This is a genomic window from Burkholderia sp. Bp8992 (assembly GCF_003853705.1).
GTDB lineage: Bacteria > Pseudomonadota > Gammaproteobacteria > Burkholderiales > Burkholderiaceae > Burkholderia.
Genome location: NZ_QTQI01000010.1, coordinates 1 through 56,127, shown reverse-complemented (window position 1 = coordinate 56,127; position 56,127 = coordinate 1). Strand labels below are relative to the sequence as shown.

The 56,127-nt window shown below is 67.2% G+C and carries 53 protein-coding genes and 1 tRNA gene (1 of these 54 only partly in view); 23 read left to right on the top strand and 31 right to left on the bottom strand.

Translation table 11 applies throughout. The features are described from left to right. From nagA to nagE, 4 genes are all read left to right on the top strand, one after another. Window positions 1-370: the 3' end of an N-acetylglucosamine-6-phosphate deacetylase gene (gene nagA / locus DIE03_RS16510; RefSeq protein WP_124452104.1), read on the top strand. 734 nt of this gene lie to the left of the window's left edge; 370 of the gene's 1,104 nt are visible here — the last part of the coding sequence; the start codon falls outside the window, past its left edge; its stop codon occupies window positions 368-370. Further along, window positions 363-1,379 (top strand): SIS domain-containing protein, encoded by a 1,017-nt coding sequence (locus DIE03_RS16505; RefSeq protein ID WP_124452395.1) that lies wholly within the window; start codon window positions 363-365, stop codon window positions 1,377-1,379. Before nagA ends, DIE03_RS16505 begins: the two co-directional genes overlap by 8 nt. A gap of 15 nt (window positions 1,380-1,394) precedes the next feature. Further along, a complete protein-coding gene (gene ptsP, locus DIE03_RS16500; RefSeq protein WP_124452103.1) occupies window positions 1,395-3,977 on the top strand; it encodes a phosphoenolpyruvate--protein phosphotransferase in 2,583 nt (860 codons plus the stop codon). 87 nt (window positions 3,978-4,064) lie between these two features. Further along, complete coding sequence (gene nagE, locus DIE03_RS16495; RefSeq protein WP_124452101.1) at window positions 4,065-5,834, top strand: N-acetylglucosamine-specific PTS transporter subunit IIBC; 1,770 nt, start codon at window positions 4,065-4,067, stop codon at window positions 5,832-5,834. A gap of 154 nt (window positions 5,835-5,988) precedes the next feature. Here nagE and DIE03_RS16490 read toward each other — a convergent pair whose 3' ends face one another. The 6 genes from DIE03_RS16490 to rpoH all read right to left on the bottom strand — a co-directional run bounded on the left by DIE03_RS16490 (window position 5,989) and on the right by rpoH (window position 13,556). Further along, on the bottom strand, window positions 5,989-8,472 hold the full coding sequence (locus tag DIE03_RS16490; protein WP_124452099.1) for a family 20 glycosylhydrolase: 2,484 nt from the start codon (window positions 8,470-8,472) through the stop codon (window positions 5,989-5,991). 569 nt (window positions 8,473-9,041) lie between these two features. Continuing rightward, window positions 9,042-9,164, bottom strand: coding sequence for a cytochrome bd-I oxidase subunit CydX (gene cydX, locus DIE03_RS16480; protein ID WP_034189252.1), 123 nt, complete (start codon window positions 9,162-9,164; stop codon window positions 9,042-9,044). Window positions 9,165-9,221: 57 nt separating this feature from the next. Next, on the bottom strand, window positions 9,222-10,358 hold the full coding sequence (gene cydB, locus DIE03_RS16475; protein ID WP_124452097.1) for a cytochrome d ubiquinol oxidase subunit II: 1,137 nt from the start codon (window positions 10,356-10,358) through the stop codon (window positions 9,222-9,224). A 31-nt stretch (window positions 10,359-10,389) separates the two neighbouring features. Continuing rightward, complete coding sequence (locus DIE03_RS16470; RefSeq protein ID WP_124452095.1) at window positions 10,390-11,970, bottom strand: cytochrome ubiquinol oxidase subunit I; 1,581 nt, start codon at window positions 11,968-11,970, stop codon at window positions 10,390-10,392. Beyond that, entirely contained in the window at window positions 11,960-12,241 is a 282-nt protein-coding gene (gene cydP, locus DIE03_RS16465) for a cytochrome oxidase putative small subunit CydP (RefSeq protein WP_124452093.1), read from the bottom strand. Before cydP ends, DIE03_RS16470 begins: the two co-directional genes overlap by 11 nt. Before the next feature lie 379 nt (window positions 12,242-12,620). Beyond that, window positions 12,621-13,556 carry an RNA polymerase sigma factor RpoH gene (rpoH, locus tag DIE03_RS16460; RefSeq protein ID WP_124452091.1) on the bottom strand — a complete coding sequence of 312 codons (936 nt, stop codon included), beginning with the start codon at window positions 13,554-13,556 and terminating at the stop codon, window positions 12,621-12,623. A 361-nt stretch (window positions 13,557-13,917) separates the two neighbouring features. Between rpoH and DIE03_RS16450 the strand changes: the two genes are divergently transcribed. Next, the gene (locus DIE03_RS16450) at window positions 13,918-14,487 is read left to right on the top strand and encodes an acyloxyacyl hydrolase (RefSeq protein ID WP_124452087.1); all 570 of its coding nucleotides are present in this window, start codon (window positions 13,918-13,920) and stop codon (window positions 14,485-14,487) included. 45 nt (window positions 14,488-14,532) lie between these two features. Beyond that, window positions 14,533-14,916 (top strand): nuclear transport factor 2 family protein, encoded by a 384-nt coding sequence (locus DIE03_RS16445; RefSeq protein WP_124452085.1) that lies wholly within the window; start codon window positions 14,533-14,535, stop codon window positions 14,914-14,916. Between the two features lie 144 nt (window positions 14,917-15,060). On the opposite strand, the gene leuA is transcribed toward DIE03_RS16445, so the two are convergent. Then, on the bottom strand, window positions 15,061-16,710 hold the full coding sequence (gene leuA, locus DIE03_RS16440; protein WP_124452083.1) for a 2-isopropylmalate synthase: 1,650 nt from the start codon (window positions 16,708-16,710) through the stop codon (window positions 15,061-15,063). Between the two features lie 380 nt (window positions 16,711-17,090). Next, complete coding sequence (gene ybiB / locus DIE03_RS16435) at window positions 17,091-18,065, bottom strand: DNA-binding protein YbiB (protein WP_124452081.1); 975 nt, start codon at window positions 18,063-18,065, stop codon at window positions 17,091-17,093. 178 nt (window positions 18,066-18,243) lie between these two features. Between ybiB and maiA the strand changes: the two genes are divergently transcribed. Further along, window positions 18,244-18,888, top strand: coding sequence for a maleylacetoacetate isomerase (maiA, locus tag DIE03_RS16430; RefSeq protein WP_124452079.1), 645 nt, complete (start codon window positions 18,244-18,246; stop codon window positions 18,886-18,888). Between the two features lie 85 nt (window positions 18,889-18,973). Here the strand turns inward: maiA and ftsY are convergent, their stop codons facing one another. After that, a complete protein-coding gene (gene ftsY, locus DIE03_RS16425) occupies window positions 18,974-20,128 on the bottom strand; it encodes a signal recognition particle-docking protein FtsY (protein WP_124452077.1) in 1,155 nt (384 codons plus the stop codon). A gap of 217 nt (window positions 20,129-20,345) precedes the next feature. On the opposite strand from ftsY, the gene rsmD reads away from it, so the two are divergent. The 3 genes from rsmD (at window position 20,346) to DIE03_RS16410 (ending at window position 21,895) form a co-directional block, all read left to right on the top strand. Then, window positions 20,346-20,960 (top strand): 16S rRNA (guanine(966)-N(2))-methyltransferase RsmD, encoded by a 615-nt coding sequence (gene rsmD, locus DIE03_RS16420; protein ID WP_124452075.1) that lies wholly within the window; start codon window positions 20,346-20,348, stop codon window positions 20,958-20,960. A gap of 111 nt (window positions 20,961-21,071) precedes the next feature. Beyond that, window positions 21,072-21,569 (top strand): pantetheine-phosphate adenylyltransferase, encoded by a 498-nt coding sequence (gene coaD / locus DIE03_RS16415; protein WP_021163047.1) that lies wholly within the window; start codon window positions 21,072-21,074, stop codon window positions 21,567-21,569. 59 nt (window positions 21,570-21,628) lie between these two features. Beyond that, a complete protein-coding gene (locus DIE03_RS16410; RefSeq protein ID WP_006477774.1) occupies window positions 21,629-21,895 on the top strand; it encodes a YfhL family 4Fe-4S dicluster ferredoxin in 267 nt (88 codons plus the stop codon). A gap of 82 nt (window positions 21,896-21,977) precedes the next feature. Here DIE03_RS16410 and hisC read toward each other — a convergent pair whose 3' ends face one another. The 8 genes from hisC to DIE03_RS16370 form a co-directional block, all read right to left on the bottom strand. Further along, window positions 21,978-23,045, bottom strand: coding sequence for a histidinol-phosphate transaminase (hisC, locus tag DIE03_RS16405; RefSeq protein WP_124452074.1), 1,068 nt, complete (start codon window positions 23,043-23,045; stop codon window positions 21,978-21,980). Between the two features lie 95 nt (window positions 23,046-23,140). After that, window positions 23,141-23,740, bottom strand: coding sequence for an aminoacyl-tRNA hydrolase (gene pth, locus DIE03_RS16400; RefSeq protein WP_021163050.1), 600 nt, complete (start codon window positions 23,738-23,740; stop codon window positions 23,141-23,143). 120 nt (window positions 23,741-23,860) lie between these two features. Next, entirely contained in the window at window positions 23,861-24,466 is a 606-nt protein-coding gene (locus DIE03_RS16395; RefSeq protein WP_124452071.1) for a 50S ribosomal protein L25/general stress protein Ctc, read from the bottom strand. 161 nt (window positions 24,467-24,627) lie between these two features. Further along, window positions 24,628-25,590: a ribose-phosphate pyrophosphokinase gene (locus DIE03_RS16390; protein ID WP_059575643.1), complete on the bottom strand. Its 963-nt coding sequence runs from the start codon at window positions 25,588-25,590 to the stop codon at window positions 24,628-24,630. A gap of 44 nt (window positions 25,591-25,634) precedes the next feature. Continuing rightward, a tRNA-Gln gene (locus DIE03_RS16385) sits at window positions 25,635-25,711 on the bottom strand. A gap of 55 nt (window positions 25,712-25,766) precedes the next feature. Next, window positions 25,767-26,648, bottom strand: a complete 882-nt coding sequence (gene ispE / locus DIE03_RS16380; protein WP_124452069.1) for a 4-(cytidine 5'-diphospho)-2-C-methyl-D-erythritol kinase — start codon at window positions 26,646-26,648, stop codon at window positions 25,767-25,769. Window positions 26,649-26,673: 25 nt separating this feature from the next. Then, window positions 26,674-27,297: a lipoprotein insertase outer membrane protein LolB gene (gene lolB / locus DIE03_RS16375; protein ID WP_124452067.1), complete on the bottom strand. Its 624-nt coding sequence runs from the start codon at window positions 27,295-27,297 to the stop codon at window positions 26,674-26,676. After that, window positions 27,297-29,120, bottom strand: a complete 1,824-nt coding sequence (locus DIE03_RS16370; RefSeq protein ID WP_124452065.1) for a tetratricopeptide repeat protein — start codon at window positions 29,118-29,120, stop codon at window positions 27,297-27,299. Before DIE03_RS16370 ends, lolB begins: the two co-directional genes overlap by 1 nt. A 367-nt stretch (window positions 29,121-29,487) precedes the next feature. On the opposite strand from DIE03_RS16370, the gene mutM reads away from it, so the two are divergent. Continuing rightward, a complete protein-coding gene (gene mutM, locus DIE03_RS16360; protein ID WP_124452061.1) occupies window positions 29,488-30,315 on the top strand; it encodes a bifunctional DNA-formamidopyrimidine glycosylase/DNA-(apurinic or apyrimidinic site) lyase in 828 nt (275 codons plus the stop codon). A gap of 24 nt (window positions 30,316-30,339) precedes the next feature. Continuing rightward, window positions 30,340-31,446, top strand: coding sequence for an A/G-specific adenine glycosylase (mutY, locus tag DIE03_RS16355; RefSeq protein WP_124452059.1), 1,107 nt, complete (start codon window positions 30,340-30,342; stop codon window positions 31,444-31,446). Window positions 31,447-31,563: 117 nt separating this feature from the next. Here the strand turns inward: mutY and DIE03_RS16350 are convergent, their stop codons facing one another. The 11 genes from DIE03_RS16350 to kdsD form a co-directional block, all read right to left on the bottom strand. After that, window positions 31,564-32,199 carry an LON peptidase substrate-binding domain-containing protein gene (locus DIE03_RS16350; protein WP_124452057.1) on the bottom strand — a complete coding sequence of 212 codons (636 nt, stop codon included), beginning with the start codon at window positions 32,197-32,199 and terminating at the stop codon, window positions 31,564-31,566. 27 nt (window positions 32,200-32,226) lie between these two features. After that, on the bottom strand, window positions 32,227-33,135 hold the full coding sequence (gene rapZ / locus DIE03_RS16345) for an RNase adapter RapZ (RefSeq protein WP_124452055.1): 909 nt from the start codon (window positions 33,133-33,135) through the stop codon (window positions 32,227-32,229). 75 nt (window positions 33,136-33,210) lie between these two features. After that, window positions 33,211-34,179 carry an HPr(Ser) kinase/phosphatase gene (hprK, locus tag DIE03_RS16340; protein ID WP_011353227.1) on the bottom strand — a complete coding sequence of 323 codons (969 nt, stop codon included), beginning with the start codon at window positions 34,177-34,179 and terminating at the stop codon, window positions 33,211-33,213. Between the two features lie 129 nt (window positions 34,180-34,308). Beyond that, a complete protein-coding gene (locus DIE03_RS16335; RefSeq protein WP_034195643.1) occupies window positions 34,309-34,821 on the bottom strand; it encodes a PTS sugar transporter subunit IIA in 513 nt (170 codons plus the stop codon). A 195-nt stretch (window positions 34,822-35,016) separates the two neighbouring features. Beyond that, the gene (gene hpf / locus DIE03_RS16330) at window positions 35,017-35,376 is read right to left on the bottom strand and encodes a ribosome hibernation-promoting factor, HPF/YfiA family (protein ID WP_006477786.1); all 360 of its coding nucleotides are present in this window, start codon (window positions 35,374-35,376) and stop codon (window positions 35,017-35,019) included. Between the two features lie 160 nt (window positions 35,377-35,536). Next, entirely contained in the window at window positions 35,537-37,042 is a 1,506-nt protein-coding gene (locus DIE03_RS16325; RefSeq protein WP_124452053.1) for an RNA polymerase factor sigma-54, read from the bottom strand. Window positions 37,043-37,213: 171 nt separating this feature from the next. Continuing rightward, a complete protein-coding gene (gene lptB / locus DIE03_RS16320; RefSeq protein ID WP_034189275.1) occupies window positions 37,214-37,990 on the bottom strand; it encodes an LPS export ABC transporter ATP-binding protein in 777 nt (258 codons plus the stop codon). Next, window positions 37,987-38,652 carry a lipopolysaccharide transport periplasmic protein LptA gene (gene lptA / locus DIE03_RS16315; RefSeq protein ID WP_124452051.1) on the bottom strand — a complete coding sequence of 222 codons (666 nt, stop codon included), beginning with the start codon at window positions 38,650-38,652 and terminating at the stop codon, window positions 37,987-37,989. Before lptA ends, lptB begins: the two co-directional genes overlap by 4 nt. Before the next feature lie 20 nt (window positions 38,653-38,672). After that, window positions 38,673-39,287: an LPS export ABC transporter periplasmic protein LptC gene (gene lptC / locus DIE03_RS16310; RefSeq protein WP_124452049.1), complete on the bottom strand. Its 615-nt coding sequence runs from the start codon at window positions 39,285-39,287 to the stop codon at window positions 38,673-38,675. Window positions 39,288-39,290: 3 nt separating this feature from the next. Next, on the bottom strand, window positions 39,291-39,827 hold the full coding sequence (locus DIE03_RS16305) for an HAD family hydrolase (protein WP_124452047.1): 537 nt from the start codon (window positions 39,825-39,827) through the stop codon (window positions 39,291-39,293). After that, window positions 39,827-40,810 carry an arabinose 5-phosphate isomerase KdsD gene (gene kdsD / locus DIE03_RS16300; RefSeq protein WP_124452045.1) on the bottom strand — a complete coding sequence of 328 codons (984 nt, stop codon included), beginning with the start codon at window positions 40,808-40,810 and terminating at the stop codon, window positions 39,827-39,829. Before kdsD ends, DIE03_RS16305 begins: the two co-directional genes overlap by 1 nt. A 125-nt stretch (window positions 40,811-40,935) precedes the next feature. Between kdsD and DIE03_RS16295 the strand changes: the two genes are divergently transcribed. From DIE03_RS16295 to purU, 5 genes are all read left to right on the top strand, one after another. Continuing rightward, the gene (locus tag DIE03_RS16295; protein WP_124452044.1) at window positions 40,936-42,942 is read left to right on the top strand and encodes a monovalent cation:proton antiporter family protein; all 2,007 of its coding nucleotides are present in this window, start codon (window positions 40,936-40,938) and stop codon (window positions 42,940-42,942) included. A 77-nt stretch (window positions 42,943-43,019) separates the two neighbouring features. Next, window positions 43,020-43,586, top strand: coding sequence for an adenine phosphoribosyltransferase (locus tag DIE03_RS16290; protein WP_011657958.1), 567 nt, complete (start codon window positions 43,020-43,022; stop codon window positions 43,584-43,586). A gap of 93 nt (window positions 43,587-43,679) precedes the next feature. Further along, window positions 43,680-44,294 (top strand): LysE family translocator, encoded by a 615-nt coding sequence (locus tag DIE03_RS16285; protein WP_124452042.1) that lies wholly within the window; start codon window positions 43,680-43,682, stop codon window positions 44,292-44,294. 5 nt (window positions 44,295-44,299) lie between these two features. Then, window positions 44,300-45,166 carry an NUDIX hydrolase family protein gene (locus tag DIE03_RS16280; RefSeq protein ID WP_124452040.1) on the top strand — a complete coding sequence of 289 codons (867 nt, stop codon included), beginning with the start codon at window positions 44,300-44,302 and terminating at the stop codon, window positions 45,164-45,166. Window positions 45,167-45,222: 56 nt separating this feature from the next. Continuing rightward, a complete protein-coding gene (gene purU, locus DIE03_RS16275; protein WP_124452038.1) occupies window positions 45,223-46,107 on the top strand; it encodes a formyltetrahydrofolate deformylase in 885 nt (294 codons plus the stop codon). 102 nt (window positions 46,108-46,209) lie between these two features. Here the strand turns inward: purU and DIE03_RS16270 are convergent, their stop codons facing one another. Together DIE03_RS16270 and uvrA are read right to left on the bottom strand one after the other, a co-directional pair. Further along, the gene (locus DIE03_RS16270) at window positions 46,210-47,295 is read right to left on the bottom strand and encodes an AI-2E family transporter (protein ID WP_185658173.1); all 1,086 of its coding nucleotides are present in this window, start codon (window positions 47,293-47,295) and stop codon (window positions 46,210-46,212) included. A 246-nt stretch (window positions 47,296-47,541) separates the two neighbouring features. Continuing rightward, a complete protein-coding gene (uvrA, locus tag DIE03_RS16265) occupies window positions 47,542-50,427 on the bottom strand; it encodes an excinuclease ABC subunit UvrA (protein ID WP_124452036.1) in 2,886 nt (961 codons plus the stop codon). Between the two features lie 265 nt (window positions 50,428-50,692). Between uvrA and DIE03_RS16255 the strand changes: the two genes are divergently transcribed. The 5 genes from DIE03_RS16255 (at window position 50,693) to DIE03_RS16235 (ending at window position 54,692) form a co-directional block, all read left to right on the top strand. Next, window positions 50,693-51,880, top strand: a complete 1,188-nt coding sequence (locus DIE03_RS16255) for an MFS transporter (protein ID WP_124452034.1) — start codon at window positions 50,693-50,695, stop codon at window positions 51,878-51,880. 100 nt (window positions 51,881-51,980) lie between these two features. After that, window positions 51,981-52,538 (top strand): single-stranded DNA-binding protein, encoded by a 558-nt coding sequence (locus DIE03_RS16250; RefSeq protein ID WP_124452032.1) that lies wholly within the window; start codon window positions 51,981-51,983, stop codon window positions 52,536-52,538. A 135-nt stretch (window positions 52,539-52,673) separates the two neighbouring features. Then, the gene (gene mug / locus DIE03_RS16245) at window positions 52,674-53,204 is read left to right on the top strand and encodes a G/U mismatch-specific DNA glycosylase (protein WP_124452030.1); all 531 of its coding nucleotides are present in this window, start codon (window positions 52,674-52,676) and stop codon (window positions 53,202-53,204) included. Continuing rightward, entirely contained in the window at window positions 53,191-53,814 is a 624-nt protein-coding gene (locus DIE03_RS16240) for a DNA-3-methyladenine glycosylase (protein WP_124452028.1), read from the top strand. The genes mug and DIE03_RS16240 overlap by 14 nt, the downstream gene beginning before the upstream one ends. 113 nt (window positions 53,815-53,927) lie before the next feature. Beyond that, window positions 53,928-54,692, top strand: coding sequence for a ParA family protein (locus DIE03_RS16235; protein WP_122168431.1), 765 nt, complete (start codon window positions 53,928-53,930; stop codon window positions 54,690-54,692). Window positions 54,693-54,725: 33 nt separating this feature from the next. On the opposite strand, the gene DIE03_RS16230 is transcribed toward DIE03_RS16235, so the two are convergent. After that, on the bottom strand, window positions 54,726-54,911 hold the full coding sequence (locus DIE03_RS16230; protein WP_124452026.1) for a hypothetical protein: 186 nt from the start codon (window positions 54,909-54,911) through the stop codon (window positions 54,726-54,728). A gap of 286 nt (window positions 54,912-55,197) precedes the next feature. Here DIE03_RS16230 and phaP point away from each other — a divergent pair, with 286 nt between their 5' ends. Further along, the gene (phaP, locus tag DIE03_RS16225; protein ID WP_124452024.1) at window positions 55,198-55,779 is read left to right on the top strand and encodes a TIGR01841 family phasin; all 582 of its coding nucleotides are present in this window, start codon (window positions 55,198-55,200) and stop codon (window positions 55,777-55,779) included. Window positions 55,780-56,127: the final 348 nt, after the last annotated feature.

The window sequence follows — 56,127 nt, the reverse complement described above, 5'->3', positions numbered from 1 at the left end:
TGCCGCGCTGCGCGCGATCCCGCGCCTGTACGTCGTGACCGACAGCACGTCGGCCACCGGCATGCCCGACGGCGAATACCGCCTCGGCAGCCAGCACGTGACGAAGTGCCTCGGCGGCGTGCGGCTGGCGGACGGCACGCTCGCCGGCAGCACGCTGACGATGGACCAGGCGCTGCGCAACCTCGTGTCGCTCGGCCTGCCGATCGCCGACGTGTCGAACCGGATGTCGCGCTACGCGGCCGACTACCTCGGCGTCGCCGATCGCGGCCGCCTCGAGCGCGGCGCATGGGCCGACCTCGCGGTGTTCGACCGCGACCTGAACCTCACCGCGACCTACGTCGAAGGAGAATCGATTGTCGAATATGCTTAAGGAAGCGCGCGAGTCCGCCCAGGTCGTCGCCGCGCAGATCGCCGACACCTCGCGCGTCGAAGCGCTCGCCGGCCAATTGCTCGATCACCCGCCGGCCGTCGCGCTGACGGTCGCACGCGGCAGCTCGGATCACGCCGCGAGCTATTTCGCGAGCCTGACGATGAGCCGCCTCGGCGTGCCGGTCGCGTCGCTGCCGATGTCGGTCGCGACGCTGCAGCAGGCGCCGCTGAAGGTGCAGGATCAACTCGCGATCGCGTTTTCCCAGTCGGGCAAGAGCCCCGATCTCGTCAACACGATGGCCGCGCTGCGCGAAGCCGGCGCACGCACCGTCGCCGCCGTGAACGTGCTGCCGTCGCCGCTCGCCGATGCATGCGAGCACCAGCTGCCGCTGCTCGCCGGCCCCGAACTGTCGGTCGCCGCGACGAAGAGCTATATCGCGATGCTGTCGCTGTCCGCGCAGATCGTCGCGTACTGGCAGCGCGACGCCGCGCTGATCACCGCATTGCGCGGCTTGCCCGACGTGCTCGCGCAGGCCGGCCGGCTCGACTGGTCGCAGGCCGTCGCCGCGCTCGCGGGCGTCGAGCGGATGATCGTCATCGGCCGCGGCCTCGGCCTCGCGATCGCGCAGGAAGCCGCGCTGAAGCTGAAGGAAACGTCCGGCATCCAGGCCGAGGCGTTCTCGAGCGCCGAAGTCCGCCACGGCCCGATGGAGCTGATCGACCGCGACTATCCGCTGCTCGTGTTCGCGCCGCCGGGCCCCGAGCAGGCCGGCCTGCTGCAGCTCGCCGACGACATGCGCGCCCGCGGCGCGGCCGTGCTGCTCGCGGCACCCGCCGGCACGCCCGGCGTATCGGGCACCGTGCTGCCGCTCGCGCAGTCCGCCCATCCGGCGCTCGACCCGATCGCCGCCATTCTTTCCTTCTACGTGATGGCAGCCGATCTCGCCGTCGCGCGCGGCCGCAATCCCGACACGCCGCGCCACCTGAACAAAGTCACCGAAACGCACTGATAGCCGAGACAGCCGATGAGACGCGCCGAGGAGTCCCAGTTGAAGAGCCCCACCCAAGATCAGATCGTCCTGCTTAGCCCCATGACGGGGCCGATCGTCGCGCTGGCCGACGTGCCCGATCCGGTGTTCTCCGGCGGGATGTTCGGCGACGGCATCGGCATCGACCCGCTCGCGGGCAAACTCGTCGCGCCGTGCGCGGGCGTCGTGTCGCATCTCGCGCGCACGGGCCATGCGGTGACGATCACGACGCCGCAAGGCGCGGAAGTGCTGCTGCACATCGGCATCGACACGGTCGAGCTGAACGGGCAGGGCTTCATCGCGCACGTCGAGGCCGGCGCTCGCGTCGAAGCCGGCGCGTTGCTGATCGAGTTCGACCAGGACGCGGTGGCGCGCAATGCGCATTCGCTCGTGTCGGTGGTCGCGATCGCGAACTCCGACGCGTTCGAGGTCGTCGATCGCGCGAGCGGTTTCGCGACGGCCGGCGAGACGCCGCTGCTCGCGCTGCGCGGCAAGGGCGCAGCCGCTGCGCAGGCGGCGCAAACCGGCGCGGCGGCCATGAACGAAGTGCGCCGCGAGATCGTGCTCGCGCAGCCGGGCGGCCTGCATGCGCGGCCGGCCGCGCGTGCGCGTGAAGCCGTGCGCGGGTTCGACGCGACCGTCGACGTGTTGTTCGACGGCCGCAAGGCGTCGATCGCGAGCGTCGTCGGCCTGCTCGGCCTGGGCGCTGGCGAAGGCGCGACGGTCGAACTCGTCGGCCGCGGCGCGCACGCGCAACAGGCCGTCGAGGCGGTCGAGCACGAGCTGCTGCGCGAAGCGCACGGCGAAGTCGAGGAGCGGCCGGCGCGGATGTCGTCGCCCGTGCCGCAGACGATCGTACGCAACACCGGCGCACCCATCGATCCGAACACGCTCGCCGGCGTGTGCGCGGCGCCCGGCATCGCGGTCGGCACGCTGGTGCGTCTCGACCATGCGGAAATCGTGCCGCCCGAGCAGGCTGCCGGCACACCGGCCGCCGAAAGCCGCCAGCTCGACCAGGCGCTGAAGGCGGTCGATGCCGAACTCGACGAAACGGTGCGCAACGCATCGGCGCGCGGCGCGGTCGGCGAAGCGGGCATCTTCGCGGTGCATCGCGTGCTGCTCGAGGATCCGACGCTGATCGACGCGGCGCGCGACCTGATCAGCCTCGGCAAGAGCGCGGGCTTCGCATGGCGCGCGACGATCCGCGCGCAGATCGACACGCTGTCGAAGCTCGACGACGCGCTGCTCGCCGAACGCGCGGCCGACCTTCGCGACATCGAGAAGCGCGTGCTGCGCGCGCTCGGCCACACGAACGGCGCCGCGCGTGCGCTGCCCGACGAGGCCGTGCTCGCGGCCGAGGAATTCACGCCGTCCGATCTTTCGTCGCTCGATCGCCAGCGTGTGACCGCGCTCGTGATGGCGCGCGGCGGCGCGACGTCGCACGCGGCGATCATCGCGCGGCAGCTCGGCATTCCGGCACTGGTCGCGGTCGGCGATGCGCTGTACGCGATTCCGGACGGCACGCAGGTCGTCGTCGATGCGAGCGCGGGCCGGCTCGAACACGCGCCGACCGCCCTCGACGTCGAACGCGCGCGGCACGAGCGCCAGCGCCTGGACGGCGTACGCGAGGCGAACCGGCAACTGGCCGGTGTCGCAGCAGAGACGGTCGACGGCCGCGCGATCGAGGTTGCCGCGAACATCGCGACGCTCGACGACGCGAACACCGCGGTCGACAACGGCGCCGACGCGGTCGGCCTGCTGCGCACCGAGCTGATGTTCATCCATCGCCAGGCGGCACCGACGGTCGTCGAACACCAACAGAGCTACCAGTCGATCGTCGACGCGCTGCAGGGCCGTACCGCGATCATCCGCACGCTCGACGTCGGCGCCGACAAGGAAGTCGACTACCTGACGCTGCCGCCCGAACCGAACCCGGCGCTCGGCCTGCGCGGCATCCGCCTCGCGCAGGTGCGCCCCGATCTGCTCGACGACCAGCTGCAGGGCCTGCTCGCGGTGAAGCCGTTCGGCGCGGTGCGCATCCTGCTGCCGATGGTCACCGACGCGGGCGAGCTCGTGCGGCTGCGCAAGCGCATCGACGAATTCGCGCGTGCGCAGGGCCGCACCGAGCCGATCGAGGTCGGCGTGATGATCGAGGTGCCGTCGGCCGCGCTGCTGGCCGACCAGCTCGCGCAGCACGCGGATTTCCTGTCGATCGGCACCAACGACCTGACGCAGTACACGCTCGCGATGGACCGCTGCCAGGCCGACCTGGCAGCGCAATCCGACGGCCTGCATCCGGCCGTGCTGCGCCTGATCGACATCGCGGTGCGCGGCGCCGCGAAGCACGGCAAGTGGGTCGGCGTGTGCGGCGCACTCGGCGGCGATCCGCTCGCGGTGCCGATCCTGGTGGGCCTCGGCGTGACCGAACTGTCGGTCGACCCCGTATCGGTGCCGGGCATCAAGGCGCGTGTGCGCCGTCTCGATTACCAGTTGTGCCGTCAGCGCGCGCAGGACCTGCTCGCGCTCGATTCGGCACAGGCGGTAAGGGCAGCAAGTCGCGAGGTCTGGCCGCTCGACTGAACGTCGGCGGCAGGTTCGCGACCCGTATTACGACGAAAGCCATCAGCTCAACGACGATCAACGACGAGACAAGGATTGGAGGACTGAATGAACGGGAATCCGTTTCTGAAAATACAGGGCCTGGGCCGGGCACTGATGCTGCCGATCGCGGTACTGCCGGTCGCCGGCATCCTGCTGCGACTCGGCCAGCCGGACGTGTTCAACATCAAGATGATCGCCGACGCCGGCGGTGCGATCTTCGACAACCTGCCGCTGCTGTTCGCGATCGGCGTGGCGGTCGGCTTCGCGAAGGACAACAACGGCGTGGCGGCGCTCGCGGGCGCGATCGGCTACCTGATCGAAACCGCGATCATGAAGGACATCGATCCCAAGCTGAACATGGGCGTGCTGTCCGGGATCATCGCGGGTGTCGTCGCGGGCCTGCTGTACAACCGCTACAAGGACATCAAGCTGCCGGACTACCTCGCGTTCTTCGGCGGCAAGCGGTTCGTGCCGATCATCACGGGGCTGGTGTGCGTGGTACTCGGCATCGTGTTCGGATACGTATGGCAGCCGGTCCAGCATGTGATCGACGCGGCCGGCCAGTGGCTGACGACGGCGGGCGCGATCGGTGCGTTCGTGTTCGGCTTCCTGAACCGCCTGCTGCTCGTCACGGGCCTGCACCACATCATCAACTCGCTCGCGTGGTTCGTGTTCGGCAACTTTACGCCGCCGGCCGGCGGCGAGATCGTGCACGGCGACCTGCACCGCTTCTTCGCGGGCGACCCGACCGCGGGCACCTTCATGGCCGGCTTCTTCCCGATCATGATGTTCGGCCTGCCGGCGGCGTGTCTCGCGATGCTGCACGAGGCGCCGAAGGAACGCCGCGCGATGGTCGGCGGCCTGCTGTTCTCGATGGCGCTGACGTCGTTCCTGACCGGCGTGACCGAGCCGATCGAGTTCAGCTTCATGTTCCTCGCACCGGTGCTGTACGTGATCCATGCGGTGCTGACGGGGCTGTCGCTCGCGATCTGCCAGATCCTCGGCGTGAAGCTCGGCTTCACGTTCTCGGCCGGCGCGATCGACTACGTGCTGAACTACGGGCTGTCGACGAAGGGCTGGATCGCGATTCCGCTCGGCATCGCGTATGGCGTCGCGTACTACGGGCTGTTCCGCTTCTTCATCCGCAAGTTCAACATGGCGACGCCGGGCCGCGAGCCGGCATCGGCCGACGCGGCCGCCGAATCGTATGCATCGGGCGGCTTCGTCGCGCCGGCGGCCGGCGCCGCTGCGACGGCCGCCGCACCGCGCGCGCAACGCTACATCGCGGCACTCGGCGGTGCGGCCAACCTGTCGGTCGTCGACGCCTGCACGACGCGCCTGCGCCTGACCGTCGTCGATCCGGAGAAGGTCTCGGAGCCGGAACTGAAGTCGATCGGCGCGCGCGGCGTGCTCAAGCGCGGCGGCAACAGCGTGCAGGTGATCATCGGGCCGGAAGCGGACATCATCGCCGACGAGATGCGTGCCGCGATCGGCAGCGGCGCGACCGGTGTCGCGTCGACCGCGACGGCCGCCGCCGCGCAGCCCGTCACGGGCGCGGCCGCCGGCCCGCTCGACCCGGAACCGGCGCGCTGGCTCGCGGTGTTCGGCGGTGCGACCAACGTCGCATCGCTCGACGCGGTGGCGACCACGCGCCTGCGCGTCGTCGTGCGCGATCCGTCGGCGGTCGATCGCGATCGCCTCGCTGCGCTCGACGTCGCATGGGTGTCGCTCGACACGTTCCACATCGTCTGCGGCAACGCGGCCGCACGCTATGCCGAACAGCTCGGCGCGCGCCTGCCGCCGTCGAGCGGTGGCGCGGCCGCGCAACCGGCCTGATGCGATGAACACCGGCCGGATCCGCGCGGCGGGTCCGGCCGGGCGGTAAAACGAAAACGGCTTGCGACGTACGCGTCGCAAGCCGTTTTTCCTTGGCGCGGGCGATGGCGCGCTGCGTTCGCCCGCCTCGCGCGTCGTCCGTGCGTTCAGCCGATCACGGATTCGTCAGCGTGAAGGTCGGCTTCCGGTAGCCGACACCGGCGCGGTCGAGCTTCGGCAGTTCGCGTTGCGTGAGCAGCGTCGCGAAGCCGGCCCAGTCGCGCTGCAGCGCGGCCGTGTCGACGTGATGCGTGTCGCCGCGCTTGAAGCGCACGCCGGCCGCATACGGCAGCTCCCAGTCGGCCCGGTGCCACGCGCGCTCGGCGAGCGCGAGCAGTCGCGGATAGGCCATGTATTCGAGGAAGGTGTCGTTGCGCATCACCTCGCCCCACGCCTGGCCCTGCATGCCTTCGATACGCGGCGCGGGGCCCGTGCCGGTCACCTCGAACGGATTGCCGTCACGGTCGCCCATCACCTCGGCGTTCTGCGGCAGGTTCTCCGGCGCGAGCGAGAACACCTTGTACTCGTCCGTCGCGTGCGAGCCCCAGTAGTAGCCTCGCTCGCGCGGGTTGAGCGTGTACGGGAAGTCGAAGTACAGGTAGTCGGGCAGCGCGAGCACCGTCAGGTAGCCCTTGCCGCTCAGGTCGCGCGCGCTGTCCGACGCGCCCCAGAAGATCGTGTCCCACAGCGACACCATCACGTGGCGCGTGCTGAAGTCCTGCGGCCCGTTCGCATGCTTGATGCCGTCCTGCCACGCGGCCATCGTGTCGATCCCGTTCGCGTTGACGGCCGCGCTCACCTGTTTCGCGAAGCGCGTCGGCAGCTCGTCGATCGACTTGATCTCGCCGCGCTGGAGCAGCGCCGTGCACGCGGGCGAACGCGCCCACGGCTTGTCCTGCGCGGCGAGGTCGATGCGCCCCTTGTTGGGATCGGTGCCGTTCAGCGGCTGGAAGCCCCCGCCGAGGAAGATGTTCTTCGCTTCGTCGCCGCCGTAGTGCCAGGTGTGCAGCGGCGCCTGCGCGTCCGCGTGCATCGCCGCGATCTCGCGGATCACCTTCGACGCGAAATTGAGCGCGCCCGGCACGCACGGGTTCAGGTCGCTGCGCCGGTCGTAGAACTGCACCGTCGTCAGGTTCGTCGTGTCCTGCGGATCGAGCAGCCGGTACGCGTTCGCCTCCTGCTCGCGGCCGGCCGCATGCAGCCGCCGGTAGCGCGCCTCCATCGTCACGACGGCCGCACGCGCATGCGCGGGCATGTCGATCTCGGGAATGATCTGCACGAAGTGTGCGGCCGCGTAGCGCACGAGCGCGACGTAGTCGTCACGCGTCAGGTAGCCGCCGCCCGAACGGTTGTCCGGTCCCGAGCCGAGCTGCGGCAGCAGGCAGCGCGTCTCGCTCGGGTCGTGGCAGCGGCGAGCGCCGATCTCGGTCAGCTCGGGCAGGCCGGGAATTTCGATGCGCCAGCCTTCGTCGTCGGACAGGTGCAGGTGCAGGCGGTTGAGCTTGTATGCACTCATCTGGTCGATCACGCGGCGCAGTGTCGCCGGGTGCTTGAAGTTGCGCGCGAGGTCGACGTGCATCCCGCGATGCGTGAAGCGCGGTGCATCCTCGACGAGCATCGCGGGGATCGGCCCGCCGCCGGCCGGTGCGAGCGAGTAGAGTGTCTGCACGCCGTAGTAGAGGCCCGCGCGGTCGTAGCCTTCGATCAGCACGCCGCGCGGCCCGATCGCGAGCCGGTAGCCGCCCGGCGTCGCGATGTCGGCCGGCAGCCGGCGCGGCGCGACGGCGCCGCGCACCGGCACGCGCGCGCCGTCGAGCCCGAGGGTCGTCGCGCGGTCACGCAGCGCCGCGACCTGCGCGTCCGGCAGGTCCGGCAGCGCGAGTTCGACGCCGCGCAGGTCGAGCGTGCCGGGCAGCGGCTGTTCGCGCTTCACGCTCGGCAGCGCGCGGCTCGCGTCGGGCCGTGCGGCGACGGGCGGCGCATTGCCGGTCGAGTTGTTCTGCGCGTCGGCCGGCAGCGATTCGACGTAGCGCAGTTCGTCGTCGGTGTCGTTGTAGCGGAGCACGGCCGGCGGCGCGCCGTCGACGACGACATACGGGCGCGGAATCACGTCGCTGTAACGCAGCAGCCAGTATTCGGCGACGAACGGCAGCTCGATGCGCTCGCCGGGTGCGAGCCGCACCGAGCCCGGCTGCGGCGTCAGTTCGTACAGGTCGCCGGTGAGCCGCCGCAGCGCGAAGCCCGGGCGGTCGATTCGCAGCAGCCGGCGGATGCTGTGCAGGTAGAGCTTCCAGCCGCCGTCGGCGATTGCCTGGTGGCCGCGGTTCTGCAGGATCAGGCGGCCCGTCGCGCAGGCCGCGCCGTCGGCGCCGAGATCGGCGCACGGCACGCCGGCCGTGGCCGCATGGTTGTTGTCGACGGCCACGCGCAACGCGAGGCCGTTCGACAGCAGCGTCGCAAGGCTGGCCGCCGATGCGCCCGACTGCGCGGTGCCGGCGATTGCGATGGCGGGGGGCGATGCCGGCTGCGCGGAGATCGCAGCGGGCGGCAGCACCGCGATCAGCAGGCCGGCAATGAGGGATGGCAAGGTGCGCTTCATTCGAACTCCTCACAAAAAAGGGGGCGTAGCGGCGTCGTGGGGCGACGTCGCTGCGATCGGGTCTTTCAGTGGCGCTGCGGGAGATACCGGCACGCGGGGCGATACGGCCGCACCGCGCGCACGCTGCACGCAAAGGCGTGCGTTACGGAACGGGAGGCGGACACGCGTGCCGATCGGATCGGCGGGGTGGTGTGCGCATGATCATCGTCGGTGCGCGGCAATCGCCGCGGTGTGGACGCAACTGCAGCCGCAGCCGACGGCACGCGGCCGGCCGCGCATGAGCGCGACGGCAGACGCCGCGGTGCGCGGACGTCGACACGGCGCGCAGGCGCGCGCCACACACGGGATTCGCATGTCTCCCCCACCAGAAGGAATCGGCCTGTCGGCGGCCGTGTCCAACGATCTTATGAAACCTTTTATTGGTATTCAAGTGGTATCAATCTGGCGCTAAATTGGCATCGGCGTGAAGCGCCTGTCCGCACGGGGCGGACGAAAAAAAACCTCGCACGAGGCGAGGTTCGTTCCGGACGGCGGCGGCGCGCTCGGCCGCACCTGTCAGGCGGGCATCGTCAGTCGCGGCGCGCGCGCGCGGGCGCTTCCTGGGCCTTCTGCCGCGCTTCGAGCCACATCGCGTTGACGATGCCGAACGACAGCGCGACGCCGATACCGAGAATCCAGCTGAAATACCACATGGTCCGACTCCTTGCGAAACGGTGGGCGAGGGCGCGGGCGCGCCCCGGCCCGGTTCTTCAATACATCGAGTGCTTGTTTTCCTCGAGCGTCTGGCGCGTGACCTTGCCGCGCATCACGCGATACACCCAGCTCGTGTAGAGCAGCACGATCGGCAGGAACACGATCACCGCGAACAGCATCACCTGCAGCGTCATGTGGCTCGACGTCGAATCCCACACGGTCAGGCTGCTGCGCGGGTCGAGCGACGACGGCATGATGAACGGGAACATCGAGAAGCCCGCGGTCAGGATCACACCGGCGATCATCAGCCCCGTGCAGAAGAACGCCGTCTTCTCCTGCTTCGAACCGGCGAGCAGCATCGCGAGCAGGCCGCCCGCGATGCCGACGACGGGCGCCGCGATCATCCACGGGAATTCGCCGTAGTTCGCGAGCCACAGGCCCGAGCCGGCGGCGACGTCCTTGAGCAGCGGGTTCGCGACGGTGTCGTTCGGTGCGGCGTGCGTGATGTGGAAACCGCCGACATACGATGCGATCAGCACGCCGGCCAGCGCGAACAGCACGACCGCGAGGAACGACGCCACGCGCAGCGCGATCGACGCACGGCGCGCGATCACGCCGTCGGTCTTCATCTTGATGAACGCGGCGCCGTGCGCGACGAGCATCGTGAGGCTGACGAGCCCGCACAGCAGCGCGAACGGGTTCAGCAGCGCCCAGAAGCCGCCGTAGTAGGTCACGCGCAGGTCGCTGTCGAACTTGAACGGCACGCCCTGCAGCAGGTTGCCGAACGCGACGCCGAACACGAGCGCCGGCACGAAGCCGCCGACGAACAGGCCCCAGTCCCAGCCGGCGCGCCAGCGCGGGTCGGGCCGCTTGCTGCGGTAGTCGAAGCCCACCGGCCGGAAGAACAGCGCGAACAGCACGAGCAGCATCGCGAAGTAGAAGCCGGAGAACGACGCGGCGTAGACGAGCGGCCAGGCGGCGAACATCGCGCCGCCGGCCGTGATCAGCCACACCTGGTTGCCTTCCCACGTCGCGCCGACGGTGTTGACGATGATGCGGCGCTCGTCGTCGGTCTTGCCGAGGAACGGCAGCAGTGCGGTCGCGCCCATGTCGAAGCCGTCGGTGACGGCGAAGCCGATCAGCAGTACGCCGACGAGCAGCCACCAGATCAGCTTGAGAGTTGCATAGTCCATAGCGATTCCTTGTTCGGTTTCAGGTGCGTGCTCACGCCGGGGCGCGCTCGCTGGCGGCCGCGAGTTCGTGGTGATAGCGGCCGGTATGCAGCGACGACGGGCCGAGGCGCGCGTACTTGAACATCAGCTTGATCTCGATGACGAACAGGGCGGTGTAGAACAGGATGAAGCCCGCGAGACTCAGGTACAGGTCGGACGGCTGCAGGCTCGACGCGGACAGGTGCGTCGGCAGCACGCCGGCGATCGTCCACGGCTGGCGGCCGAGTTCGGCGACGATCCAGCCGAATTCGATCGCGATCCACGGCAGCGGGATCGCCCACACCGCATAGCGCAGGAACCAGCGGCGGTTGTCCTGCAGCAGTTCGCGGCGCGCGCAGAACCAGAACGCGGCAATGAACGTCGCGACGAACAGGAAGCCGAGGGCCACCATGATCCGGAACGAGAAGAACACGGGCGCGACCGGCGGGATCGTCTTCTTCGCGGCGGCCTTGATCTGCTCGGGCGTTGCATCGACCACGTTCGGCGTGAACTGCTTGAGCATCAGCCCGTAGCCGAGATACTGCTTGTGCTGGTCGAACAGCGCGCGGGTCGCGTCGCTCGTGTCGCCCTGCTTGATCTTCTGCAGCGCGCCGTACGCGACCATCCCGCTCTGGATGTGCTCCTCGCTGTGCTTCGCGAGTTCGCGCAGGCCGATCACCGGTTCGTCGATCGAGCGCGTCGCGATCAGGCCGAGCGCGTACGGGATCTTGATCGCGTAGTCGGTGCGCTGTTCTTCCTGGTTCGGAATCCCGATCAGCGTGAACGAGGCGGGCGCCGGCTGCGTTTCCCATTCGGATTCGATCGCGGCGAGCTTCATCTTCTGCACTTCGCCGGTCGTATAACCCGATTCGTCGCCAAGCACGATCACGCACAGCGTCGCCGCGAGGCCGAAGCCGGCCGCGACCGCGAACGAGCGCAGCGCGAAGTCGACGTCGCGCTTCTTCAGCAGGTACCACGACGACACGCCGAGCACGAACATCGCCGCCGACACGTAGCCGGCCGACACGGTGTGCACGAACTTCACCTGCGCGACGGGGTTGAACAGCACGTCGAACAGGCTCGTCATCTCCATGCGCATCGTCTGGTAGTTGAACTCGGCGCCGACCGGGTTGTTCATCCAGCCGTTGGCGACGAGGATCCACAGCGCGGACAGGTTCGAGCCCAGCGCGACGAGGAACGTGACCATCAGGTGCTTGACCTTCGACAGGCGGTTCCAGCCAAAGAAGAACAGGCCGACGAACGTCGATTCGAGGAAGAACGCCATCAGGCCTTCGACCGCGAGCGGCACGCCGAAGATGTCGCCGACATAGTGCGAGTAGTACGACCAGTTCGTACCGAACTGGAATTCGAGCGTGATGCCGGTCGTCACGCCCATCGCGAAGTTGATCCCGAACAGCTTGCCCCAGAACTGGGTCATGTCCTTGTAGACCTGTTTGCCGGTCATCACGTAGACGGCTTCCATGATGACGAGCAGCCAGGACAGGCCGAGCGTCAACGGCACGAACAGGAAGTGGTAGAGCGCCGTGATGCCGAACTGCAGACGTGACAGATCGACGACTTCACTACTTATCATGGTGGTCTCCCTCGGTAGATGCAGGCGCCGGTACCGAGAGCAGCTTCTCGGCCACGGCGGCAGGCGGAAGCGACATGTGCTCGGCCTGCGGATGATTGAAGAATGCGTATTTGAGCGACATCAGGAGGATCAGCTTGACGATCAGCACCAGGGTGATGTCGCGGGCGAGGGTCGGGCCGCGTGCCCACGCGGCGATGCGCGCGCGCCAGCCGATCGTGCCGGGCGGTCGCGGGGACGACGGCGGCGCAGGCCTTTTATTGATCGAGATCAAGGCGATTATCCTGAATCGATTTACGTCGGATTTGGGGCGACTTTACGTCGGATTTATGACGGCCGTGAAGCTGTTTTAATCCTTTTGCGCCAGACATGCCAATTTTAAAAGGACGGCTTTCCGATGCCGAGTGCTGCGCTGCGGCAGACCGTCGCGAAACGCGGGGCAAAAGTTGAGGCAGATCAAGCTTATGCGGAAGGGGCCCGGAAACGACCATATACCTGATGAATCAGGTCAATTAATCGGCGGAGAAACAGGCGGAAAAGCATGCGGAAAAACGCGCGCGGAAGCGTGTGAAAACACGCGAAAAGACGGGCGAAAAAAAACCGCTGCCGGAGGGGCAGCGGTTTTCGATGAGGCGCTCTGAATCGCCGGGGATTTACGCGTATTCGGCGAGGGCAGTGCGCATCTTTTTCATCGCGCTCGCTTCGATCTGGCGGATGCGTTCCGCGGATACGCCGAATTCGGCCGCGAGATCGTGCAGCGTCGAGCCGCCCGAGCCGTCGTCGTCGACGTGCAGCCAGCGCGCCTCGATGATGCGGCGGCTGCGCGCGTCGAGCGCCTCGAGCGCCTGCGCGATGCCGTCCGTCTGCAGCATGTCGCGCTGACGTGCGGCGAGCACGGCGGTCGGCTCGTTGTGCGAGTCGGCCAGGTAGGCGATCGGCGCGTACGACTCCTCGCCGTCTTCCACTTGGCCCTCGAGCGCGATGTCGCCGCCCGACAGGCGCGTTTCCATCTCGGTCACTTCTTCGCGCTTGACGTTGAGCTCCTGCGCGAGACCGTCGATTTCCTCGGGCGTCATCGCCTGCATGGACTTCTTGTGGCTGCGCAGGTTGAAGAACAGCTTGCGCTGCGCCTTCGTCGTCGCGACCTTCACCATGCGCCAGTTGCGCAGGATGTACTCGTGGATCTCGGCCTTGATCCAGTGGATCGCGTACGACACCAGGCGCACGTTTTGCGCCGGGTCGAAGCGCTTCACCGCCTTCATCAGGCCGATGTTGCCTTCCTGGATCAGGTCGCCGTGCGGCAGGCCGTAGCCGAGATAGTTGCGCGCGATCGACACGACCAGACGCAGGTGCGACAGCACGAGGCGGCGCGCCGAGTCGAGGTTGTTGTCTTCGCGGAATTCGGTTGCGTACTGGCGTTCCTCTTCGGCGGTCAGCAGCGGGATGCGGTTGACGGCCTGGATATACGCATCGATGTTGCCGAGCTGGCCGGGCAACATCGATTGGGCTGCGAGCGCCAGCGAGCCTGCCGATTCGGCCTTGGCCGGCGCCGGGCTCAGGGTGTTCGGGAGGGTCAGGGCGTTGCTCACTAAAAACTCCTTTGGAATCAGGGACAAACCCCCGGTCTCGAATGAGATTCCGTGGGCCATCTTAGCACTCCCGCAAGACGAGTGCTAATTCCTTAGAGCGGGCGGGGGCATCCGAGTTCCCGATTTTTCTATCAAGGAAGTCGAATCGATAGTCTAATCTGCGACACGGGGTGGGGCGCGAAGTTCCGTAAGCCGTTGTTTCTGATGGTAATCGGTAGACGATTTCGATTTTTGTCGTTTTGGAAGGAAGCCATTTCGCTTCGTGATGCCGATCCGAAAAGTCCTTTACCATACCATTCAGTTCGCTCGGGCCAGGCCGTCGCGGCCGGCTCCATTCAACCCAAAAAGTTGGAGTGTCAGAATGAACAACAAGAAGAATCGCCGACCCCGCAGCCGGCTTGCGCTGCATGCGTTGCTGGCGGCGTCACTTCTGGGCGGATCGGGCGCGGCGTTCGCGGATCGATGGGGGATCCAGGCGGGCGGCGGGTTTTCGGATCGCCGCGGGATCGACAAGGGCGATCTCGGTGTCGTGTGGGATCCGGGCTGGAACTGGTGGCAGGTCGGCGGCTGGCACTTCGCGTTCGTCGTCGAAGGGCACGTCGGCTACTGGCACACGGGCGGCAACGTCCACAGCAGCATCGGCGAATTCGGCGTCACGCCGATGTTCCGCTTCATCAGGAGCGCGGGGGAGGTTCGCCCGTTCATCGAGGCCGGCGGTGGCGTCCGGCTCCTGACTCATCCGACGATTTCGAACAATTTCTCGCTGTCGACCGCGTTTCAGTTCGCACCGACCGCGGGCGTCGGCGTGCAGTTCGGCCAACGGCAACAGTATCAGGTCGGCTACCGTTTTGAACATGTGTCTAACGCGGGTATCAAAGAGCCGAATCCTGGTATAAATTTCCACCAGTTCTACGTGCAGTACAACTTCTGATCCGCACGCCCGCGCACGGCGGGCGCGTTGCCGAGGAGTCAGGCGATGGCGAAGGTGGTCGATGCGATCCGCGCGCTCGAGCGCGATCGGTTCCGGGCGATGGTGGACGGGGACGGCGAGGCGCTCGACGCGCTGCTGTCGGACAAGGTGTTCTTCGTACACACCAACGGCAAACGCGAAACCAAGCAGCAGTTCATCGATGCCATCGTCGCCGGCCGCCGCCGCTACCGCCAGATCGAGATCCAGTCGCAGGACGTGCTGCCGGCCGGCGGCGAAACCTGCGTCGTCACCGGGCGCGCGTTGATCGAGATGGAAACGAACAACGGCGGCCTGGTATTTCCGATTGCCTATACGTCCGTCCATACCGAGGAGCAGGGGCGCTGGTGCCTGCTCGCGTGGCAGGCGACGCGGTGCGCAACCGAGACATGAGCGCGCGTCGCGCTCCTTTTCGTGTCTCCCGATCGAGCGGCCTTCTGGGCCGCTTTTTGCTGGCCCGTGCGGCGCGGATCGCGCGGCGCACGGGCGGTCACGCCCCGCTCGCTGACGTTTGAAACCCTGAGTCGATGCCGGCCGTCAAGCCGCCGCGCGGCGATCCGCGCAGTGCCAGGCCGAACGGTTGATCGAGCTGACGACCGCGTCGAGCGCGGCGCTCGCCGCATCGGCATGCAGGCCGACGCCGTGCCGCAGCGGCGCGTCGCCGACCCGGCAGCCGGCCGATACCGCGAACCGTCCGTCCGTCGTGCGCACGGATTCGCACGACGCCACGTCGATCGCGGCGCCGGCGGCCGCCGCGAATGCCGCGGCGAAACGTCGCACGGTGTCTTCGGGCGTCGCATCGGCGGCGGGCGCCGCTGCCGCGATCTCGCGGTTCTGCCAGCGAGCGCCGCTGCCGTTGCGCGCGGCCGGACCGTCGGTCTCGAAGAATTCGCGTGCGAACAGCGCGCAGATCGCGTCGCCCGTCACTTCCTCGCCCGATGTGTCGGCGAGCGTCTGCACCGCGTGGCTGAATTCGATCTGCACGCGGCGCGTCGGCGTGAAGCCCATGCCGCGTTCGAGCAGGAACGTCGCGCCGCCCTTGCCGGACTGGCTGTTCACGCGGATCACCGCGTCGTAGCTGCGGCCGAGGTCGGCCGGGTCGATCGGCAGGTACGGCACTTCCCAGACCGCGTCGGGGCGCTGCTGCGCGAAGCCCTTGCGGATCGCGTCCTGGTGCGAGCCCGAGAACGCGGTGAACACGAGGTCGCCCGCGTACGGGTGGCGCGGATGCACGGGAATCTGGTTGCAGCGCTCGACGACGCGGCGCACCGCGTCGATGTCGGAGAAGTCGAGGCCCGGGTCGATGCCCTGCGTGTAAAGGTTCAGCGCGAGCGTGACGAGATCGACGTTGCCGGTGCGCTCGCCGTTGCCGAACAGGCAGCCTTCGATGCGGTCGGCGCCCGCGAGCAGCGCGAGTTCGGCCGCCGCGACCGCGGTGCCGCGATCGTTGTGCGGATGCACGGACAGCACGATGCTGTCGCGATACGCGAGGTTGCGGTCCATCCATTCGATCTGGTCGGCGAACACGTTCGGGCTCGCGGCTTCGACGGTGGCCGGCAGGTTGACGATCATCTTGTGATCGCGGGTCGGGCGCCACGTCTGCGCGACCGCGTCGCAGATCTCGCGTGCGAACGTCAGCTCGGTCATGCTGAAGGTTTCCGGCGAGTACTGGAAGGTCCACTGCGTGTCGGGGCGCGCGGCCGCGTGCTCCTTGATGATGCGCGTGCCGTCGATCGCGAGCGCCTTCACGTCGTTTTTCGACATCCCGAACACGATGCGGCGGAACGACGGGCACACCGCGTTGTACAGGTGCACGATCGCGCGCGGCACGCCTTCGAGCGCGTCGAACGTGCGGGCGATCAGGTCTTCGCGCGCCTGCACGAGCACCTCGATCGTCACGTCGTCGGGAATCCGCTTGTCGTCGATCAGCTTGCGGACGAAATCGAAGTCGGTTTGCGACGCCGATGGAAAACCGACTTCGATCTCCTTGAACCCGATCGCAACCAGCATCTCGAAGAACTCGAGCTTCTGCTCGATGCTCATCGGCTCGATCAGCGACTGGTTGCCGTCGCGCAGGTCGGTGCTCATCCACACGGGCGCACGCTCGATGGTGCGGGACGGCCAGCGGCGGCCATTGAGGCGGACGGGCTCGAACGGACGGTACTTGTCTTGCGGATTGCGCTGCATCTTCTGGACCTCGGGTCTCAAGTCGCGAGCGAAGACGGGCGGCATGGGCGACGGTTGGCGCTGCCTCGCACCGCCGCGCGCAACGGCGCCGCGGATGCGGATGATCTTCGCGAATCGGCCGACGGATAGACGGACGAATGCTGACGACTTCGGTTGTAAAAACTACGAGAGGGGTACTGCGAGGTACTGCTGGGAGGGACCGTGCGGACAGCACACGGCGCTACGACAGCCTTAGGCTAGTCGTAGCGATAGCGGCCGCGCTAGGCGGCCGGAGGTAATTCGGAGGGTGTTCGGAAAGGAACGCATGGCGACCACTCTATGCCAGGATGCGGCAGTGTGTCAAATGGTCGGGATAAAGGGGCGGGTCGCCGCCCGTGCCGTCAGCGCGCGATACGGGCGATCTGCACGATCGTCGTGACCTGCCGCGCGACCGTGTCCGGCACCGGCACCTCGCCGCGCAGCACGGCGTCCGTCCACGCGGCCGTGGTCGCTGCATCGCGCGATTCGGGCAGCGCGACGGGCGGCGCGTCGGTCGACGAACGTTCGGCCTCGATCAGCGTGTCGCACACGCCGTCGTGCAGCCAGTCGACCTGCACCTGGCGCCGCGTGTCGGCGACGGCTTCGCCCTCGGTGCCGCGCGCGAGCAGCGCGCCGCCGAGCGCGGCGTCCGGATGATCGCGGAACAGCTGCGCGAGGCTGTCGCGGTACGGCGGATGCGTGTAGTTGACGAGCCGCAGGCCTGCCGGCGCGAACGGCTGCAGGATCTTCACGAGCGTGTGCGTCGAGTTGCGTACGCCGAGCACGCTGCGCATCGACAGCAGGCGTGCGATGCGCGGCGCCAGGACTTCGATCGACGCGAACGCGACGCGGCGCTCGGCGAGCATGTCCTCGATCGCATCGTGCGACGTCGACGGCGCGAGCGACAGCGCGGAGAAGATCTCGGCGCTCGTCACGCGGCCCGGGTCGCGCGCCACGCCGTGCACGAGCACCGGCACGCCTTCGCGCGCGAGCAGCAGCGCGAGCAGCGGCACGAGGTTCGGCTGCTTGCGCGCACCGTTGTAGCTGGGGATCGCCACCGGGCGGAACGCGGCGTCCTGCACGTGCACGGGCTCGAACGAGGCCTGCGCGGCGGCGAGCATCGCGGCCAGCTCGTCGGCGGATTCGCCCTTCAGCCGGTAGGCGATCAGGATCGCGCCGAGTTCGACGTCCGACACGCGCGCGTCGAGCATCGCGCGATAGAGCTCGAACGTGTCCTCGGCGGACAGCGCGCGCGCGCCGTTCGGGCCGCGGCCGATTTCCTTGATGAAGCGGGCGCACGGGAACGGAGCGGTGGCGGGATCGTGGGAAGCGGTCATCGGTACGTGGAGCGGTCGGCCCGCATCGGGCCGCGCGGTGAGCGGTGAGGAATGCCCGAGTATCGCACGGGCGCAGGCGCGCATCGTGCCGCGCTACACTCTGGGTCCCGGCGGTGCGCGCGCCGGCTGCGCCGCGCCCGTGCCGTTGCCGGCCGAATACGACCACGAGAGACATCCCATGAAGCTCTACAGCTATTTCCGCAGTTCCGCGTCGTACCGCGTGCGGATTGCCCTGAACCTGAAGCAGCTGCCGTTCGACTATGTCCCCGTGCACATGCTGCGCGACGGCGGCGAGCAATTGAAGGATGCGTACCGCGCGCTGAATCCGGACGCGGTCGTGCCGACGCTGATCGACGACGACGCGACGCTGCAGCAGTCGCTCGCGATCATCGAATATCTCGAGGAAACCCATCCCGAGCCCGCGCTGCTGCCGAAGCAGCCGGTCGACCGCGCGTATGTCCGCGCCGTCGCGCTGCAGATCGCGTGCGAAATCCATCCGCTCAACAACCTGCGCGTGCTGAAGTACCTGAAGCACACGCTGAAGGTGCCCGAGGACGCGAAGAACGCGTGGTACCGGCACTGGATCGAGGCCGGCTTCGAGACGCTCGAGACGCGTCTCGCGGGCGATCCGCGCACCGGCAAGCTGTGCTTCGGCGACACGCCGACGCTCGCCGACGTGTGCCTCGTGCCGCAGGTGTTCAACGCGAACCGCTTCTCGATCGATACCACGCGCTTTCCGACGATCCAGCGGATCGTCGACCATGCCGCGACGCTCGACGCGTTCAAGGCCGCTGAACCCGGCGTGCAGCCCGACGCGGAATGAGCACGGCGCGCCCGCTGCGAGCGTGAGCGGGCGCGCATGAAAAAGGGCGCCCGAAGGCGCCCCGTGCGATGCGTGCCGGCGAGGTTCAGCCGAGCAGCGCGTCCGCGAATTCCACCGCGCTGAACGGCTGCAGGTCCTCGACCTTTTCGCCGACGCCGATGAAGTAGACGGGTACCGGGCGTTGCCGCGCGATCGCGGCGAGGATCCCGCCCTTCGCGGTGCCGTCGAGCTTCGTGACGATCAGGCCCGTGAGGCCGAGTGCGTCGTCGAACGCCTTTACCTGCGTGAGCGCGTTCTGGCCGGTGTTCGCGTCGATTACCAGCAGCACTTCGTGCGGCGCGCCGTCGTGCGCCTTCGAGATCACGCGCTTCACCTTCTTCAGCTCTTCCATCAGGTGAAGCTGCGTCGGCAGGCGGCCGGCCGTGTCGGCCATCATCACGTCGATCTTGCGCGCGCGCGCGGCGCTGACGGCATCGAAGATCACCGCGGCCGGATCGCCGCTTTCCTGCTGCACGACCGTCACGTTGTTGCGCTCGCCCCAGACCGCGAGCTGTTCGCGTGCGGCCGCGCGGAACGTGTCGCCCGCGGCCAGCAGCACCGACTGGTCGAAGCTCTGCAGATGCTTCGCGAGCTTGCCGATGCTGGTCGTCTTGCCCGCGCCGTTCACGCCGGTGATCATCATGACGAGCGGCTGCGCGCGGCCGAGCATCAGCGATTTCTCGAGTGGCGCCAGCAGCTCGACGAGCAGGTCGTGCAGTGCGTCCTTCACCTGCTGCGGGTCGGTCAGCCGGCCCGTGCGCACCTTTTCGCGCAGCGCGCCGAGCAGGTACTCGGTCGCATCGACGCCCGCGTCGGACATCAGCAGCGCGGTTTCGAGCTCCTCGTACAGGTCCTCGTCGATCTTCGTGTTGACGAAGACGCCGGTGATGCTCGAGCCCGTCTTCGCGAGCCCCGTTTTCAGGCGCGCGAGCCACGACTTCTTCGCGGAGGCATCCTGCAGCGGCGGCGGGACGATCTCGACCGTCTCGACGACTTCGTCGCGGCCGTCGTTGGTCGGCGTGACCGTCATCACGACGGCCGGTGCGGCCGGTTGCGCGGGCGCCTGCGGCACCTCGGCCGCGGGCGGGGCCTCGAGCGCGGGCGCGTCGGACGATTCGTCCGCTTGCTGCGCGTCGGCCGATTGCGATTCCGCCGGATCGGGCTCCTGCGATTTCTTGAATCGTTTGAAGAAACTGAACATGGTCTGACGTCGGGAAGAGGGCAGGCCCGCCGAGAAGAGCGGGGCGCTGGACGGGCCGTTCTGCGTTCGCGCGGGCGCGGCGCACGGCGGCCGAAACCGTGCATTTTATCAGTGCGGCGTGGCGCCCGCGTCAGTGCGCGCCGCCGCTGTGGTAACGTGCGCCTGTTTGGCGGTGCGCCCCTGCGCGCGCCCGGTCCCTCCGTCGTCGATATTCCGTATGTCCCGTTCCTCTTCCGGCCGCCCGGCGGCCCCTCCTGCCCGCGGCAAGCCGCACACGATCCGCATCATCGGCGGCGACTGGAAGCGCACGCCGCTCGCGGTGCTCGATCTCGACGGCCTGCGGCCGACGCCCGATCGCGTGCGCGAGACGCTGTTCAACTGGCTCGGCCAGGATCTCGAAGGCCGCCGCTGCCTCGACCTGTTCGCGGGCACCGGCGCGCTCGGCTTCGAGGCCGCGTCGCGCGGCGCGGCGAGCGTCGTGATGGCCGAGCGCCACCCGCGCGCCGCGCAGCAGCTGCGGGCGATCAAGGACAAGCTCGGCGCGCGCTCGGTCGAGGTGGCCGAGGCCGACGCGCTGCGGCTCGCGGCCGGGCTCACGCCCGGTGCGTTCGACGTGGTGTTCCTCGATCCGCCGTTCGGCGAACCGGCCGTGCTCGATCGCGCGATCGCGCTGGCGGCGCCGCTCGTCGCGGCGGGCGGCGCGCTGTACGTCGAAACGGGGGCGGAACTCGACCCGGCCGCTCATGACGCGCTCGACGGCTGGCAGGTGGTGAAGCACGGCAAGGCGGGGGCGGTTCACTATCATTTGCTGCGGCGCGAAAATGATGAATAATGCGCGTTCCATACGAGGCGGCGCGCCGCAAAGGCGACGCATGCCCATCTCGGCAGTGGCGTGCGCATCGCGCGGCTGCCATCCCGTTTGCGTGATGACAGGAGGAGCGACATGGTAGTCGCCGTGTATCCCGGTACGTTCGATCCGCTGACGCGCGGGCACGAAGACCTCGTGCGGCGTGCGTCGAGCATTTTTGATACGCTGGTTGTAGGCGTCGCCGACAGCCGCGCGAAAAAGCCGTTCTTCTCGCTCGAAGAACGTCTGACGATTGCGAACGAGGTGCTCGGCCATTATCCGAACGTGAAGGTGATGAGTTTCACCGGCCTCCTGAAGGATTTCGTCCGGACCAACAACGCGCGGGTGATCGTGCGCGGCCTGCGCGCCGTGTCCGATTTTGAATATGAGTTCCAGATGGCGGGGATGAACCGCTACCTGCTGCCCGATGTCGAGACGATGTTCATGACGCCGTCCGATCAGTACCAGTTCATCTCGGGCACGATCGTGCGCGAAATCGCGCAGTTGGGCGGCGATGTCAGCAAGTTCGTGTTCCCGTCCGTCGAAAAGTGGCTGACCGAGAAAGTGACGGCGATGGGAGGCCCTGCCGCGTAATGCGGCGCCGGCCGGTTTCGTCGTGAAGCCGGCCGTTGGCCTGAAGAAGTGAGATCAGTATGGCTTTGATGATTACCGACGAGTGCATCAATTGCGACGTGTGCGAGCCCGAGTGCCCGAACGGTGCGATTTCGATGGGCCCGGACATCTACGTGATCGACCCGAACAAGTGCACCGAGTGCGTCGGCCATTTCGACGAACCGCAGTGCCAGCAGGTGTGTCCGGTCGAATGCATTCCGCGCGATCCGCAGCATGACGAATCGCACGCGCAATTGATGGAGAAGTATCACGCGTTGATCGCCGTGAAAGGCGACGACGCGTCGTGATCCGGCGGTGACGCGCGCCCGTTGACTGGCGAGCGCGCGTTCCGCTTTCAAATCGGCGCCGTCCGGCGCCGGTTCTTCCGTATCAGGCCAGCAGCTCGCGCAATGCCGCGACGAGCGCATCGCATTCGGCATCGGTGCCGACCGTGATGCGCAGGTGCTGGTCGATCCTCGGCAGCCGGAAGTGCCGCACGAAAATTTCCCGTTCCTTCAGCTTCGCCGCGATCGTGCCCGCATCGTGCGCGGGATGGCGCGCGAACACGAAATTCGCGGCCGACGGCACGATGTCGAAGCCGAGCGCGTCGAGCGCGTGCGTGAGCCGCGTCCGGCTGTCGACCACGCGCCGGCAGGTCGCGTCGAAATAGTCGGTGTCTTCATACGCGGCCTGCGCGGCGACCTGCGCGAGCCGGTCGAGCGGATAGGAGTTGAAGCTGTCCTTCACGCGGTTCAGCGCGTCGATCAGCGCCGCATCGCCGAACGCGAAGCCGACGCGCATGCCCGCGAGCGAGCGCGCCTTCGACGTCGTGTGCACGACGAGCAGGTTCGGATGACGGTCGATCAGCGTAATCGCCGACTGCGCGCCGAAGTCGACATACGCCTCGTCGATCACGACGACCGATGACGGATTCGCGGCCGCGATCCGCTCGACGTCCGCGAGCGGCAGCGCGCGCCCGGTCGGCGCATTCGGGTTCGGAAACAGCACGCCGCCGGCGTCGTCGAGATAGTCTTCGACGCGGATCGAGAAGTCGTCCGCGAGCGGCACGATCGTGGTCTCGACGCCGTACAGGCGCGCGTAGGTCGGATAGAAGCTGTACGTGATGTCCGGGAAGCGCAGCGGCCGGTCGTGCTTCAGCAGCGCCTGGAACGTGTGCGCGAGCACCTCGTCGGAGCCGTTGCCGACGAATACCTGCTCGGGCTCGATGCGGTGATGGGCCGCGACCGCCTCGCGCAGGGCCCGCGCGACCGGGTCCGGATAGCGGCGCAGCGTGTCGCCGGTCGTGCCGAGTTCGCGTGCGATCGCCGCGGCGACGCGCGGCGACGGCGGATAGGGATTCTCGTTGGTGTTCAGCTTGACGGGGTGCGCGAGCGCGGGCTGCTCGCCCGGCACGTAAGGCACGAGTTGCTGAACGACGTCGCTCCAGTAACGGCTCACCGCTTGGCTCCTGTCGGGCAAAACGTCGAGATTACCGCATGTGCGCGTCGCGGTGGGGCGGACGGCCCGATGCACCGGGCCGGTGCGAGCCGAGATCAGTTGCGATGCAGCTGCATCGTCGCGCGGTCGAGTTCGCCCTTGACGACCATCGGCATCACGGCGAGCGCGCGTTCGATCGATGCGTCGATCACGTCCTGCTCCTCGCGGCGCGGCGGCTTCAACACGAAGTTCGCGACGTCGGGCTTCGCGCCGGCGCGCGCGCTTTCCGGAATCAGGTCGCGCGGATGGCCGATGCCGATCCGCAGCCGCCAGTACTGCTGCGACGACAGGTGCGCGGTGATGTCCTTCAGGCCGTTGTGGCCGCCGCTGCCGCCGCCGAGCTTCAGCTTCACGGTGCCGGGCGGCAGGTCGAGCTCATCATGCGCGACGAGGATCTGGTCGGGCAGGATCTTGAAGAATTGCGCGAGCGCGACGACCGACTGGCCGGAGCGGTTCATGTAGGTCTGCGGCTCGAGCAGATGGACTTCCTCGCCGTGCAGGCGCGCTTTCGCGTAGAAGCCGTGGAAGCGGCGTTCGTCGCGCAGCGTCGCACCGGCTTCGCGGGCGAGCTGGTCGATCAGCCAGAAGCCGGCGTTGTGGCGCGTCGCGGTGTATTCCGCCCCGGGATTGCCGAGGCCGACGATCAGTTTGATCATGACGTTTCGAAGGCGGCAGCGGCCGCCTGGGCGCAGAAAAAGAAAAACCCGCCGGGCAAGCCGCGGCGGGTTGCTTCGACCGTTTCGTGAAACGGATCGATGGGGCGAGCAGGCAGCCGCTTAGGCAGCCGGCGTTTCGCCTTCAGCTGCGTCCGACACGGCACCAGCCGGGATCGTCGCCGATGCGACAACCGGGTTTTCCGCGTCGACGTGCGCGACCAGCGCGACGCCCTTCGGCAGCGTGATGTCCTTCGCGTGCAGCGATTGGCCGGCTTCGATCTTCGACAGGTCGACTTCGAGGAACTCCGGCAGGTCAGCCGGCAGGCACTCGATTTCGATTTCCGTCGCGACGTGCGAAACGATCGCGCTCGACAGCTTCACGGCCGGGCTGATTTCCGCGTTCAGGAAGTGCAGCGGAGCCTTCGTGTGCAGCTTCTTCTTCGCGTCAACGCGCTGGAAGTCCACGTGCAGCACCAGTTGCTTGAACGGGTGGTATTGCACGTCGCGCAGCAGGACCTGTTGCGACTGGCCAGCCACTTCGAGGTCGAGGATCGACGAGTGGAAAGCTTCCTTCTTCAGGGCGTGCCACAGGGCGTTGTGATCGAGTTCGATCTTTTGCGGGGCTGCTTCGCCACCGTAAACGATACCCGTGGTCTTACCGGCGTTGCGCAGGCGGCGGCTCGCACCCGTACCTTGCTCTTGGCGCTCGAAAGCGACGACTTTCATATGATTCTCCAATGGCTGCCCGCGACCAGGCAGTAAAACGGGGCCGTCAAACGGCGGCCCCTGATGAAACGGCCGGGGTTTCGTCTATCCCGTCCGATTGTGCAAAAAGCGAAGCGTCGCCGCTTCGCTTTCCGCGCATACTTTGTTCAGTCGATTCGCGATCAGGATTCCGCGAACAGCGACATCACCGAATCGCCGCGGCGGATCCGCGAGAACGTCTCGGCCAGGAGGCTCGCGCTCGTCAGCGAGCGGATCTTCGAGCAGGCCAGCGATTCGGCCGACAGCGGGATCGTATCGGTGACGACCAGCTCGTCGAGTGCCGATGCTGCGATGCGATCTGCGGCGCCCCCCGACAGCACGGGGTGCGTCGCGTACGCGAACACCTGCTTCGCACCGCGGTCCTTCAGCACTTGCGCGGCCTTGCAGAGCGTGCCGGCCGTATCGACCATGTCGTCCATGATCACGCAGGTGCGGCCTTCGACTTCACCGATGATGTTCATCACCTCGGCGACGTTCGCCTTCGGACGACGCTTGTCGATGATCGCGAGATCGCAGTTGAGCTGCTTCGCGAGTGCCCGGGCACGCACCACGCCGCCGACGTCCGGCGACACGACGAGCAGATCCGAGTAGTTCTGCTTGCGCAGGTCACCCAGCAGGATCGGCGTTGCGTAGATGTTGTCGACCGGGATGTCGAAGAAGCCCTGAATCTGGTCGGCGTGCAGATCCATCGTGATGATCCGCTCGACGCCGGCGATTTCCAGCATGTTCGCGACGACCTTCGCCGAGATCGCGACGCGCGCCGAACGCGGGCGTCGATCCTGACGGGCATAGCCGAAGTAGGGGATGGCTGCGGTGATCCGGCCGGCGGATGCGCGCTTCAGCGCATCGACCATGATCATCAGTTCCATCAGATTGTCGTTCGCCGGTGCGCACGTGGATTGCAGGACGAAGACGTCCTTGCCGCGCACGTTTTCCTGGATCTCGACCTGGATTTCGCCGTCGGAGAAACGGCTGACCATTGCTTTGCCGAGGGGAATACCAAGGATACTGACGACTTCCTGGGCGAGCGCGGGATTCGCGTTGCCAGTAAAGACCATCAGGCCATCATGGCTGTGGCTGCTCATCGTGCACCTGCTTCAGGCTTGGGCGGGAAATGCGGGAAAATTTTTGGCAGGGGAGGAAGGACTCGAACCCTCGCATGCCGGAATCAAAATCCGGTGCCTTGACCAACTTGGCGACTCCCCTACACTTAACTGACTGCTTCACCGAACTTGTGTAGGCCGTTCGGCAAAGTAAAACTTCATGACGCGAAAGCGAAGAGCGGATGCTCGTTCAGACTCTCGGCAACTGCGCCATTCCAACTGGCGGGCAGCTTGGCTTTCGCCGCTTCTGCCTCGTGCTTGCTGTGAAACGCTGCAAACACGCTTGCTCCGGAGCCGGTCATCCTCGCGGGGGTCAAATCATACAACCATTTAACCGCCTGCGCAACTTCCGCGTACTTCCTTGTTACAACTTCCTGCATATCGTTTTGGCCGAAGCTATCTGGCCATCCCGCATCGCTGGTTTGCTGTGCAAGAAAGTCAGCAATTGTGACGGGCTTCGTATCTCTTGTCAACAACTCATCTGAAAATATTTCAGCGGTGGGGACATGAACGCTTGGCGTCACAACCAAGAACCAGCGAGTCGGCAATTGTACCTCAGCTAATTCTTCTCCGATACCCTCTGCGAACGCATTTTTTCCAAAAATAAAAAACGGGACGTCTGCGCCGAGTTTGACCGCGAGCGACTGGAGTTCGGCGCGCGGCAGGTCGAGCTGCCACAGGCGGTTCAGCGCGAGCAGCGTCGTCGCCGCGTCGGAGCTGCCGCCGCCAAGGCCGGCGCCCATCGGCAGGCGCTTGTCGATCTCGATGTCGACGCCGTGCGCGGTGCCCGTATGCGCTTTCAGCAGGTTGGCCGCGCGCACGACGAGATCGCTTTCCTCGGGCACGCCGGGCACGTCGGTGACGCGCGCGACACGGCCGTCGTCGCGCAGCGTGAAGTGCAGCGTATCGCCCCAGTTCAGCAGCTGGAACACGCTCTGCAGATCGTGATAGCCGTTCGGACGACGGCCGGTGATGTGCAGGAACAGGTTGAGTTTCGCGGGCGCAAGGCAGTTGCGCAGCGAGCGGGTCGAATCGGTCATGCGTAGGTCTGGGCTGGGCCGGTGCTCACTGGTCGAGCACGAGCTTGATGTCGAGCGGCGGTGTCGCGCGCACGAGGTTGACGCGTTTGACGCCCGTGGCCGGGGCATCCGCGTAGGCAAGGTAGTCGATGGTCCAGCCGTCCTGGCGGATCTGCTTCACGCGCGTGCCGTCGGCCGGGTCGCGCACGGTTTCCGCGTGCGTCGCGGGCGCGGCCGTCGGCAGCAGCCAGTAGCGCAGGCCGGCGAGCGGCAGCTCGAAGCCGAGGGTCTTCTGCATCAGGTCGCCGACGTCCGGTGCATATTGCGTCGGACGGTTCGGCAGTTCGAGCGAGGCCGCCTGCGGCGTCGATTTCACGATCGCGAGCGTCTGGCCGAGCGGGCTGCGCAGCTCGAGCGACACATCGTCGCCGTGCTCCTGCCAGTCGAAGTTGCCGTACACGTGCTGCTGCTTGCCGAGACGGTCGTCGTACTGCACCGCGAAGCGGCCGTGGTAAGCGTGCGTCGCGGCCGTTTGCAGCACCGCGCCCGTCGCCGGCGCGCTGGCCGACGGCGGCGTGCTCGCGCAGCCGGCGAGCGCGAGCGCCGCGCCGGCCGCGGCCAGCGTGCGCTGCGCGCGGGAGGACAGGGAAAGCATCGGGAACATCCGCATCAGAGGCCGTTGACCTGGAGGCGCTTCAGCGTCTGCACGAGCGTGTCGTTGTCGGGTTCGAGCTTCTGCGCGTCGCGCCACGCGGTACGCGCGTCGTCCTGCGCGCCGCTCTTCCACAGCACTTCGCCGAGGTGCGCGCCGATTTCGGCGTTCGGCTGCAGTTCGTACGCGCGCCGCAGGACCTTCGTCGCGCCGGCCGTGTCGCCCATCCGGTACTTCACCCAGCCGAGGCTGTCCATGATGTACGCGTCGTTCGGCGCGAGCGCCATCGCCTTGTCGATCAGCTTGCTGGCCTCCGGCAGGCGCTGGTTGCGGTCGGCCAGCGAATAGCCGAGCGCGTTGTACGCCTGCGGGTTGTCGGGCTGCGTGCGAATCAGTTCGCGCAACTGCTTTTCCATCGTCGTGTAGTGGCCGGTCTTTTCGGCCGCCATCGCGTAGTCGTAGCGCAGGTCGGGATCGTCCGGGAAGTCCTGGACGGCTTGCCCGAGGCGCGCTTCCGCTTCCGGATAGCGCTTCGCCGTGAACAGGATCGACGCGTCCGTGCGTGCGACCACGGCCGCGTCGCGCGGATCCGAGATCGGCAGGTTGTCGAGCACCTTGCGCGCCTCGTCGGTCTTGCCCTGTTTCTGCAGCAGCTGCGCGCGCGTGATTTGCGCGGGCAGGTAGTGCTGGCTCGTCTGGTCGACCTTGTCGAGCCACTGCGACGCCTGCGCGTCGTTGTTCTGGTCGATCGCGATCTGCGCGAGGTAGATGTAGCCCTGGCCGACGTCGAGGTTCGGCTGCTTGTCGCCGAGCTGCACGTACTGCTTCAGGTAGCCGGTCGCCTCGTCGAGTTTCTTCTGCTGGATCTTGATCAGCGCGAGCGCCATCAGCGGCGTCGGATCCTTCGCGTCGAGCTTGCGCATCGTCTCGAACTGCTTCTGCGCGTCGTCGAGGCGATCGTCGGCGAGATACAGCTGCGACAGCGCCAGCCGCGCATCGCGCGACTTCGGATTCTGCTGAACATACTTCTCGAACGACGCGATGCCGGCCGCGCGTTCCGCCGGGCCCATCTGTGACAGCATCAGCGCCGCCGGCAGGTAGTCGGGGCGCAGCGCCAGCGCCTGCTTCAGCGACTGCGCGGCGCCGTCCTTGTCGTCGACCGCGAGCTGTTGCCGTGCGATCGCGAGCTGCGCCTCGGGCCGGTTCATGTCGCTTTTCAGCATGTCCTTCAGCACCGCGAGGCCGCCGACGCGGTCGGAGCCGCGCACGAGCAGCGCCTGCAGCGCGAGGATCGCCGGGCCGCGCGTCTCGCCGGTCGCGCGGGCCAGCTCGCGCGCGAGCATTGGCTGCGCGTCGGCCGGCTTGCCGGCGAGCACCAGCAGCGCGGCATCGACCTGCGACGCCCGGTTCGAGTCCGGCGCGTACTGGCGCCACAGGTTCGCGGCGGACAGCGCGTCGGCCGGGCTCTGCGCGCCGAGCGCGATCTCGGTCGCGCGCTGCGCCATGCGCGGATCGCGCGTATCGCGGGCAAGCGCGAGGTAGGTCTGGTAGGCCGGCGCCGGCTGGTTGCGCTGGAGCGCGACCTCGGCGGCGAGCACCTGGTAGACGATCTGGCTCGTCAGCGGCACACCGGGGAGATTCTTCTGCTCGTCCGGCATCACATGCTCGAACGCGCCCTGCGGCTCCGCGTCGTCCGATGCCGGATCCTGCGCGTGGGCCGGGAAGGCGGTGAGGGTCCAGGCGGCAAACAGCGCGGCGCCGAGCGCACGTCGGACCGGGAAGGCGTGCACGCCGCGCACGGCGGCGGGGCGCTTCTGAAGCAGCTTCGAGGGCAGAGTCATGGAAATCCGTTCGATGTTTCAACCGATTGTAACGCGCTCGCTACAATACAGGCACGATCGTGATAGGGTCTGTTTACATGTGGAACGCACATGCGAATGCCCGAAATCGCCCGCCTGGCAAGAAGCGAGGAGCGCCGTTTGGCGAGCCAAACAAGCGACGAGCGACGCCGCCAGGCGGGCGATTTCGGGCATTCCCGTGACATGATTTTTTTAATTTGGGGTTGCCACGAGAACGACCGCTCGCCGCGTTGCGCTCCTTGCGAATATGTCTGTATTCGCGGCGTCGCGCGCCTCGCGAGCGGCCGTTCTCGTGGCAACGCATGCGCGTTCCACATGTAAACAGACCCTCGGTTCAGACCACCAAAACATGCCAGAGTTGCCAGAAGTCGAAGTCACGCGCCGGGGCATCGAGCCCTTTGTCGCGGGCCGCCGCGTCGAGCGTGTCGACGTCCGAACCGCGATGCTGCGCTGGCCCGTGCCGGCGGAGTTCGCCGAGCAGTTGCGCGCGCGCGAGGTGCTCGCCGTCGAGCGTCGCGGCAAGTATCTGCTGTTCGAGGTCGATGCCGGCTGGTTCATCGTCCATCTCGGCATGACGGGCACGCTGCGCGTGCTGCCCGCGGCCGGCGTGCCGGTCGCCGCGAAGCACGACCACATCGACTGGATCTTCGACGAATTCGTGCTGCGGTTCCGCGATCCGCGCCGCTTCGGCGCCGTGCTGTGGCACCCGCGCGAAGCGGGCGACGTGCATGCGCACCCGCTCCTCGCGAGCCTCGGCGTCGAGCCGTTCTCGCCCGCGTTCACCGGCGCGCTGCTGCACGCGCGCACGCGCGGCCGCACGGTGTCGGTCAAGCAGGCGCTGCTCGCGGGCGACATGGTCGTCGGCGTCGGCAACATCTATGCGTCGGAGAGCCTGTTTCGCGCCGGCATCCGGCCGACGACGGCCGCCGGCAAGGTCTCGCTGCCGCGCTACGAGCGGCTGGCCGACGCCGTGCGTGCGACGCTGGCCGACGCGATCGAGCGCGGCGGCAGCACGTTGCGCGATTTTGTCGGCAGCAACGGCGAAAGCGGCTATTTCCAGCTCGACTGCTTCGTCTACGACCGGGCGGGCCAGCCGTGCCGTGTGTGCGGCACGCCGATCCGCCAGATAGTGCAGGGCCAGCGGTCGACCTATTTCTGTCCGACCTGCCAGCGTTGAAACCTTTTTCCACAATTAGACAACTTGAAGCCGCCCCGCATCGCCCCCGCTCCGTTCCCCGTCACGCCGCTGCATCGCACGTTTGCCACACGCCTGGTCGCATGGCAGCGCGAGCACGGCCGCCACGACCTGCCGTGGCAGAACACCCGCGATCCGTACCGGATCTGGCTGTCGGAAATCATGCTGCAGCAGACGCAGGTGTCGACGGTCATTCCGTACTACACGCGCTTTCTCGAACGCTACCCCGACGTCGCCGCGCTCGCGGCTGCGCCGACCGACGACGTGATGGCGCTGTGGGCCGGGCTCGGCTACTACTCTCGCGCCCGTAACCTGCACCGCTGCGCGCAGGTCGTCGTCGCCGAGCATGGCGGCGCGTTTCCGGCGACGCCCGACGCGCTGGCCGAACTGCCGGGCATCGGCCGCTCGACGGCCGCGGCGATCGCATCGTTCGCCTATGGTGCGCGCGCGACGATCCTCGACGGCAACGTGAAGCGCGTGCTTGCGCGCGTGTTCGGCGTCGAGGGGTTTCCGGGCGAGAAGCGCGTCGAGAACGACATGTGGGCGCTCGCCGAATCGCTGCTGCCCGACGCCGCGAACGCCGCTGACGTGAGTGCCTATACGCAGGGGCTGATGGATCTCGGCGCGACGCTGTGCATGCGCGGCAAGCCCGATTGCGCGCGCTGCCCGTTCGCGGGCGACTGCGTCGCGCAATCGACGGGCCGCCAGCGCGAACTGCCGGCCGCGCGCCCGAAGAAGGCCGTGCCGACGCGCAAGACCTGGATGCTCGTGCTGCGCGACGGCGACGCGGTGCTGCTGGAGCGACGTCCGCCGACCGGCATCTGGGGCGGGCTGTGGAGCCTGCCGCAAGCGGACGGTGATGCCGCGCTCGCGGAGCTCGCGCGCGGTTTCGGCGGCGGCGGCACGGTGCCGCTCGCGCCGCTCACGCACACGTTCACGCATTTCCGGCTGGAGATCGAGCCGCGGCTGAGCGACATGACGGGCGGCGGCGGATTGCCTTCGTCCGCACGGGACGCCGATACCGCGTGGGTGCCGCTGGGCCGGCTCGATGCGTACGGCGTGCCGGCGCCCGTGCGCAAGCTGCTCGACGCGCTGAGCGGGCCGCTGCTGTAATACGAAGGGGGAAGGGCGCTGTGCCGGTCGCACGCCCGGAAGCGTCGGACTACCGGGCTTGCGTCACGCAGGAGAGCCCTTCGGGCGGGCAGGCGCGACGCGACGGGCCGGCGTGTTTTACAGCCAGCCGTGCCGGTCGAGCACGTGGTGCACGGCGTCGATGCGTGCCCCGACGTCCGGAAACTCCATCAGCTTCTGCCGCGCGCGCAGGTCGAGCGGCAGCAGTTCCGCGAGGCGGTTCGACACCCAGCTCGGATCGTCGAGGCGGAACGGTTCGCCGAACGGCATTTTCTCCGGATCGGACTTCTTCAGCGCGTTGATGATGCGCTCGAGCACCTCGGCGCACGAGCCGAATTGCGCGAGCGCCTGCTCGCCTTCGAGCGGGATGTCGTCGGGCAGCGGCTCCGCGATGCCGACCAGCAGCCCGTTGCCTTCGACGCGATACGACAGCAGCTCGAAACGCTGCGTGCCGACCGCCTGCAGGTACAGCATCCCGAATTCACCGGTATCGCACTCGGTGATGCGCGCCATGCAGCCGATGGTCTCGGGCACCGATACGGCGCCGTCCTGCGCGACTTCGGGCCCGCTCTTCAGCAGGCACACGCCGAACGGCGCGTCGTCGCGCAGGCACGCGCGGGACATGTCGAGATAGCGCGCCTCGAACACCTTGAGCGGGAGCAGGCCGCCCGGAAACAATACCGTGTGCAGTGGAAACAGCGGCAGGTCGATCAGGGTGGTCGATAGGGAGGACATGGCGCGCTGACAAGGGAGCGGGCGTCGCTAGGGTCGGGCGACCTCGGAGACGAGCCGCGACGACGCGTCGACATCCACTGGCGCGTCACGATGCCGCACGATCACGTTCGCCTCGTGCGCAAGGCGCGCGGCGAGCGTTTCCGCGATGAACACCGAGCGATGCTGGCCGCCCGTGCAGCCGATGGCGACGGTCAGGTAGCTGCGGTTGTCATCACGGAAGTGCGGCAGCCATTTCATCAGGAACGCATGGATGTCGTCGATCATCTGGTGGACGATCGGCAGTGCGTCGAGAAAGGCGATGACCGGCTGGTCGAGCCCGGTGAGCGGGCGCAACTGGTGGTCGTAGTACGGATTCGGCAGCGCGCGCACGTCGAACATCAGGTCGGCGTCGAGCGGCACGCCGCGCTTGAAGCCGAACGATTCGAACATGACCATCAGGTCGTTGTTCTTTTGCTCGATGAAGCGCTTGACCCACGTGCGCAGCGCGTTCGCGCGCAGCGTGCTCGTATCGATCTGGTGGCCGAATTCGGCGAGCGGCGCGACGAGTTCGCGCTCGCGCTCGATCGCTTCCTCGAGCGACGACAGCAGGCCGACGTCCGCATCGTGCGACCGCGAGCCGGACAGCGGATGGCGGCGGCGCGTTTCGGAGAAGCGCTGGATCAGCGCCTGCGTGCTGGCGTTGAGGAACAGCACGCGCACGTCGTGCTCGCCCGACAGTTCGCGGATCAGGCCGGGCATTTCGTCGAGCGACGCGCTCGAGCGCGCGTCGATCGCGACCGCGAGCCGGCGCTGGCCGTTCTGGGCGAGGTAACGGGCGAGTTCGGGAAGCACGTGCGGCGGCAGGTTGTCGACGCAGTAATAGCCTGCGTCTTCGAGCGCGTTCAGCGCGACGGACTTGCCTGAGCCGGAGATGCCAGTGATAAGGACGATGCGCATGGGAAGCAGAGAATCCTGACGTTTCATCATAGCACCGGCTCGACGCGTCGGCGTTGCGCGGCCGGCGCGTGCGGGTTACACCAGTTTGCCGGGGAACTGACTGTCGGGATCTTGCATTGCGAGTCGTTGCCGATCCATGAAATCGCGCAACGTGTCGATTCCGCGCAACTGCAGGATCGTGTTCCGGACGGCCGCCTCGACCAGCACCGCGAGGTTGCGGCCGGCCGCGACCTGGATCGTGACCTTGCTGATCGGCAAGCCGAGCACGTCGACGGTCTGGCTTTCGAGCGGCAGGCGCTGGAATTCGCCGTCGGGGCGCCGCACGAGCTGGACGATCAGCTTCAGCTTCATTTTCCGCCGGACGGCGGTCTCGCCGAAAATCGTCTTGATGTCGAGCAGGCCGAGGCCGCGCACTTCGAGCAGGTTCTGCAGCAGCGGCGGGCAGCGCCCTTCGACGAAATCGGGGCCAAGTCGGACGAAATCGACTGCGTCGTCGGCGACGAGGCCGTGGCCGCGGCTGATCAGCTCGAGGCCGAGTTCGCTCTTGCCGAGGCCCGAATCGCCGGTGAGCAGCACGCCCATCCCGAGGATGTCGATGAACACGCCGTGCAGCGTCGCGCGCGGCGCGAGAATGCGCGACATGTAGAGCCGCAGGCTGTCGATCACCGCGGCGGCCGACATCGGCGTCGTGAACAGCGGGGTGGACGAGCGCGTGCAGCGCAGGACGAGCTCGGGCGGGGCCGCGGCGCCGCCGGCGACGACGAGGAACGGCGGTTCGAGCGCGATCAGCTCGGCCATGTGGCGCGAGCGGTCTTCGTCGGTCTGGCGCTGGTAGTAGTCGATTTCGGCTTCGCCGAGCACCTGGATCCGGTTCGGGTGGATCAGGTTCAGGTGGCCGACGAGGTCGGCGCTCGACGTCGCATTGCCGACCGTGTCGGCGGAAAAGCCGCGCTCCCAGCCTTCATGCCCCGTCAGCCAGCTCAGTTTCAGCGTGGCCGCGTTGTCGTCGAAGATGCTCTGGGCGTTGATGCTGGACGTATCCATGACTCTCGTCACTCCAATGAGCCGGTGCATGCGCGCGGCGACGGGCGTCGCCATGCCGGGCCGGCGCCGGGCGGCCCTGGACGGCGGCATGTGCCGCCTCGTACCGGAAAAAATTCCGCCCGGATCAACTCAAGGTTGCCACTGAGTGAGCAGGCGATGCAACTCGGCGATATCCGTTTCGTTGTGCAGACGCTCGCGCGCGTCGCGATCGGATAGCAGTTGCGCGATTTCCGACAGGATTTCGAGGTGCTGCTGGGTGGCTTGCTCGGGGACGAGCAGGAAGATCAGGAGACCGACCGGCTGGCCGTCGGGCGCTTCGAACGGGATCGCATCGGCGAGGCGGACGAACGCGGCGAGCGGGTGCTTGAGACCCTTGATGCGGCCGTGCGGAATCGCGACCCCTTCGCCGAGCCCGGTCGAACCGAGGCGCTCGCGCGCGAACAGGTTGTCCGTGACGGTGCTGCGGGCGATGCCGTTCTGATTCTCGAACATCAGCCCGGCTTGTTCGAAGACGCGTTTCTTGCTGGTGACTGAGAGGTCGATGACGACGTTCTCTATGGGCAGGATTTTGGCTAGGCGATTCATGTTGGCAGGCGATTGGGCGGCCTGGGGTCTCCTTGCTGCGGCAGACTGATTTTCCATGTTCGGCGATATCAAGGCATGTGGCATCGGCAACCTGCTACGCAGCTACCGCACCCAGCGCCCCCCGGCGATAACCGAAACATTATAGAGCACAGCCGCGTGCGTGGCGCAGCCCGGACCGACCGGTTGCACCCCTGCGCGGAGTCGCAAAAAAAACGCCCGGCGAACCGGGCGGCGTACGTGTTGCGGTAAAGGTTATTGCGGCGGCAGTTCGATCTGGTCGATCGACGGTTGAAGCTTGATCGGGTCGTGCGCGTGCGTTTGCAGGCGCTCCATGTGCTTGACGACCTGGCGATCCAGCTTGTCGATCAGCAAATCGATCGCAGCGTACAGGTTGCCGTTTGCGCTTTCGACGAAGATGTCCTTGCCCTTCAGGTGCAGGTTGATTTCCGCGCGCTGCTGCTTGTCCTTTTCCTTGTGGTTGTCGACCGAGAGGATCACAGTGCCATCGATCACCTGATCGCTATGCCGTAGCACCCTGTCCAGCTTGGTGATCACGTATTCGCGAATTGCAGGCGTGACTTCGAGATGATGTCCACTGATCTTCAGGTTCATAGTGCTTCTCCAAGCGAGTGGCCACCCGGCCGCATCGAGGCGGCGCTCCGGTCGACTTGCCCGTGCCGCACGAAGCGGCGTATATCGCGGACAGATCGTCCGGCCTGTTCCCCGTGTGCGCGGTGGCCGGGACACGCCTGCCGCCGGGCAGGCAGCAGGCTTAAAGAGACTTGCGCAGATTCACTGCCGGGATCTTGAGGGATTCGCGATATTTCGCAACCGTGCGGCGTGCGACCACGAAACCCTGTTCTGCCAGCAGCTCGGCAATGCGGCTGTCCGAAAGTGGCGATTTTGGGTCTTCAGCTCCTATCAGTTGCTTGATGAGGGCTCGGATGGCGGTCGACGAGGCGGCGCCACCGGTGTCGGTCGAGACGTGAGATCCGAAGAAGTACTTAAATTCAAGCGTCCCGAACGGGGTCAGCATGTACTTCCCGGTTGTCACACGGCTGACAGTCGACTCGTGTAGGCCCAGCGTATCAGCTATTTCCCGCAAAACCAAGGGGCGCATGGCAATTTCACCGTGCGCAAAGAAATTCTTCTGACGCTCGACAATAGCCTGCGCGACACGCAGGATCGTGTCGAAACGCTGCTGGATATTCTTGATCAGCCAGCGTGCTTCCTGGAGCTGCTGCTTCAGCGAACCGGCCGACGGATCGCCGCGGCTGTTGCGCAGGATGTTCGCGTACAGGTTGTTGATCCGCAGGCGCGGCACGACCTCGGGATTGAGCTCCGCGAGCCATCCCTGGCCGGCCTTCTTCACGATGATGTCGGGCACGACGTAGTCGGCTTCGGCCTTGCCGTACGCGGCGCCGGGGAACGGCTCCAGCGAGCGGATCAGCGCATGCGCGTCGCGCAGCGCGTCGTCGCTCGCCTTCAGGTGCTTGCGCAACCGGGTGAAATCGCGCGCGGCGAGCAGTTCGAGATGCTGCGACACGATCTCGAGCGCGAGCGTGCGCGTCGGGGACGGATCGAGGCGCAGCAGCTGCAGCTTCAGGCATTCGGACGCCGAGCGCGCGCCGACGCCGGGCGGGTCGAAGCTGTGCAGCAGCGCGAGCGCCGCGTTCAGTTCGTCGCAGTCGATCTCCAGTTCGGGCGGCAGGTCGGCGAGCACTTCGTCGAGCGTCGCGGTCAGGTAGCCGTCGTCGTCGAGCGACTCGATCAGGAACATCACGAGCGCGCGATCGCGCGGGCCGGCCTGCGTGACGCGCAACTGCGCGGACAGGTGGTCGCGCAGCGACGTGGCGGCTTCCTGCACCTGCAGCGGCGGGAGGTCGTCGTCGTCGGACGCGCCGCTCGCGCGGCCGAATTCGTCGAGATTCCATTGCGGGCCGTCGTTGCCGTCGCCGGACCCGTAGCCGTCGTATTCGTCGGCGCCGGCAGGCTCGTCGCGCTCGGCGCGATCGCTGGACGTGCTGCTGCCGTTGGTCGCGGCCGGTTCGGTGTTCTGCGCGGGCGGCGTCTGCGCGATCAGCGATCCGTCCGCCGCGACACGCAGCGGGCTCGCGATCCATTCGTCGTCGTTCTCGAGCAGCGGGTTCTGCGCGACGGCCATCGCGACTTCCTGCTGCAGTTCGAGCGTCGACAACTGCAGGAGCCGGATCGACTGCTGCAGCTGCGGCGTCAGCGCCAGATGTTGCGACAGGCGGAGTTGAAGGCTGGCTTTCATGGCAAGGAGGGAGTCATACCGGCAGTTTGCCACGACCCAGGCGCATTGAGCCATCCGCGATTACGCGCGGCGCGCCGCCCGGCCGCGGGCAGGGCCGCGGGCGTGGATGCAAAGCCGGGCGCGGCCCCGCACGGCGATGCCGGGCGGGGTGCAGCCAGCCACGAGGGGGAGTTACATGCGGAAGTGTTCGCCGAGGTACACGCGGCGCACGCTTTCGTTTTCGATGATTTCGCTCGGTGCGCCGGCGGCGAGCACCGAGCCGTCGCTGATGATGTACGCGTGATCGCAGATGCCGAGCGTTTCGCGGACGTTGTGATCGGTGATCAGCACGCCGATGTTGCGCTGCTTGAGGAACTTGACGATCTTCTGGATCTCGAGCACCGCGATCGGGTCGACGCCGGCGAACGGTTCGTCGAGCAGGATGAAGTTCGGGTTGGTCGCGAGCGCGCGTGCGATTTCGACGCGGCGCCGTTCACCGCCCGACAGCGACAGCGCGGGGTTCTCGCGCAGGTGGCCGATCTGCAGTTCGTCGAGCAGCGCTTCGGTGCGCGACGAGATCGCGTCCTTCGACAGCCGCTTGCCGTCTTCGCCGTGCTGCAGCTCGAGCACCGCGCGGATGTTCTCCTCGACGGTCAGCTTGCGGAACACGGACGCTTCCTGCGGCAGGTACGACAGGCCGAGCGATGCGCGCTTGTGGATCGGCAGCAGGCTGATCGAGCTGCCGTTCAGCGAGATCTCGCCCGCGTCGAGCGGCACGAGGCCGACGATCATGTAGAACGACGTGGTCTTGCCGGCGCCGTTCGGGCCGAGCAGGCCGACGACTTCGCCGCTCTTCACGTCGAGCGACACGTCCTTGACGACCGTGCGCGAGCCGTAGCGCTTCTTCAGGTTGCGGACGACGAGCGAGCTCGTGGTGCCGGCCGGCTGGCGGTTCGGTAGCGCGTTCATTGGCCCGGCGCTCCCTGGATCGTGGTCGACGGCGACAGCTTCGCCGGCGCACCGTTCAGCGGCGCGGGGCCGCCGTTCTTCGGCGACAGCATCGCGCGCACGCGGCCGTTCGGGTTGCCCGGCGCGGCGACGTCCTTGCCGCCCTTCGCGGTGTAGAAGTCGCGCTGGCCGTCGTACGTGATCACGCTGCCGTGCACGGTGTCGGCGACAGTCGACGTACCCTGCAGGCGGCGTACGGTCGCGGCGGTCGTCAGCGTGGTCAGGTCCTGCTTGCCGTCGTAGTCGATGCGCTCGGCGTCGCCGTCGATGTATTCGTCGAGGCCTTCGCGCTTCTGGCGGAACGTCGCGTGCTTCTTGCCGCTGCCGTACGAGGTGGCGTACTGATAGCCTTCCGGGTCCTGGCGCACTTCGACGCGATCGCCCTTGATGATGATCGTGCCCTTCGTGATCACGACGTTGCCGGTCGCGACCGTGACCTGCTTCAGGTCGTCATAGGTCAGGTTGTCGGCCTCGACGTTGATCGGCTTGCTCTGGTCGGCCTTCTCGGCATGGGCGAGCGGCGCCAGCCCGATGAGCGGGAGCGCCACGAGCGTCGCGGCGAGCGCGGCGCGGACGGCGCGCGCAGCGCCGCCGGAAATCTGTCGAGGGAACGGTTCGTTCATGCAGTCACGTGAGGGATGCGTCACTTGGGTTGACCTTTCGAGCCGCCGGACGTGTCCGCGGCGGCAATCGTGCCGCGCACGTTGCCGTAAAGCTCGATGACCCGGGTGACGTTGTTGTACTTCATGCCGTCGGTCGCGTTGACGAGCGACAGGCCGCGCTGAAGTTTAACCGGCTTTTCGGTCTGGATCACATCGTCATTGACGAAGATCCGGAAATGCTGGGAATCGGCCTGCATCTGCGGATCGCCGCCGCCGGCCGCGCGCAGGATGCGCGCATTGTCGTACAAATCGACGATCGACACGTCGCCGTTGACGGTGCCGCGCTTCGCGGTGGTCGTGACGACCGGCTTGCCGGGCTGGAACGCGCGCATGGCCGGATCGGTCAGGTCGCTGTTTTCGGTGTCTTCGTAGTGGATCAGCTTCGCGGCCGTCAGCCGGTACTGGGTCGAGCCCGACTGGTCGAGCTCGGTGACCGAGAAGTTGTCCGCGAAATAGTCGGGCGTGTGGCGCTTCGGCTGCACGGTGCCCTCGCCGGGCGGCGGCAGGGTGGCCTGCAGCAGCCACCACGTGATGCCCGCGAGCGCGGCGACCGCGACGAGCGGCAGCAGCTGGGTCCAGCGGAAATGCGTACTCATCCGTCAGGCTCCGCACGCCGCTGCGAGCAGCGCGTCGTAGCGGCGCTGCGCACGCAGGATCGCGTCGCAGACTTCGCGCACGGCGCCCTGGCCGCCGCGGGCCTCGGCGACCCAGTGCGCGCGGGCGATCACCTCGGGGTGCGCGTTCGCGGGGGCCGTCGCGAAGCCGCAGCGCAGCATCACGGGCAGGTCGGGCCAGTCGTCGCCCATGTAGCCGCACGCGTCGGCGGTGAGGCCGAGCGACGCGATCAGGTCGGCGAACACGGCGAGCTTGTTCTCGACGCCCTGGAACAGGTGCGCGATCTTCATTTCCTTCGCGCGCGCCGCGACGATGTCCGAGCGGCGGCCCGTGATGATCGCGGTCGCGATGCCGGCTTCGCCGAGCAGCTTCACGCCGTGGCCGTCGAGCGAATTGAACGACTTCATCGTGTCGCCGGTCGCGGTAAACAGCAGGCCGCCGTCGGTCAGCACGCCGTCGACGTCGAAAATCATCAGCTTCACGCGGCTCGCGCGCTCGGCCGCAGTCAGCGCTGCGCTCATCAGATCACCTTCTTCGAAAACAGGTCGTGCATGTTCAGCGCGCCGATCAGCACGCCGTCGGCATCGACCACCAGCATCTGGTTGATCCGGTGGCGCTCCATCAGTTCCACGGCTTCGACCGCGAGGTGATCCGGTGCGATCGTGCGCGGGTCGCGCGTCATCACGTCGGTGATCGGCAGCGTGCGGAAATCGCCGTCGCGCGCGAGCACGCGGCGCAGGTCGCCGTCCGTGAAGATGCCGACGACCTTGCCGCCGGCGTCGACCACGGCCGTCATGCCGAGGCGCTTCGCGGTGATCTGGAACAGCGCGTCCGACAGCGTCGCGTCGAGCCCGATGGACGGGACGTCGTCGCCCGAGCGCATCACGTCGCGCACATACGTGAGCAGGCGCCGGCCGAGTGCGCCGCCCGGGTGCGAGCGCGCGAAATCCTCCGAACCGAAGCCGCGCGCATCGAGCACGGCGACGGCGAGCGCATCGCCGAGCGCGAGCGCGGCGGTCGTGCTCGCGGTGGGGGCGAGGTTCAGCGGGCACGCTTCCTTCGACACCGCCGCGTTCAGGTTCACGTCGGCGAGCGTGCCGAGGCTCGACCCCGCGCGGCCCGTGATCGCGATCAGCTTCGCGCCGATCCGCTTCACGAGCGGCAGGATCGCGACGAGCTCTTCCGACTCGCCGGAATAGGAGATGCCGATGAAGACGTCGTCGGAGGTGACCATCCCGAGGTCGCCGTGGCTGGCCTCGGCGGGGTGGACGAAGAAGGCCGGCGTACCGGTGCTGGCCAGCGTGGCTGCAATCTTGCGGGCGATATGCCCCGATTTGCCGATACCGGACACCACCACGCGGCCGCGGCAGCCGAGCAGCAGCGCGACGGCCTGGACGAAGCCGCCGTCGAGCTGGTCGCGCAGCGCGCGCACGGCGTCCGCCTCGATGTCGAGCACGTCGCGGGCGAGCGCGAGCGCCCGATCATCATTGATTTTCGCTATCATGCGCGGAGTATAGCAAAGGCGTTTGTTCGCCGCGCCGGGCCTTCGGACTCGTCCGATGCCGCCTGTCCACCGCCACCACCCGCGCCCGCATTGCCGTGGCCCCGACGAACGAGGACGCTTCGCCTGTGATTTCCCCGCTCGAAATGACTCTGCTGCTGCTGCTGGCTTCGGTGGTGGGCGTCGTCGTATTCCGTTCGTTGAACCTGCCGCCGATGCTCGGCTACCTGACCGTCGGCATCCTGGTCGGCCCGCATTCGTTCGGCGTCGCGGCGGATCTCGAACGGGCCGAGCACCTCGCGGAGTTCGGCGTGGTGTTCCTGATGTTTTCGATCGGCCTCGAATTCTCGCTCGCGAAGCTGAGGGCGATGCAGCGGCTCGTGTTCGGGCTCGGGTTGCTGCAGGTCGTCGCGACCCTCGTGCTCGCGCTCGTGCTCGGCGCGCTGTTCGAGCACTGGGTGCACATCACGTGGCAGGGCAGCATCGCGCTCGGCGGCGCGCTCGCGATGTCGTCGACGGCGATCGTGTCGAAGATGCTCGCCGAGCGGCTCGAGATCGAGACCGAGCACGGCCGCAACATCTTCGGCGTGCTGCTGTTCCAGGATCTCGCGGTCGTGCCGCTGCTGATCGTGATCGCCGCGTTCGGCGCCGAATCGTCGAAGGACCTCGCGCTCACGCTTGGCGTCGCGGCGGTCAAGATCGTGATCGCGCTTACGCTGCTGCTGGTCATCGGGCAGCGCTTCATGACGCGCTGGCTCAACGTCGTCGCGCGGCGCCGCTCGCAGGAGCTGTTCGTGCTGAACCTGCTGCTCGTCACGCTGGGCGCCGCGTTCATCACCGACAAGTTCGGCCTGTCGCTCGCGCTCGGCGCGTTCATCGCGGGGATGCTCATTTCCGAGACGCCGTTCCGCCATCAGGTGGAAGAGGACATCAAGCCGTTCCGCGACGTGCTGCTCGGCCTGTTCTTCGTGACGACGGGCATGCTGCTCGATCCGCGCGTGATCTGGGAGCACCCGCTCCTCGTGCTCGGCTTCTTCGTCGGGCAGATCCTGTTCAAGGCGACGACGATCACCGGGCTCGCGCGGCTGTTCGGCGCGACGCCGGGCGTCGCGATGCGCACCGGCATCGGCCTCGCGCAGGCCGGCGAATTCGGCTTCGTGCTGCTGAACCTGATCCTCGACCGGCATCTCGTCGATTCGACGCTGCTGCAGGCGATCCTCGCGTCGATGCTGCTGTCGATGCTCGCCGCGCCGTTCCTGATCCAGAACGCCGACCGGATCGTGATGCGGCTGTCGTCGACCGAATGGATGCAGCAGTCGCTGCAGATGACGCGGATCGCGACGCAAAGCCTGAAGCAGCGCGGCCACGTGATCATCTGCGGCTACGGCCGGGCCGGGCAGAACCTGGCGCGGATGCTCGAACAGGAAGGCATTTCGTACGTCGCGCTCGACCTCGATCCCGATCGCGTGAGCGCGGCCGCGGCGGCCGGCGAATCGGTCGTGTTCGGCGACGCGGCGCGCCGCGAGTCGCTGCTCGCGGCCGGTATCCACCGCGCGGCGGCCGTCGCGATCACCTATGCGAACACGCCGTCGGCGCTGCGCGTGCTGCATCACGTGCATGAACTCGAGCCGACGCTGCCCGCGATCGTGCGTACCGTCGACGATGCCGATCTCGAGAAGCTGCTCGCGGCCGGCGCGACCGAGGTGATTCCGGAGATCGTCGAGGGCAGCCTGATGCTCGCGTCGCACACGCTGGTGCTGGTCGGCGTGCCGATGCGCAAGGTGGTGCGGCGCGTCGAGGAAATGCGCGACGAGCGCTACAGCCTGCTGCGCGGCTATTTCCGCGGCGCGGACGACGCGGACGACGACGACCACGAGCAGGTGCGGCTACAATCGGTGCCGGTCGATGCGCGCGCGGACGCGGTCGGGCGTTCGCTGGAAGAACTCGGGCTGTATGCGCTCGGGCTGGAAGTCACGGCGATCCGCCGGCACGGCATCCGCGGCGTCGAACCCGATCCGCAGACCAAGCTGCGCGCGAGCGACATCGTGGTGCTGCGCGGGCTGCCCGAGGCGCTCGCGCTCGCGGAGGAGCGGTTGTCGCGCCATCGGCGCGATCCGCCGGCCGCGGCCGCCTGAGTCGCGATTCACAACCCGACCCGTATTTATTCGAAACGGTGCCCGATCTTCGCGCACCGTTTTTTTCGGAGAGTTTCATGCCGCATTCGTCGCCGGGCGCACCGCTCGATCCGGTCGCCTTCATCCACAGCCAGATCCGCACGGTGCCCGACTGGCCGCAGCCGGGCGTGCAGTTCCGCGACATTACGACGCTGCTGCAAAGCCCGAAGGCGCTGCGCATCCTCGTCGACCTGTTCGTCGAACGCTATGTCGATGCGAAGCTCGACTACGTCGCGGGCCTCGATGCGCGCGGCTTCATCATCGCGCCGATCGTCGCGTATGAACTGAGCGTCGGCTTCGTGCCGATCCGCAAGGTCGGCAAGCTGCCGTACAAGACGCGCTCGGAATCGTACGACCTCGAATACGGCAGCGCGACGGTCGAGATCCACGAAGACGCGTGCCGCCCCGGCGACCGCGTGATCATCATGGACGACCTGATCGCGACCGGCGGCACGATGATGGCGGGGCGCAACCTGCTGCAGCGGCTCGGCGCGGTGGTCGTCGAAGGCGCGGCGATCATCGACCTGCCCGATCTCGGCGGCTCGACGCTGCTGCGCAACGCCGGACTGCCCGTCTATACCGTTACCGAATTCGCCGGCCACTGAGCGCCGGTCCACCCGGGCACGTCGCCCGGGTTCGTCGCATTGGTTCACCGCGTTGGTTCACCGCATTGGTTCAAGTTACGCAGCGAGGTCACGATGCCCAACTTCATGCTGTTTCTCGCCACGTCGGTCGCGATCACGTTCGCGCCCGGTCCCGACAACCTCCAGGTGCTCGCACGCGGCATCTCGCAGGGCCGCGCGGCCGGCTTCGTCGCCGCGCTCGGCTTCACCGCCGGGATCCTGTTCCACACGACGCTCGCGGCGCTCGGCGTCGCGGCCGTGCTGCGTTCGTCGCCCGTCGCGTTCGAGATCCTGAAGCTCGCGGGCGCCGCGTACCTCGTGTGGATCGGCATCAAGGCGCTGCGCAGCCAGGGCCTCGCGAATGCGCATGCGCGCCCGCCGCAGCCGCTCGGCACGATCTTCCGGCAGAGCGTGATCGGCAACCTGATGAACCCGAAGGTCACGCTGTTCTTCGTCGTGTTCCTGCCGCAGTTCGTCGATCCGCACGGCGCGCAGGGCGTGACGCTGCAGATGTTCGAGCTCGGCGCGCTGTTCATGCTGCAGACGGCCGTGGTCTTCTCGCTGTTCGGCGTGGGCGCGGGCATGATCGGCGCGTGGCTGAAGCGCCGCCCGAAGGCCGGCGTGTGGCTCGACCGCATTGCCGGCGCGACGTTCATCGCGATCGGCATCCGCGTCGCGCTGAAGGACTGATCACGATGACGTTTCCGTGCATCGCGGCCGCGCGCCGCTTCGATCCGGCCGCGCACCTGCGTTTCGAGATCGCCGGCCAGGCGGTCGGCTGGGTGCGCCGCCAGGACGTCGCGAAGCTCGCGCGCTGGCCCGACGTGTTCGAGCTGACCGGCGAGCGCGTCGTGCTGTCGGCGCGCTACGACTCGGTCGACGCGCGCAGCATGGCGCTCGCAAGCGCGATCGGCGCACTGGCGGCCGAGGGCGCGATTCCCGGCTGGCGCGACGAGATCTATGCGATCCGCAACCGCTTCGACGATCCGCCGCTCGCGTACATCGAGCGCGCCGCGTCGCGCTTCTTCGGCACGCAGACCTATGCGGTGCACGTGAACGGCATCGTAGAATATGCGGTTGCGCCGGGCGAGCCGCCCGCCGCTGCCGTGCCGCGGATGTGGCTCGGCCGTCGCAGCGCGACCAAGGCCACCGACCCCGGCATGCTCGACAACGTCGTCGCCGGCGGCATCGGCTGGGGGCTGGGCGTTCACGAGACGCTCGCGAAGGAATGCTGGGAAGAAGCCGGCATTCCGCCCGAACTGGCCGCGCGCGCGATCGCGGGCCGCGCGGTGCAGGTGCTGAACTCGCTGCCGGAAGGCACGCAGTCCGAACTGATCTTCGTGTACGACCTGCCGCTGCCGCACGATTTCGCGCCGCGCAACCAGGACGGCGAAGTGGCCGAGCACCTGCTGGCCGGCGTGCCCGAGGTGATCGGCTGGCTGCGCGACGGCCGCGCGACGATGGACGCGAGCCTCGCGACGCTCGACACGCTGCTGCGCCACCGCTGGATTCCGGCGGCCGATGCGGCCGGGATCGACGCGCTGTTCGCACCGGCCGCGTGACGCAGCCGCGGCGAACGGACCATTTGACGAATACGGAAACAAAGGGAGTAGCGGTCATGCCGACCGATCACAGCTTTATCTTGAAACTGTCGTGCCCCGACCGGCACGGCATCGTCCATGCGGTCTCGGGCTTCCTGTTCGAGCGCAGCAACAACATCCTCGATTCGGCGCAGTTCGGCGACAGCCGCACCAGCGAGTTCTTCATGCGCGTGCACTTCGAGCAGGACGGCAACGGCACGGATGCCGCGACGGCGCTGGACACGCTGCGCAAGGAGTTCGCACCGCTCGCCGAGCAGTTCTCGATGCGCTGGGAGCTGCACGACGCGGCCGTGAAGCCGCGCGTCGTGATCATGGTGTCGAAGATCGGCCATTGCCTGAACGACCTGCTGTTCCGCTATCGCACGGGCCAGCTGCCGATCGAGATCCCGGCGATCGTGTCGAACCACAAGGAGTTCTACCAGCTCGCCGCGAGCTACAACATTCCGTTCCATCATTTCCCGCTGATCGGCGGCTCGTCCGATGCCGCGAAGGCCGCGCAGGAAGCGCGCGTGCTGGAAGTGATCGACGAGCACCAGGCCGATCTGGTCGTGCTCGCGCGCTACATGCAGATCCTGTCGCCGAACATGTGCGAGCAACTCGCCGGGCGCGCGATCAACATCCACCATTCGTTCCTGCCGAGCTTCAAGGGCGCGAAGCCGTACTACCAGGCGTTCGACCGCGGCGTGAAGCTGATCGGCGCGACCGCGCACTACGTGACGACCGATCTCGACGAAGGCCCGATCATCGAGCAGGAAGTCGAGCGCGTCGACCACAGCATGACGCCCGACCAGCTGACCGCGATCGGCCGGGACGTCGAGTGCGTGACGCTCGCGCGTGCGGTGAAGTGGCATGTCGAGCACCGGATCGTGCTGAACGGGACGAAGACGGTCGTGTTCCGCTGATGCGACGGCGGCCGGATGGTCGGCCCCGTCGGTCCCGGCAAACAAAAACGCCGCCTCCTGCGGAGTGCGGCGTTTTTTATTGCGTGAGCGCGGCAGTCTGCTTCAGATCAGCCGCAGCAGGTACAGCTCGCGCTTCAGGTACGCATAGAAGATCGGCGCGGCGATCACGCCGGGCAGCCCGAACGCGGCTTCCATGACCAGCATCGCGAGCAGCAGCTCCCACGCACGCGACTCGATCTGGCCGCCGATGATCTTCGCGTTCAGGAAATACTCGAGCTTGTGGATGACGACGAGGAACGCGAGCGACGCGATCGCGGTGCCCATGCTGACCGACAGCGACACGGCGACGATCAGCGTGTTCGAGATCAGGTTGCCGATCACCGGCAGCAGGCCGACGATGAACGTGACGAGCACGAGCGTTTTCGACAGCGGCAGCCGCTGGTGGAAGATCGGCAGCGCGACGAGCAGGTAGATGCCCGTGAATACCGCGTTGATCGCCGAGATCTTGATCTGCGCGAACACGATCCGGCGGAACGCGTCGGCGAAGCGCGACACGCGCGTGACGAGCGCGGTCGACAGCGGCCGGCGCACCTTGCCGTGCTCGACGCCGATCGCGATCATCGCGCCGATGATCATCCCGAACAGCACGTGGCCGAAGCCGCGCGCGACGCTCTTGCCGCTCTGCTGGAGCTGGTCCATGTGCGAGTGCATCAGCACGGCCGCCTTCGTCTTCATCTGCTCGACGTCGACGGGCAGCAGGTTCGCGATCCAGGCCGGCGTGCGTGCGCGCGTTTGCTCGACGATCTGCATCAGCTGGCCGAGCAGGCTCTGCAGGTTCGGCACCGTGTGCTCGAAATGCTCGATGATGGCGAGCGTCAGGCCGGTGAGCGCGCCGACGATCGCGATCGACAGCAGCACGACGGCGACCCAGCGCGCGCGCATGCTCGTGGTATGGCGTTCGATCACGGGCGCGATCGTGTGGATCAGCTGGTAGACGAGCAGGCCGGCCAGCATCCCGCCGAGCAGCTTGAGCTCGATCACGAGCCACATCGCGAGGAGCGCGAATACGTAGCTGCCGATCTCGAGCGCCGACAGCTTCGGCAGGCTGAAGTCGCTCGTCAGCCGCACGCTGCGCAGGTGCGGTTCGCGATTCTGCGCATCGCGCGACGAGTCTGGTTGCTTCTCCATCGTGGATTCCTGTCGTTCGTGTGTCATGCCGCGGAATGCGCGGCAGAGCCGCGTTCGCCCGGCGCCGCACCGGATTGGTGCGTACGGCGAACCTTACGACCGTAAAGTATAGCTGCCATTATGGTCCGCAACGGGGCCGTTTGGCGCGTGGTGTAAACGCAGAAGGGAAAACGAGGGGAGGCCGGTTGCGCGGCGCGGAGGGACGCGCGCGCGGCCGGGCGGCCGCGCGCGGGAAGGGCCGGCGCGTCAGCCGGCCGCGACCTTGCGGGTCGGACGCTTGAGCAGCGGCGCGAGATACTTGCCGGTGAAGCTCGCCTTCGTCTTCGCGACCTGCTCGGGCGTGCCCTGCGCGATGATCTGGCCACCGCCGGCGCCGCCTTCGGGGCCGAGGTCGATCACCCAGTCGGCGGTCTTGATCACGTCGAGGTTGTGCTCGATGATCACGACCGTGTTGCCCTGGTCGCGCAAGCGGTGGATCACTTCGAGCAGCAGCGCGATGTCGTGGAAGTGCAGGCCGGTGGTCGGCTCGTCGAGGATGTACAGCGTACGGCCGGTGTCGCGCTTCGACAGCTCCAGCGACAGCTTCACGCGCTGCGCCTCGCCGCCCGACAGCGTCGTGGCCGACTGGCCGAGGCGGATGTAGCCGAGGCCGACGTCGAGCAGCGTCTTCAGCTTGCGCGCGATGACCGGCACCGCGCTGAAGAACTCGTACGCGTGCTCGACCGTCATGTCGAGCACTTCGCTGATGTTCTTGCCCTTGTACTGCACTTCGAGCGTTTCGCGGTTGTAGCGCTTGCCGTGGCACACGTCGCACGGCACGTAGACGTCCGGCAGGAAGTGCATCTCGACCTTCAGCACGCCGTCGCCCTGGCACGATTCGCAGCGGCCGCCCTTCACGTTGAACGAGAAGCGGCCCGGATCGTAGCCGCGCTCCTTCGAGGTCGGCACGCCGGAGAACAGCTCGCGGATCGGCGTGAACAGGCCCGTGTACGTGGCCGGGTTCGAGCGCGGCGTGCGGCCGATCGGCGACTGGTCGACGTTGATCACCTTGTCGAAGTGCTCGAGGCCCTCGATCGCCTCGTGCGGCGCCGGCTCGGCCGACGAACCGTACAGGTGGCGCGCGACCGCGTGATACAGCGTGTCGTTGATCAGCGTCGACTTGCCGGAGCCCGACACGCCGGTGATGCAGGTCAGCAGGCCGACCGGCAGCTCGAGGTCGACGTGCTTCAGGTTGTTGCCGTGCGCGTCGACGATGCGCAGCATCCGCTCGGGATCGGGCGCGAGCCGCTCGTCCGGATATTCGATGACGCGCTTGCCGACCAGGTACTGGCCCGTCAGCGACTGCGGGTTCGACTGCACCTGCTTCGGCGTGCCTTCGGCCACGATCACGCCGCCGTGCTCGCCGGCGCCGGGGCCCATGTCGACGACGTAGTCGGCCGTGCGGATCATGTCCTCGTCGTGCTCGACGACGATCACCGAGTTGCCGAGGTCGCGCAGGTGCTTGAGCGTCGCGATCAGGCGGTCGTTGTCGCGCTGGTGCAGGCCGATCGACGGCTCGTCGAGCACGTACATCACGCCCGTCAGGCCCGAGCCGATCTGCGACGCGAGCCGGATGCGCTGCGCCTCGCCGCCCGACAGCGTCTCGGCGCTGCGCTCGAGCGACAGGTAGTCGAGACCGACGTTGTTCAGGAAGGTGAGGCGCGCGACGATTTCCTTGATCACCTTGTCGGCGATCTCGCGCTTCGCGCCTTCTAGCGTCAGGCCGTCGAAATAGCCGAGCGCGTCGCGCAGCGGCCAGCCGCTGATTTCATAGATGCCGCGCGCGTAGTCGCCGGTGCCGATCCGCACGTGGCGCGCCTCGCGACGCAGGCGCGTGCCGTCGCACGACGGGCACGGCTGGTTGTTCTGGTACTTCGACAGCTCTTCGCGCACCGCGACCGAATCGGTCTCGCGGTAGCGGCGCTCGAGGTTCGGGATGATCCCTTCGAACACGTGCTCGCGGATCGTCGTGCGGCCGCGCTCGTTGATGTACGAGAACGGGATCGTCTGCTTGCCCGAGCCGAACAGCAGCACTTTCCGGATCTTTTCCGGCAGGTCCTCGAACGCGGCGTCGATGTCGAATTCGTAGAACGCCGCGAGACTCTGCAGCATCTGGAAGTAGAACTGGTTGCGGCGGTCCCAGCCCTTCACGGCGCCGGCGGCGAGCGACAGCGACGGGTGCGCGACGACCCGCTTCGGGTCGAAGAACGTGATCTGGCCGAGGCCGTCGCATTCCGGGCACGCGCCCATCGGGTTGTTGAACGAGAACAGCCGCGGCTCGAGCTCCTGCAGCGAGTACGAGCAGATCGGGCACGCGAACTTCGAGCTGAACAGGTATTCCTTGTCGGTATCCATCTCGAGCGCGATCGCGCGGCCGTCGGCGAGGCGCAGCGCCGTCTCGAACGATTCGGCGAGCCGCTGCTTCATGTCCGGGCGCACCTTCAGGCGGTCGACGACGACGTCGATCGTGTGCTTGTCGTTCTTCTTCAGCTTCGGCAGCGATTCGACCTCGTAGATCTTCGCGACGCCTTCGTTCGCGGCGCCGCCGCCCGAGCGCACGCGAAAGCGCACGAAGCCCTGCGCCTGCATGTCCTCGAACAGCTCGGCGTGCTCGCCCTTGCGGTCGGCGACGACGGGCGCGAGGATCATCAGCTTGGTTTCCTCGGGCAGCGCGAGCGCTGCGTCGACCATCTGGGACACGCTCTGCGCCTCGAGCGGGATCTCGTGATCGGGGCAGTAGGGCGTGCCGACACGTGCGTACAAAAGTCGCAGGTAGTCGTGGATCTCGGTGACCGTGCCGACGGTCGAACGCGGGTTGTGGGACGTCGCCTTCTGCTCGATCGAGATCGCGGGCGACAGGCCCTCGATCAGGTCGACGTCGGGTTTCTCCATCAGCTGCAGGAACTGGCGGGCATACGCGGACAGGCTTTCGACGTAGCGGCGCTGGCCCTCGGCATAAAGGGTGTCGAACGCGAGCGACGACTTGCCCGACCCGGACAACCCGGTAATCACGATCAGCTTGTGGCGCGGCAGGTCGAGATTGACGTTTTTCAGGTTGTGGGTGCGTGCCCCACGGATACGGATCTGTTCCATGAACCTGGCGAAAATGGAGGGAACCAAACCTGCTACTATAACGGCTTTTCGAGACCGTCGTTTACGGCCCCCCGCCTTTACGGCAGGTGGCAGCAAGGCGACACCCGCACCGGGGAAAGCGGTCGCGCCGCACGGTTCCGGGCGGCCCGCAGGCTGCCTGCATCGTGCCCCGACGTGTCGCCCGCCAGGCCTCCCGGGCCGCCGGTCCTGATCTTCCGCCGCCCGCCGCCGGGCGGACATTCCGATCATTCGAAATTCATTCCCGATGTCCAATCCGTCCGCCACGTCTTCCCGCATGACCGCGCCCGAACTGCGCGCGACCACGTCGCTCGCGGCGATCTTCGCGCTGCGCATGCTCGGCCTGTTCATGATCATGCCGGTGTTCTCGGTCTATGCGAAAACCATCCCGGGCGGCGACAACGTGCTGCTCGTCGGCATCGCGCTCGGGGCCTACGGCGTCACGCAGTCGCTGTTCTACATCTTCTACGGCTGGGCATCCGACAAGTTCGGCCGCAAGCCGGTGATCGCCACGGGCCTCGTGATCTTCGCGATCGGCAGCTTCGTCGCCGCGTCCGCGCACGACATCACTTGGATCATCGTCGGCCGCGTGATCCAGGGGATGGGCGCCGTATCGTCCGCGGTGCTCGCGTTCATCGCCGACCTGACCTCCGAGCAGAACCGCACGAAGGCGATGGCGATGGTCGGCGGGTCGATCGGCGTGTCGTTCGCGGTCGCGATCGTCGGCGCGCCGATCGTGTTCCACTGGGTCGGGATGAGCGGGCTGTTCGCGATCGTCGGCGTGCTGTCGATCCTCGCGATCGGCGTGGTGCTGTGGATCGTGCCCGACGCGGCGAAGCCCGTGCACGTGCCGGCGCCGTTCGCCGAGGTGCTGCACAACGTCGAGCTGCTGCGCCTGAACTTCGGCGTGCTGGTGCTGCACGCGACGCAGACGGCGCTGTTCCTCGTCGTGCCGCGCCTGCTGGTCGACGGCGGGCTGCCGGTCGCCGCGCACTGGAAGGTCTACCTGCCGGTGATGGGGCTCGCGTTCGTGATGATGGTCCCGGCGATCATCGTCGCGGAAAAACGGGGCAAGATGAAGCCGGTGCTGCTCGGCGGCATTCTGGCTATCCTGATCGGTCAATTGTTGCTCGGCAGCGCACCGCATACCATCCTGATTGTGGCGGCGATTCTGTTCGTCTACTTTCTCGGGTTCAACATCCTGGAAGCATCGCAGCCGTCGCTCGTGTCGAAGCTCGCGCCGGGTTCGCGCAAGGGCGCGGCCACGGGCGTCTACAACACCACGCAGTCGATCGGGCTCGCGCTCGGCGGCATCGTGGGCGGCTGGCTGCTGAAGCACGGCGGCGCGAACACGGTGTTCTACACGTGTTCGGGGCTCGTGGCCGCGTGGCTTATAATCGCGGCCAATATGAAGGCGCCGCCGCGCAAGGCCTGAACCTTATTTCGGGCAGGCACCGGCCGCGTGCCGGCTTGCCCGGCGGGCCGTCCCGGCAACAGGCGCGGGCGGCCCGGCATCGAATTTACTGGAGAAACACATGGCATCCGTCAACAAGGTCATCCTCGTCGGCAATCTCGGCGCCGATCCTGAAGTCCGTTACCTGCCGAGCGGCGACGCGGTTGCGAACATCCGTCTCGCGACGACCGATCGCTACAAGGACAAGACGAGCGGCGATTTCAAGGAAATGACCGAGTGGCATCGCGTCGCGTTCTTCGGCCGTCTGGCGGAAATCGTCAGCGAATACCTGAAGAAGGGTTCGTCGGTCTATATCGAAGGCCGCATCCGCACGCGCAAGTGGCAGGGCCAGGACGGCCAGGATCGTTACTCGACCGAAATCGTGGCAGAACAGATGCAGATGCTCGGCGGCCGCGGTGCGGGCGGCGGCGGCGGCGGTGGTGGCGGTGACGAAGGCGGTTACGGCGGCGGCTACGGTGGTGGTGGCGGCGGTGGTCGCGGCGAGCAGGCGGAGCGTGGCGGTGGCGGCGGTCGTGCCGGCGGCGCGGCCCGTGGCGGTGCAGGCGGCGGCGCGCAAAGCCGTCCGAGCGCACCAGCCGGCGGCGGCTTCGACGAGATGGACGACGATATCCCGTTCTGATCGCCAAGTCGGCATCCCGCATCACGATGGGCCCGAATGTCCGAGTCAAGCCGCTTGCTTGGCCCGGGTCTTCGGGCCTTGCTTCGTTTACGTCGTTCCTGTCCCTTTTCCTGTACGTCGCACTCCGGGTAAAACGTGGCTGACGAACTTCCCGACCTCATCGCAGAACGACTCGACGTGCTGTTCTGCGGGATCAACCCCGGCCTGACCGCGGCCGTGACCGGGCATCACTTCGCGGGGCGCAACAACCGCTTCTGGCGCGTGATCCATCTCGCGGGTTTCACGCCGGCGGAAATCTTGCCGCAGGACGATCGCGCGATCCTCGCGTACGGCTGCGGCCTGACGGCGGTCGTGAAACGGCCGACCGCAAGTGCCGACCAGCTTTCGCGCGCGGAATTCGTCGCCGCGGCCGCGGCGTTCGAGCAGAAGATCGCGCGTTACCAGCCGCGCTTCGTCGCCTTTCTCGGCAAGGTCGCGTATTCGGCGCTGTCGGGGCAGCGCGAAGTCGCGTGGGGGTTGCAACCGGCCCGCATGCAGGGCGCGAGTGTCTGGGTGCTCCCCAATCCGAGTGGGAGAAATCTCGCGTTCAGCCTCGACGAGCTGGTCGACGCGTACCGCCAGCTTTGTCTGGCCGCGACGACGGCGGCGCAGCATGCGGCGCAATGAGACGGCTTCCCGTTGGCCGGGCATCGTGCTGCCGCGTGCATTCTTCGACCGCACGGCCACCGACGTCGCGCCGCAACTACTCAACAAGATCCTCGCGACGGCGGACGGCCGCGCCGGCCGCATCGTCGAAGTGGAAGCCTATGCCGGCGCGATCGATCCGGCGGCGCATACCTATCGCGGCAGGACGCCGCGCAACGCGACGATGTTCGGGCCGCCGGGGCATCTGTACGTCTATTTCACGTACGGCATGCACTGGTGCTGCAACTGCGTGTGCGGCCCGGACGGCACAGGCACCGGTGTGCTGATCCGCGCGCTGGAGCCGCTGCACGGCCTCGACCGGATGCGCGCGGCCCGGCCGCCGCAGACGCGCGATCGGGACCTGTGCCGCGGGCCGGCGCGGCTGACCCAGGCGATGGGAATCGGCGGCGCGCAGGACGGCGCCGACCTGGTCGATGCGCGCGAAGGGTTCGCGATCGTCGACGACGGCATGGCGCCGCCCGCCAATCCGGAGGCCGGGCCGCGCATCGGCATTCGCGTCGGCCAGGATTTTCCGTGGCGATGGTGCGTGCCCGGCAACCGGTACGTGTCGGGGGCGCTGGCGCGCACCTGATGCGTGCGGCACACAGGTCGCACGCAAGTCGCACACAATTCGACCTGCGTCACGCGGCCGCCATTATTGACCGGCTAAGCTGTTCCTTTCGACGTTCGATCGAGGGAGACACCATGCGGCGGGTCGTATTCAACCAGAAGGGCGGCGTGGGCAAGTCGACGATCGTCTGCAACCTGGCGGCGATCAGTGCGAGCGAAGGGCTGCGCACGCTCGTCATCGACCTCGATGCGCAGGCGAACTCCACGCGCTACCTGCTCGGCGATGCCGCAGCCGACGCGCAACCGGGCGTCGCCGGCTTCTTCGAAACCGCGCTGACCTTCAACTTTCGTCCGGTCGACGTCGCGTCGTTCATCCATCCGACCCCGTTCGAAGGGCTGGACGTGATGCCGGCGCATCCGGATCTCGACACGCTGCACGGCAAGCTCGAGTCGCGCTACAAGATCTACAAGCTGCGCGACGCGCTGAACGAGCTCGACACCTACGACGCCGTGTACATCGACACGCCGCCCGCGCTGAATTTCTATACGCGCTCGGCGCTGATCGCGGTCGAGCGCTGCCTGATCCCGTTCGACTGCGACGATTTCTCGCGCCGCGCGCTGTACACGCTGCTCGAGAACGTGAAGGAAATCCAGCAGGACCACAACGCGGCGCTCGAGGTGGAAGGGATCGTCATCAACCAGTTCCAGCCGCGCGCGAGCCTGCCGCAACGGCTGGTCGACGAACTCGTCGACGAAGGGCTGCCGGTGCTCGCGTCGCGGCTGTCGGCGTCGGTGAAGATCCGCGAGTCGCATCAGCAGTCGACGCCGGTGATCCATCTCGAGCCGGGGCACAAGCTCGCGCAGGAATTCCGCGCATTGCACCGCGAACTGGCCGGCTGATTCCACGCTTTCCCCGCATCGACCGCGGCCGCTTCATGCGGCCGTATTTTCATCGCGACCCGCAATTCGTCCGATCATTGATTTCGTCATTAATAATCCCGAAAACGATTTCATAATAAATCCAGAAAAAACGATTACATAAGTGACTGCTCCATTTTCAATGCGTGCCGGTTTTCTAATAAACGGAATAATGAATTGGTAAATGTTGCGCGACGTCACGATGCGCTATCCTGTAAAAAGGTAAAAAGGCATTGCGGGATCGAACGTCTGAGGGATTCTTTCCGCGATGTCGGCGAGTCGCGGGTTCCGGCGGTTGCCTGAAGCGGTAATAAGGGTTTATACCTAGCATTAATGCCATTTAATTGACAATTAATCGATCTAGAATGGGCCTCCTTCAACTTCCCGCACTCAAATGAGTGACGGGTTGCCAATAAGGAAGCCGTTGTCGATCGAGCTTCCATTTTTCTTTACGTCGTCTCTCGCATTGCTAACAGGAGCGTGCCCGATGTCCGTATTTGCCCCCGAAAAACTCACCGCCGATTATCAGTCCGGTATCGCAGCGTGGTTTGCGATTGCCCGTCCGGCGATCCACGGTCTGGAGGCTGTCGTCGAACTCAACCTGCAGGCGGCCCGGACGGCGCTCGAAGAGTACGAGGACAAGCTGAAGAACGCGTTCAACAGCAACAACCCGGCCGCCGGCTTCGCGCAGCAGATCGCCGCACCGCAGGAAGCGGCCGGCAAGGTCGTGTCGTATGGCCGCCATCTGTTCGACATCGCGGTGTCGACGCAATCCGAATGGGCGAAGGTCGCGCAGGCGCAGTACGAACAGAACGACAAACGCCTGAAGGACGCGCTCGGCGAGCTGTCGAAGCATGCGCCGGCCGGCTCGGCACCGGTGGTGGCCGCGCTGAATTCGGCGCTGTCCGCGGCGACGGCCGCGGCTGATTCGGTGCGTGCAGCGACGGGTCAGGCGATCGAAGCCGCGCAGAGCGGTTTCGATGCGGTCAGCGAAACGGCCACGCGCGGCGCCAAGCAGACGGCTGCCGCCGCCCGCAAGGAAGCTGCCGCACGCGAATCGGCTGCGTAACTGCATGACGGCGTGTCGCGTGCGAGCGCGACACGCTTGATCGGCGCCGGCTGGCGTCGGGCTCCGCGTGTGCCACGCGGTGTCCGGCAGCCGTCCGGTTCGCCGCAAGGCGCCCGTGCCGGCGTGCCGCCGGTGTGCGCGGGCGCCGCGTCCGCCCTTTGGCGGCGTGCGGCCGCGCTCGCGCCGGATGGCGCGACGTGCGCCATCGCCCGTTGCAGCCGGCGCGTGCCGGCGTCAGAACGACGAACTGATTTCGATGCAGGAATTGAACATGACGGACGTAGTGATCGTATCGGCCGCGCGAACCGCGGTCGGCAAATTCGGTGGCTCGCTTGCGAAGGTCGCGGC

Excerpts from the sequence above, each read along its gene's own strand:
- DIE03_RS16445 (WP_124452085.1), top strand. The coding sequence starts at position 14,533 with ATGGCGAAGGTGGTCGATGCGATCCGCGCGCTCGAGCGCGATCGGTTC.
- DIE03_RS16240 (WP_124452028.1), top strand. The coding sequence starts at position 53,191 with ATGCGGCGCAATGAGACGGCTTCCCGTTGGCCGGGCATCGTGCTGCCG.
- DIE03_RS16270 (WP_185658173.1), bottom strand. The coding sequence starts at position 47,295 with ATGGAGAAGCAACCAGACTCGTCGCGCGATGCGCAGAATCGCGAACCG.
- hprK (WP_011353227.1), bottom strand. The coding sequence starts at position 34,179 with ATGGATACGTCCAGCATCAACGCCCAGAGCATCTTCGACGACAACGCG.
- DIE03_RS16335 (WP_034195643.1), bottom strand. The coding sequence starts at position 34,821 with ATGGAAAATCAGTCTGCCGCAGCAAGGAGACCCCAGGCCGCCCAATCG.
- DIE03_RS16410 (WP_006477774.1), top strand. The coding sequence starts at position 21,629 with ATGGCTTTGATGATTACCGACGAGTGCATCAATTGCGACGTGTGCGAG.
- lptC (WP_124452049.1), bottom strand. The coding sequence starts at position 39,287 with ATGAGTACGCATTTCCGCTGGACCCAGCTGCTGCCGCTCGTCGCGGTC.
- lptB (WP_034189275.1), bottom strand. The coding sequence starts at position 37,990 with ATGAACGCGCTACCGAACCGCCAGCCGGCCGGCACCACGAGCTCGCTC.
- leuA (WP_124452083.1), bottom strand. The coding sequence starts at position 16,710 with ATGCAGCGCAATCCGCAAGACAAGTACCGTCCGTTCGAGCCCGTCCGC.
- ispE (WP_124452069.1), bottom strand. The coding sequence starts at position 26,648 with ATGACCGATTCGACCCGCTCGCTGCGCAACTGCCTTGCGCCCGCGAAA.
- DIE03_RS16395 (WP_124452071.1), bottom strand. The coding sequence starts at position 24,466 with ATGAAAGTCGTCGCTTTCGAGCGCCAAGAGCAAGGTACGGGTGCGAGC.
- DIE03_RS16235 (WP_122168431.1), top strand. The coding sequence starts at position 53,928 with ATGCGGCGGGTCGTATTCAACCAGAAGGGCGGCGTGGGCAAGTCGACG.
- cydB (WP_124452097.1), bottom strand. The coding sequence starts at position 10,358 with ATGGACTATGCAACTCTCAAGCTGATCTGGTGGCTGCTCGTCGGCGTA.
- ptsP (WP_124452103.1), top strand. The coding sequence starts at position 1,395 with ATGAGACGCGCCGAGGAGTCCCAGTTGAAGAGCCCCACCCAAGATCAG.
- ybiB (WP_124452081.1), bottom strand. The coding sequence starts at position 18,065 with ATGACCGCTTCCCACGATCCCGCCACCGCTCCGTTCCCGTGCGCCCGC.
- pth (WP_021163050.1), bottom strand. The coding sequence starts at position 23,740 with ATGATCAAACTGATCGTCGGCCTCGGCAATCCCGGGGCGGAATACACC.
- DIE03_RS16280 (WP_124452040.1), top strand. The coding sequence starts at position 44,300 with ATGACGTTTCCGTGCATCGCGGCCGCGCGCCGCTTCGATCCGGCCGCG.
- lolB (WP_124452067.1), bottom strand. The coding sequence starts at position 27,297 with ATGCGGATGTTCCCGATGCTTTCCCTGTCCTCCCGCGCGCAGCGCACG.
- maiA (WP_124452079.1), top strand. The coding sequence starts at position 18,244 with ATGAAGCTCTACAGCTATTTCCGCAGTTCCGCGTCGTACCGCGTGCGG.
- uvrA (WP_124452036.1), bottom strand. The coding sequence starts at position 50,427 with ATGGAACAGATCCGTATCCGTGGGGCACGCACCCACAACCTGAAAAAC.
- mutM (WP_124452061.1), top strand. The coding sequence starts at position 29,488 with ATGCCAGAGTTGCCAGAAGTCGAAGTCACGCGCCGGGGCATCGAGCCC.
- DIE03_RS16250 (WP_124452032.1), top strand. The coding sequence starts at position 51,981 with ATGGCATCCGTCAACAAGGTCATCCTCGTCGGCAATCTCGGCGCCGAT.
- rsmD (WP_124452075.1), top strand. The coding sequence starts at position 20,346 with ATGTCCCGTTCCTCTTCCGGCCGCCCGGCGGCCCCTCCTGCCCGCGGC.
- nagE (WP_124452101.1), top strand. The coding sequence starts at position 4,065 with ATGAACGGGAATCCGTTTCTGAAAATACAGGGCCTGGGCCGGGCACTG.
- DIE03_RS16370 (WP_124452065.1), bottom strand. The coding sequence starts at position 29,120 with ATGACTCTGCCCTCGAAGCTGCTTCAGAAGCGCCCCGCCGCCGTGCGC.
- hpf (WP_006477786.1), bottom strand. The coding sequence starts at position 35,376 with ATGAACCTGAAGATCAGTGGACATCATCTCGAAGTCACGCCTGCAATT.
- DIE03_RS16470 (WP_124452095.1), bottom strand. The coding sequence starts at position 11,970 with ATGATAAGTAGTGAAGTCGTCGATCTGTCACGTCTGCAGTTCGGCATC.
- ftsY (WP_124452077.1), bottom strand. The coding sequence starts at position 20,128 with ATGTTCAGTTTCTTCAAACGATTCAAGAAATCGCAGGAGCCCGATCCG.
- DIE03_RS16350 (WP_124452057.1), bottom strand. The coding sequence starts at position 32,199 with ATGTCCTCCCTATCGACCACCCTGATCGACCTGCCGCTGTTTCCACTG.
- DIE03_RS16490 (WP_124452099.1), bottom strand. The coding sequence starts at position 8,472 with ATGAAGCGCACCTTGCCATCCCTCATTGCCGGCCTGCTGATCGCGGTG.
- rapZ (WP_124452055.1), bottom strand. The coding sequence starts at position 33,135 with ATGCGCATCGTCCTTATCACTGGCATCTCCGGCTCAGGCAAGTCCGTC.
- DIE03_RS16325 (WP_124452053.1), bottom strand. The coding sequence starts at position 37,042 with ATGAAAGCCAGCCTTCAACTCCGCCTGTCGCAACATCTGGCGCTGACG.
- coaD (WP_021163047.1), top strand. The coding sequence starts at position 21,072 with ATGGTAGTCGCCGTGTATCCCGGTACGTTCGATCCGCTGACGCGCGGG.
- purU (WP_124452038.1), top strand. The coding sequence starts at position 45,223 with ATGCCGACCGATCACAGCTTTATCTTGAAACTGTCGTGCCCCGACCGG.
- DIE03_RS16305 (WP_124452047.1), bottom strand. The coding sequence starts at position 39,827 with ATGAGCGCAGCGCTGACTGCGGCCGAGCGCGCGAGCCGCGTGAAGCTG.
- DIE03_RS16290 (WP_011657958.1), top strand. The coding sequence starts at position 43,020 with ATGCCGCATTCGTCGCCGGGCGCACCGCTCGATCCGGTCGCCTTCATC.
- cydX (WP_034189252.1), bottom strand. The coding sequence starts at position 9,164 with ATGTGGTATTTCAGCTGGATTCTCGGTATCGGCGTCGCGCTGTCGTTC.
- DIE03_RS16255 (WP_124452034.1), top strand. The coding sequence starts at position 50,693 with ATGTCCAATCCGTCCGCCACGTCTTCCCGCATGACCGCGCCCGAACTG.
- lptA (WP_124452051.1), bottom strand. The coding sequence starts at position 38,652 with ATGAACGAACCGTTCCCTCGACAGATTTCCGGCGGCGCTGCGCGCGCC.
- DIE03_RS16505 (WP_124452395.1), top strand. The coding sequence starts at position 363 with ATGCTTAAGGAAGCGCGCGAGTCCGCCCAGGTCGTCGCCGCGCAGATC.
- DIE03_RS16285 (WP_124452042.1), top strand. The coding sequence starts at position 43,680 with ATGCCCAACTTCATGCTGTTTCTCGCCACGTCGGTCGCGATCACGTTC.
- kdsD (WP_124452045.1), bottom strand. The coding sequence starts at position 40,810 with ATGATAGCGAAAATCAATGATGATCGGGCGCTCGCGCTCGCCCGCGAC.
- DIE03_RS16450 (WP_124452087.1), top strand. The coding sequence starts at position 13,918 with ATGAACAACAAGAAGAATCGCCGACCCCGCAGCCGGCTTGCGCTGCAT.
- DIE03_RS16390 (WP_059575643.1), bottom strand. The coding sequence starts at position 25,590 with ATGAGCAGCCACAGCCATGATGGCCTGATGGTCTTTACTGGCAACGCG.
- phaP (WP_124452024.1), top strand. The coding sequence starts at position 55,198 with ATGTCCGTATTTGCCCCCGAAAAACTCACCGCCGATTATCAGTCCGGT.